The 57,671-nt window shown below is 58.5% G+C and carries 47 protein-coding genes and 3 pseudogenes (2 of these 50 only partly in view); 23 read left to right on the top strand and 27 right to left on the bottom strand.

From position 1 onward, the window contains the following. On the bottom strand, nt 1–558 hold the start of the coding sequence (locus HMJ29_RS16225) for a hypothetical protein (RefSeq protein ID WP_171592469.1). Its footprint begins 1,068 nt before the window's first position; only the first 558 of its 1,626 coding nucleotides appear in the window; the start codon lies at nt 556–558; its stop codon lies beyond the left edge, outside the window. A gap of 50 nt (nt 559–608) precedes the next feature. Between HMJ29_RS16225 and HMJ29_RS16220 the strand changes: the two genes are divergently transcribed. Then, nucleotides 609–2,267: an ArnT family glycosyltransferase gene (locus HMJ29_RS16220; RefSeq protein ID WP_171592468.1), complete on the top strand. Its 1,659-nt coding sequence runs from the start codon at nt 609–611 to the stop codon at nt 2,265–2,267. A gap of 36 nt (nt 2,268–2,303) precedes the next feature. On the opposite strand, the gene HMJ29_RS16215 is transcribed toward HMJ29_RS16220, so the two are convergent. From HMJ29_RS16215 to HMJ29_RS16205, 3 genes are all read right to left on the bottom strand, one after another. Further along, a complete protein-coding gene (locus HMJ29_RS16215; RefSeq protein WP_171592467.1) occupies nt 2,304–3,218 on the bottom strand; it encodes a glycosyltransferase family 2 protein in 915 nt (304 codons plus the stop codon). A gap of 172 nt (nt 3,219–3,390) precedes the next feature. Continuing rightward, nucleotides 3,391–4,683 (bottom strand): MATE family efflux transporter, encoded by a 1,293-nt coding sequence (locus HMJ29_RS16210; RefSeq protein ID WP_171592466.1) that lies wholly within the window; start codon nt 4,681–4,683, stop codon nt 3,391–3,393. A 62-nt stretch (nt 4,684–4,745) separates the two neighbouring features. Continuing rightward, nucleotides 4,746–5,747 carry a hypothetical protein gene (locus HMJ29_RS16205; protein WP_171592465.1) on the bottom strand — a complete coding sequence of 334 codons (1,002 nt, stop codon included), beginning with the start codon at nt 5,745–5,747 and terminating at the stop codon, nt 4,746–4,748. Nucleotides 5,748–5,914: 167 nt separating this feature from the next. On the opposite strand from HMJ29_RS16205, the gene corA reads away from it, so the two are divergent. Beyond that, a complete protein-coding gene (corA, locus tag HMJ29_RS16200; protein ID WP_171592464.1) occupies nt 5,915–7,120 on the top strand; it encodes a magnesium/cobalt transporter CorA in 1,206 nt (401 codons plus the stop codon). 140 nt (nt 7,121–7,260) lie between these two features. Here corA and HMJ29_RS16195 read toward each other — a convergent pair whose 3' ends face one another. Then, entirely contained in the window at nt 7,261–8,439 is a 1,179-nt protein-coding gene (locus HMJ29_RS16195; protein ID WP_171592463.1) for a neutral zinc metallopeptidase, read from the bottom strand. Between the two features lie 404 nt (nt 8,440–8,843). Further along, the gene (locus tag HMJ29_RS16190) at nt 8,844–11,576 is read right to left on the bottom strand and encodes a hypothetical protein (RefSeq protein WP_171592462.1); all 2,733 of its coding nucleotides are present in this window, start codon (nt 11,574–11,576) and stop codon (nt 8,844–8,846) included. A 280-nt stretch (nt 11,577–11,856) separates the two neighbouring features. On the opposite strand from HMJ29_RS16190, the gene HMJ29_RS16185 reads away from it, so the two are divergent. Then, nucleotides 11,857–13,326 (top strand): APC family permease, encoded by a 1,470-nt coding sequence (locus HMJ29_RS16185; protein WP_171592461.1) that lies wholly within the window; start codon nt 11,857–11,859, stop codon nt 13,324–13,326. 148 nt (nt 13,327–13,474) lie between these two features. On the opposite strand, the gene HMJ29_RS16180 is transcribed toward HMJ29_RS16185, so the two are convergent. After that, nucleotides 13,475–14,179 carry a carboxypeptidase-like regulatory domain-containing protein gene (locus HMJ29_RS16180; protein ID WP_171592460.1) on the bottom strand — a complete coding sequence of 235 codons (705 nt, stop codon included), beginning with the start codon at nt 14,177–14,179 and terminating at the stop codon, nt 13,475–13,477. Between the two features lie 242 nt (nt 14,180–14,421). Continuing rightward, nucleotides 14,422–14,805: a hypothetical protein gene (locus HMJ29_RS16175; protein ID WP_171592459.1), complete on the bottom strand. Its 384-nt coding sequence runs from the start codon at nt 14,803–14,805 to the stop codon at nt 14,422–14,424. A 248-nt stretch (nt 14,806–15,053) separates the two neighbouring features. On the opposite strand from HMJ29_RS16175, the gene HMJ29_RS16170 reads away from it, so the two are divergent. The 3 genes from HMJ29_RS16170 (at nt 15,054) to HMJ29_RS16160 (ending at nt 18,198) form a co-directional block, all read left to right on the top strand. Next, nucleotides 15,054–16,379 (top strand): NAD(P)/FAD-dependent oxidoreductase, encoded by a 1,326-nt coding sequence (locus HMJ29_RS16170; protein ID WP_171592458.1) that lies wholly within the window; start codon nt 15,054–15,056, stop codon nt 16,377–16,379. Nucleotides 16,380–16,461: 82 nt separating this feature from the next. Further along, entirely contained in the window at nt 16,462–16,692 is a 231-nt protein-coding gene (locus tag HMJ29_RS16165; RefSeq protein ID WP_171592457.1) for a hypothetical protein, read from the top strand. A 90-nt stretch (nt 16,693–16,782) separates the two neighbouring features. Further along, nucleotides 16,783–18,198, top strand: a complete 1,416-nt coding sequence (locus HMJ29_RS16160; RefSeq protein ID WP_171592456.1) for a 4Fe-4S binding protein — start codon at nt 16,783–16,785, stop codon at nt 18,196–18,198. A gap of 45 nt (nt 18,199–18,243) precedes the next feature. Here HMJ29_RS16160 and HMJ29_RS20805 read toward each other — a convergent pair whose 3' ends face one another. Next, a complete protein-coding gene (locus HMJ29_RS20805) occupies nt 18,244–18,768 on the bottom strand; it encodes a Riean_0653 family protein (RefSeq protein WP_495524966.1) in 525 nt (174 codons plus the stop codon). A gap of 175 nt (nt 18,769–18,943) precedes the next feature. Here HMJ29_RS20805 and HMJ29_RS16155 point away from each other — a divergent pair. Beyond that, nucleotides 18,944–19,764: pseudogene (locus HMJ29_RS16155) on the top strand (IS5 family transposase). A 382-nt stretch (nt 19,765–20,146) separates the two neighbouring features. Here the strand turns inward: HMJ29_RS16155 and HMJ29_RS16150 are convergent. From HMJ29_RS16150 to HMJ29_RS16140, 3 genes are all read right to left on the bottom strand, one after another. Then, nucleotides 20,147–21,139 carry an alpha/beta fold hydrolase gene (locus HMJ29_RS16150; protein WP_171592455.1) on the bottom strand — a complete coding sequence of 331 codons (993 nt, stop codon included), beginning with the start codon at nt 21,137–21,139 and terminating at the stop codon, nt 20,147–20,149. An 88-nt stretch (nt 21,140–21,227) separates the two neighbouring features. Further along, entirely contained in the window at nt 21,228–21,785 is a 558-nt protein-coding gene (locus HMJ29_RS16145; protein WP_171592454.1) for a hypothetical protein, read from the bottom strand. Nucleotides 21,786–21,883: 98 nt separating this feature from the next. Further along, a complete protein-coding gene (locus HMJ29_RS16140) occupies nt 21,884–22,348 on the bottom strand; it encodes a peroxiredoxin (protein WP_171592453.1) in 465 nt (154 codons plus the stop codon). Nucleotides 22,349–22,518: 170 nt separating this feature from the next. Between HMJ29_RS16140 and HMJ29_RS16135 the strand changes: the two are divergent. The 3 genes and pseudogenes from HMJ29_RS16135 (at nt 22,519) to HMJ29_RS16125 (ending at nt 26,238) form a co-directional block, all read left to right on the top strand. After that, nucleotides 22,519–23,224 (top strand): annotated as a pseudogene (locus HMJ29_RS16135) (glycosyltransferase family 2 protein). A gap of 107 nt (nt 23,225–23,331) precedes the next feature. After that, a complete protein-coding gene (locus HMJ29_RS16130; RefSeq protein ID WP_171592452.1) occupies nt 23,332–24,807 on the top strand; it encodes a cellulose synthase family protein in 1,476 nt (491 codons plus the stop codon). Between the two features lie 15 nt (nt 24,808–24,822). Beyond that, complete coding sequence (locus tag HMJ29_RS16125) at nt 24,823–26,238, top strand: MptA/MptB family glycosyltransferase (protein WP_171592451.1); 1,416 nt, start codon at nt 24,823–24,825, stop codon at nt 26,236–26,238. Here the strand turns inward: HMJ29_RS16125 and HMJ29_RS16120 are convergent. From HMJ29_RS16120 to HMJ29_RS16080, 9 genes are all read right to left on the bottom strand, one after another. Then, entirely contained in the window at nt 26,210–26,713 is a 504-nt protein-coding gene (locus HMJ29_RS16120) for a hypothetical protein (RefSeq protein ID WP_171592450.1), read from the bottom strand. The genes HMJ29_RS16125 and HMJ29_RS16120 overlap by 29 nt on opposite strands. Next, nucleotides 26,673–27,140 carry a hypothetical protein gene (locus HMJ29_RS16115; RefSeq protein WP_171592449.1) on the bottom strand — a complete coding sequence of 156 codons (468 nt, stop codon included), beginning with the start codon at nt 27,138–27,140 and terminating at the stop codon, nt 26,673–26,675. Before HMJ29_RS16115 ends, HMJ29_RS16120 begins: the two co-directional genes overlap by 41 nt. A gap of 85 nt (nt 27,141–27,225) precedes the next feature. After that, entirely contained in the window at nt 27,226–27,879 is a 654-nt protein-coding gene (locus HMJ29_RS16110; RefSeq protein WP_244679149.1) for a TIGR04282 family arsenosugar biosynthesis glycosyltransferase, read from the bottom strand. A 63-nt stretch (nt 27,880–27,942) separates the two neighbouring features. After that, nucleotides 27,943–28,506, bottom strand: coding sequence for a rhodanese-like domain-containing protein (locus tag HMJ29_RS16105; protein ID WP_171592448.1), 564 nt, complete (start codon nt 28,504–28,506; stop codon nt 27,943–27,945). Between the two features lie 11 nt (nt 28,507–28,517). Beyond that, nucleotides 28,518–29,567, bottom strand: a complete 1,050-nt coding sequence (gene arsS, locus HMJ29_RS16100; RefSeq protein WP_171592447.1) for an arsenosugar biosynthesis radical SAM (seleno)protein ArsS — start codon at nt 29,565–29,567, stop codon at nt 28,518–28,520. Between the two features lie 79 nt (nt 29,568–29,646). Continuing rightward, nucleotides 29,647–29,985 (bottom strand): arsenosugar biosynthesis-associated peroxidase-like protein, encoded by a 339-nt coding sequence (locus HMJ29_RS16095; RefSeq protein ID WP_171592446.1) that lies wholly within the window; start codon nt 29,983–29,985, stop codon nt 29,647–29,649. Between the two features lie 65 nt (nt 29,986–30,050). Beyond that, nucleotides 30,051–30,602 carry a heme NO-binding domain-containing protein gene (locus tag HMJ29_RS16090; RefSeq protein ID WP_171592445.1) on the bottom strand — a complete coding sequence of 184 codons (552 nt, stop codon included), beginning with the start codon at nt 30,600–30,602 and terminating at the stop codon, nt 30,051–30,053. Nucleotides 30,603–30,734: 132 nt separating this feature from the next. After that, nucleotides 30,735–31,610 carry an anti-sigma factor gene (locus tag HMJ29_RS16085; protein WP_171592444.1) on the bottom strand — a complete coding sequence of 292 codons (876 nt, stop codon included), beginning with the start codon at nt 31,608–31,610 and terminating at the stop codon, nt 30,735–30,737. 2 nt (nt 31,611–31,612) lie between these two features. After that, nucleotides 31,613–32,170: an RNA polymerase sigma factor gene (locus HMJ29_RS16080; protein ID WP_244679150.1), complete on the bottom strand. Its 558-nt coding sequence runs from the start codon at nt 32,168–32,170 to the stop codon at nt 31,613–31,615. Between the two features lie 249 nt (nt 32,171–32,419). On the opposite strand from HMJ29_RS16080, the gene HMJ29_RS16075 reads away from it, so the two are divergent. Next, nucleotides 32,420–33,820: an NAD-dependent succinate-semialdehyde dehydrogenase gene (locus HMJ29_RS16075; RefSeq protein WP_171592442.1), complete on the top strand. Its 1,401-nt coding sequence runs from the start codon at nt 32,420–32,422 to the stop codon at nt 33,818–33,820. A gap of 50 nt (nt 33,821–33,870) precedes the next feature. On the opposite strand, the gene HMJ29_RS16070 is transcribed toward HMJ29_RS16075, so the two are convergent. Next, nucleotides 33,871–34,275, bottom strand: coding sequence for a ribosomal maturation YjgA family protein (locus tag HMJ29_RS16070; protein ID WP_171592441.1), 405 nt, complete (start codon nt 34,273–34,275; stop codon nt 33,871–33,873). 146 nt (nt 34,276–34,421) lie between these two features. Here HMJ29_RS16070 and HMJ29_RS16065 point away from each other — a divergent pair, with 146 nt between their 5' ends. Together HMJ29_RS16065 and HMJ29_RS16060 are read left to right on the top strand one after the other, a co-directional pair. Then, nucleotides 34,422–35,201 (top strand): oxygenase MpaB family protein, encoded by a 780-nt coding sequence (locus tag HMJ29_RS16065; RefSeq protein ID WP_171592440.1) that lies wholly within the window; start codon nt 34,422–34,424, stop codon nt 35,199–35,201. Between the two features lie 469 nt (nt 35,202–35,670). Beyond that, on the top strand, nt 35,671–40,332 hold the full coding sequence (locus HMJ29_RS16060) for an Ig-like domain-containing protein (RefSeq protein WP_171592439.1): 4,662 nt from the start codon (nt 35,671–35,673) through the stop codon (nt 40,330–40,332). A gap of 188 nt (nt 40,333–40,520) precedes the next feature. Here HMJ29_RS16060 and HMJ29_RS16055 read toward each other — a convergent pair whose 3' ends face one another. Next, the gene (locus tag HMJ29_RS16055) at nt 40,521–41,534 is read right to left on the bottom strand and encodes an LLM class flavin-dependent oxidoreductase (RefSeq protein ID WP_171592438.1); all 1,014 of its coding nucleotides are present in this window, start codon (nt 41,532–41,534) and stop codon (nt 40,521–40,523) included. Nucleotides 41,535–41,720: 186 nt separating this feature from the next. Between HMJ29_RS16055 and HMJ29_RS16050 the strand changes: the two genes are divergently transcribed. The 4 genes from HMJ29_RS16050 to HMJ29_RS16035 all read left to right on the top strand — a co-directional run bounded on the left by HMJ29_RS16050 (nt 41,721) and on the right by HMJ29_RS16035 (nt 44,321). Further along, complete coding sequence (locus HMJ29_RS16050) at nt 41,721–42,503, top strand: SDR family NAD(P)-dependent oxidoreductase (protein ID WP_171592437.1); 783 nt, start codon at nt 41,721–41,723, stop codon at nt 42,501–42,503. A 118-nt stretch (nt 42,504–42,621) separates the two neighbouring features. Next, nucleotides 42,622–43,263 carry a sulfite oxidase-like oxidoreductase gene (locus HMJ29_RS16045; protein WP_171592436.1) on the top strand — a complete coding sequence of 214 codons (642 nt, stop codon included), beginning with the start codon at nt 42,622–42,624 and terminating at the stop codon, nt 43,261–43,263. Continuing rightward, nucleotides 43,260–44,003 carry a ferredoxin reductase gene (locus HMJ29_RS16040; RefSeq protein ID WP_171592435.1) on the top strand — a complete coding sequence of 248 codons (744 nt, stop codon included), beginning with the start codon at nt 43,260–43,262 and terminating at the stop codon, nt 44,001–44,003. The genes HMJ29_RS16045 and HMJ29_RS16040 overlap by 4 nt, the downstream gene beginning before the upstream one ends. A 72-nt stretch (nt 44,004–44,075) precedes the next feature. Continuing rightward, nucleotides 44,076–44,321: a hypothetical protein gene (locus HMJ29_RS16035; protein ID WP_171592434.1), complete on the top strand. Its 246-nt coding sequence runs from the start codon at nt 44,076–44,078 to the stop codon at nt 44,319–44,321. 57 nt (nt 44,322–44,378) lie between these two features. Here HMJ29_RS16035 and HMJ29_RS16030 read toward each other — a convergent pair whose 3' ends face one another. The 3 genes from HMJ29_RS16030 to HMJ29_RS16020 all read right to left on the bottom strand — a co-directional run bounded on the left by HMJ29_RS16030 (nt 44,379) and on the right by HMJ29_RS16020 (nt 47,575). Then, entirely contained in the window at nt 44,379–45,146 is a 768-nt protein-coding gene (locus HMJ29_RS16030; RefSeq protein ID WP_171592433.1) for a YdcF family protein, read from the bottom strand. Nucleotides 45,147–45,294: 148 nt separating this feature from the next. After that, nucleotides 45,295–45,639 (bottom strand): thioredoxin family protein, encoded by a 345-nt coding sequence (locus HMJ29_RS16025; protein WP_171592432.1) that lies wholly within the window; start codon nt 45,637–45,639, stop codon nt 45,295–45,297. Nucleotides 45,640–45,793: 154 nt separating this feature from the next. After that, entirely contained in the window at nt 45,794–47,575 is a 1,782-nt protein-coding gene (locus HMJ29_RS16020) for a DUF885 domain-containing protein (RefSeq protein WP_171592431.1), read from the bottom strand. A gap of 157 nt (nt 47,576–47,732) precedes the next feature. Between HMJ29_RS16020 and HMJ29_RS20785 the strand changes: the two are divergent. The 4 genes and pseudogenes from HMJ29_RS20785 to HMJ29_RS20525 all read left to right on the top strand — a co-directional run. Then, nucleotides 47,733–48,398 (top strand): annotated as a pseudogene (locus HMJ29_RS20785) (DUF7149 domain-containing protein); the annotation flags it as partial. Nucleotides 48,399–48,503: 105 nt separating this feature from the next. Beyond that, nucleotides 48,504–51,551 carry a type IIG restriction enzyme/methyltransferase gene (locus HMJ29_RS16010; RefSeq protein ID WP_436409442.1) on the top strand — a complete coding sequence of 1,016 codons (3,048 nt, stop codon included), beginning with the start codon at nt 48,504–48,506 and terminating at the stop codon, nt 51,549–51,551. 342 nt (nt 51,552–51,893) lie between these two features. Further along, entirely contained in the window at nt 51,894–53,087 is a 1,194-nt protein-coding gene (locus HMJ29_RS16005; protein WP_171592428.1) for a lactonase family protein, read from the top strand. Between the two features lie 305 nt (nt 53,088–53,392). Next, the gene (locus HMJ29_RS20525) at nt 53,393–54,874 is read left to right on the top strand and encodes a DNA/RNA non-specific endonuclease (RefSeq protein ID WP_244679153.1); all 1,482 of its coding nucleotides are present in this window, start codon (nt 53,393–53,395) and stop codon (nt 54,872–54,874) included. A 120-nt stretch (nt 54,875–54,994) separates the two neighbouring features. Here the strand turns inward: HMJ29_RS20525 and HMJ29_RS15995 are convergent, their stop codons facing one another. Beyond that, nucleotides 54,995–55,774 (bottom strand): MBL fold metallo-hydrolase, encoded by a 780-nt coding sequence (locus tag HMJ29_RS15995; protein ID WP_171592427.1) that lies wholly within the window; start codon nt 55,772–55,774, stop codon nt 54,995–54,997. Nucleotides 55,775–56,405: 631 nt separating this feature from the next. On the opposite strand from HMJ29_RS15995, the gene HMJ29_RS15990 reads away from it, so the two are divergent. Next, nucleotides 56,406–57,569 carry an MFS transporter gene (locus tag HMJ29_RS15990; RefSeq protein WP_171592426.1) on the top strand — a complete coding sequence of 388 codons (1,164 nt, stop codon included), beginning with the start codon at nt 56,406–56,408 and terminating at the stop codon, nt 57,567–57,569. Nucleotides 57,570–57,637: 68 nt separating this feature from the next. Continuing rightward, nucleotides 57,638–57,671: the 5' end (the start) of an AI-2E family transporter gene (locus tag HMJ29_RS15985; protein ID WP_171592425.1), read on the top strand. The gene runs 1,076 nt beyond the window's last position; the window shows 34 of its 1,110 coding nt (coding positions 1–34); it begins with the start codon at nt 57,638–57,640; its stop codon lies off the right edge, out of view.

Genomic DNA, 57,671 nt, shown 5'->3' with positions numbered 1-57,671 from the left:
CAGCCACCATGCCCCCGGCACAGACGCCAGGAGGCCCAATACCGCCGCACTAGGCCTGATAAGCCAGGCCAGCCCGAATGTCAGCAGCCCCACGCCTACTGCCCAACGGGCGGGGGCACGCTGAGCCGCAAACAGCACTCCTGCTCCTGCCAGCAGCACCGGCACCCGCACATAATTAAACCAGAAGCCATGCTCAAGCCACGCCACGCCGAAAAACAGCACCAGAAATACCACTGCCTGGCCCAGCGGTACCCAGGGCCGCAGCAGGCGCTCCACTACGGCAAACGTGAGTACCGTAGCCGCGTACAGTAGGCCATACAGCGTGAGAGCGTACCACGGAACCAGTGGGTAAGCCGCGTATAGCCGGCTCCAAAGGGCCGCGTAGCCATGAAAGTACAAGTGCAGATCAGCCACCGGGGCCGCAGCCGATACCCCGCGCAGCAATGCCACAATGGTTAAATCGTCGTTGGTTTCGCTGAAGCAGCCCAGCCCTAGGCCACTCGCCAGGAGCAGGAGCAGCGGCAGCAGCAGCAGCAGGGACCAACGGCGCAGATTCATGGCTGCAAGATACAGCCTCTGGCATAGTGCGGCTGCGTAGCTTTGCGCCCATGATATCTCGCCGCCTGGCCGACTGGACACTCCTGTTCGTGGTGCTGTTTACCATTGCGTATTTTTTTCTTAGCCACGAAGGGCTCTACGCCATTGATGACTATTTCTATTCTCGGTATGCGCATCAACTAATTAGCGGCACCTTCCGGGTGGCCCCCGATCCGCAGGGCCTGCTTCACGACCCGCTCAAGGAACGGCCTATGATTTACGGGCCAGTAGCCCTCTGCTATCTGCTGTTTGGCATCAATATCATTAGCAGTACGCTGTGGCCTTTGCTGGCCACCCTGGGCTGCGCAGTGCTATTTTGGAAGCTATACCGCCGCCGTGAGCCAGTAGTAGCTGCTACGGCTATGCTGCTGCTGGGCCTGCACTACTTCACTCTCAATCTAACCAACTACCTCTATCCCGATAACATCCTGATGTTCTGGTGCCTGGCTGGCTCCGCCGCTTTGCTGGTGGGGCGCCGGGCTGAGGCGCGGAAAGTTGCCTGGGGAATGGGGTTTGCCGGGCTCAGCTTCGCGGCGCTGCTTAGCAAAGAAACCATTGTGTACTATCTCCCCTTCTACCTGGCAGTGTTGGGGCGCGATGCCTGGCGACGGCAGAACCTCCGGTTTTGGGTTGCGGCAATGGCTAGTGGCCTAGTGCTACTCAGCGCTTACCTCGCTTTCTACCAGCTCTTTACGAATGATGCGCTGTACCGTCTGCACCTGATTGAGCACACAAATGAGTTTCTGAAGGAAGGAAATTACCTCTTGGGTAACCGCGCGGCGCTTATGGGGCGCATCACCTGGCAGCCCCTGGCCTTCTTCATCGGGACTGGGCTGGGGCCCCTGCTGTTACTGGCCATAGCGGCGCTGCTTCAGCCCGCTGCGCCTGACTCCGACAAGCGGTTTTGGCTGGGGCTGGGATTTAGCACACTGCTTTTCTTCTGGGTAGGGAGTACTTCTCTAAGCCAGTATAACCCTATAACGCTGTTGCCACGCATGACCACTCCCCTGTTACCGCCGCTGGCGCTGGCCGCGGGATATGGGCTGCGTACTCTCCTTCGCACGGGTAAAGGGGTAGCCTTGGTGGCACTTGACCTGCTGCTGTGTGCGGGGTGGCTGCACAATGGTCTTTCGGTGCTATATGGTAGTCTAGGGGTGTTTCTGGCCGTTGTAGCTGCGGCTCAACATATACGCTGGAGCTCCGCAATGCTCCGCACTAACAGCAGTTGGTTGCCAGTACTTACGCTGGTAGTACTGGCTGGCTGCCTGGCTATTCGGCCGGCGTATTTTATGTGGAAGCCCTCGGTGTCGTCGCATTTTGCGCAGAACCGGATTATACAACAGCATTTACAGGCGCCCGCCACGGGCGTGGTGCTGGTTGATGACTTCCTGATTGATAACTACGACTTCTACTATGGCTTTGAAATGCCCCCGCAGCTGCAGTATCGGCGGTACTGGTCGCGCGATTCGCTGCTGCTGCACCCTGGCCAACACGCGTGGCTGCTGCTCAACCGCAGCACTCTTACCAACGACGAGCTAACCCGCAAACTCATCCGCTACTCCCCCGACTCCGTTCTGAGCTGGTACCCCCAGCGCCGCCTACTGGCCGAAGACGGCAAAGTCTCGCTGTATGAGGTGAAATTGGGTAATAAAGTGATGTCGGGTCAATGATTTGATGTTATGTTCCTATCACTTCAACATGTAATCTCACCTCATTCTTACCCACAGGCCTAGCAATTTGTCGAGGGGTTGGAGGTGGCCTAGCTTCTGCAAAAGACGGTACAGCTCGCGGGCTTCGGGGTGGTTGCGCCAGCGCACGGCCTGGCGCAGCTCCCAGCGCACCCGCACAGCCAAGGCAGCCCGTTCTGCTTCATCCCGGCACATGGCCAGGGCCTTCCGGCAGACTTTGATAGTGGAGTTGAGGTAAGGGTCATGGGGGCGGTAGCCTTTGCGCGACATTGACTGCGGATGCAGGCGCTTTTGGGTGGTTACCTCATCCTGAAAGTAGAACTGCCAGTGTCGGGAAGCACGCACCCAGAAATCAAAGTCTTCGTAGGCCAGGGTCTCATCATAGCCCCCAAGCTGCTCCAGGGTGGCGCGGCGCATGGTCATGGTGGGGGTGCTGATGAAGTATCGGGCCAGCACATCAGCAAACACCCAGCCTGAAGCCGGGCGCGGCTCCAGGCCCTGGGCGGTGCGGCGGAAGTGGCGGCGGACCAGCTGGCCCTGCTCGTTAATGAGCTCCGCATCGGAGTACACCATGCCGCATTGCGGGCCCGCCTGCCGAAAGGCTGCCACCTGGTGCTCTACCCGATGAGGAAGCAGCACATCATCGGTAGCAAAGTCAATTACAAACTCCCCCGCTGATTGCCGAAAGGCCTGGTTGAAAGCCCGGCAATTGCCCACGTTCTCAGCTAAAAGCAGCAGGCGCCAAGTGGGGTGCGCGGCAGCATACTGCTGCAGTATAACTGCGCTTTCATCAGTGCTGGCATCATCAACAAGCAGCACCTCCAGGTGCGGGTACGACTGGCTTAGTATGGAGTCGAGGGCCTGCGGCAGGAAGCGGGCGTGGTTGTAGCAGAGGGCAATAATGGTTACCAGCGGCAACTCAGCAGTAGGCATAGCAAGGCAAGTTAGTAGTTAATAATCTATGCAGAAGCCTAATGACCACCTACATGCTGCAGAGTATGAATCATATTTTCATTGGTTTTACGTGCTAATTGTCAGCCATTTGATGCCTACATCTGAAACCATACCATTAACGTATCACCGGATGTACTTTCGCATTATAATCCTACAGGATATCACGCCGAAAATACCACAGGCAGCTTGGTAGCAGTACCCAATAGCGTGCGGCGTGCGCCAGCGGAGCACCCATTGTACCGTAGCGTGGCACCAGCCAAATGAGCAGTAGTGCATACAGCACTGCCGATGCAGCTTGTACCAGCACGTAGCGCCCAACCTGCGCCCGAACAGTCAGCAGAAATAGCAACGCCCAGGTCAGAAACTTCGCCCAGTCGCCTACTAACTGGGGCGCAAGCAGCGGTGCGGCAGCAGCAAAATGCTGATTAAAGAGGAGCGGCAGCAGCCAGCCCCGCAGTAGCCACAACAGCACAAACCCCACAAGCACCACCGGCGCCAACAAGGAAAGTACGGCCCGGACCAGTGCCCGGCGCTGGAGGGGTTGGGCCGTGAGAGCTGCCAGCCGCGGATAATACACGCTGCCCATTATGGCCGAGAAAACCATGGTATAATTGTCGGAGAGTTTGGCTACGGCTTGCCAGAGGTCGGTTTGAGCCAGCCCGAGCTGCTGAATCAGCACTTCGCGCATGGCAAAATCGACACTTTTGCCAAACAACAGCACACTTACGGCCATCAGCAGAAAGCGGCTTACTCCTCGTACCGCCGGCCAACTGAATCGGCCAGATAGGCGGGGCAGCAGACCGGCCCGGTACGCAAGCCCCAGCGTGGGCACCAGCGTAAGGCCCTGCGCAACCAGGTAGGCCAGTAGCGCCGTTTGGCTGGAGCCTCCCAACACCAGTACGCCGGCTACTGCTCCTACTCCTAACCCACTGAGCAGCACCGTCAGGACGACGTACTGCCGCAGTCGGCCCGCTGCCAGTAACACCGACACCAAAAAGGCATGCCCCGTTAAGAGCGTAATACCCAGCGCAAACAACAGTCCCCAGGCCAGCGTGGGCTGAAACACGCCTATCAGTGAGGTGGGGGCAATAACCAGGACACCAAAACCAACCAGCAGTGCGCCAGCGTTTAGCAGAAGCCCCGCCCCCCACCACGCTCGGTAACGGCCCGAGCCGGCCCGTAATGGGGCCAGATATTTCACCAGCCCCACATGTACCCCATCATTGGGCAGGGTAGTAAACAGGGCCATTAGGTTCTGGAAGTGAGCCAGCAGCGTGATACCTCCCGCGCCCCCATACAGCGCCAGGAGTTTGTTGAGCGCCAAGGCCCCGGCTGCACGCGCCAGCACGGCTACCCCCGAGCCTACAGAGCCGCGCAGGAAGCGCCCCAGCACGGCAGCGCGTGGCTCAGGCTGGGGTACAACGGAGGCGGGAGGTTGCTGCATCAGAACATACAGGCGCTAGGCCACTCGCCAATGCCAGCGGCCCAATATGTTTCCAGGAATACTCATTTCTCGAAGGTCAGCTTCAGACTGAGCACCCCACCTAAGTGCCGCTTAAACTGCAGCAATGAGTAATTCGGCCCTTCGGGGAGCATAGAGGTGCCCAAATCAAGCAGCCGCATACCGCTGGCTTTACCAAAAGCATGCAGGCCCGCATTAAGCAACACCACCGGACTGAAGGCGTTGTAGGCCAGGGGGCTGGCAGGGTAAAAGTTATACAGCACTTCACTGTTTACCCGAATAGCCACTGTGAGGGCCACCCACTCCCCGGCTGCGTTGCGCACCGAAAACAGGAAGTAGTGCTGCGGAAACAGCCGAAACAACTCCTGCAAGCGCTCTAAGGGCAAAGAAAGCTGCTGCCCCTTCTCTTGCCGGCAGCGGCTCAGGAATTCGTAGGCCAGGGGCAACAGCAACGGGGGCTCCTGCTCAAACTGAAAGCCATGCCGCTCACACTTCCGCAAACGGCGCCGCTCAGAGGGGTGCAGCCGGGCCACAAATTCATCCTGCAAAGGCAAGTGATTGTTCAGCTCGGTTTGCGTAATGCGAAACCCCAATTGGGTGAGTGCCTGGGTAAGTAAGGCACTGCCGGCTTCATCGTAGTCCAGGGGGTAGCTGCGCACCTGTAGGCGCTGCACACCCTGCTGAGCTAACTGGGTATCTACCACCGTCAGGAAGCCAGCCACCACGTCGGCGGGGATGCCGGGCATCAGCTGGGCACTCCCGAAGGGGGCCTGCCAGGGGCTATGAGCCTCGCGGCCAGCAGCATCCAGAAAGGCGTGGAACTGGCCTACGGTCTGGTTGGCTCGTTGGTCTTCCAGATAAAAATGGAGCCGCTCACCGGGGGCTTGCTGCAATGCCAGGTGGGCCGGCGTTAGGTACAGAAAGGGGTCGTAGGCCAGGGGGCGGGTTGGCGTTGCCTCTACTCCGCGCAGAAAGCGCACCGCATAACGCCCCTCTTCCAGGGGCAAGAGCAGCAGGTTGGGAGCAGAGGTAGCGGCAGAATCCAAGGGCAAAATGAGCAACGGCGTGCAGGCGAAAGTACGAGAAAAATGCCGCGGCTGGTTGCTCACGCTGCTTTATCCTGCGGCACGGATAACCAGCCATGCCTGCGCCTGCAACAACGAACTTCCGGTCAAATCTCGTAAACTGCCTTCCTGACTTGTGTTCCTCACTCATGAATTCTGCCGCTTCCCCTCCTTCTGCTGCCGTTCCTCCCTCCATTTTGCCAGATCCTGAGGCGGAGTTACCCCATCCCACGGGTGCGTTAGCCGACCGCGACGCCACCCGCCAGGCGCACGAGCAAACGGTGGGCCAGCGCCCCGGCACACTCATGGTCCGGCCTGATGCGTTACCGCCGCGCCTGTTTCTGATCAGCTACTCCGAGAGCTTTTTCCAGGAGCGCGAATATTTTGATTATCCGGCGTTGCGGGCGTTTATTCAGGAGCACCCTGAGCTTAAGCACTGGTTTGATGTACGCGGCTACAACAACCTGCCCCTGATGCAGCAGATTCAGGAAGACTTCCGGATTCACCCGCTCATGATGGAGGACGTGCTCAACGATTACCAGCGGGCTAAAGTGGAAGAAACGGAAGACGGCCTGTTTCTGGTGTCGCGGATGACGGAGTTTACCGCCCAGCTGGATATTGACGACGACCAGCTTTCCATCTTTACCGGCGACAACTATATCCTGAGTTTTCAGGACGATTACGAGGACTGCCTGGAGGCCGTGCGGCAGCGCCTGCGCTCGGGCCGCAGCTCCATTCTGCGCCGCCCCCCGCTATACTTGGCCTACGCCCTCACCGATGTAGTACTCGACCACTACTACCCCACCATGGCGGCCATCGGCGACTACATTGAGAAGCTGGAGGAACGCATTTTCACGGGCCGCTCGGATAGGCGCCTGCTCAACCGCATCCTGCACATCAAGAAAGACATTGTGCGATTTCGGCGGCTTGTGTATCCTGAGAGAGAAAAGATTGCTGAGATACTGCGCCTGCCGGAAGAGGTGGTGCCCGAAGACATCAAAACTTATTTCAAAGACTGCTACGACCACGCCATTCAAGCCATGGATTTAGCCGAGAGCTACCGCGAATCAGTAAGCAGCCTCGTTGATTTGTTCTTGTCTGATCAGAGCAACCGCATGAATGAAGTTATGAAGGTGCTCACCATCATCAGCAGCATCTTTATTCCGCTCAGCTTTGTGGTAGGCCTGTACGGCATGAATTTCCAGCGCGAAGCCCCCGATGGTCATATCAACTACCTCAACATGCCTGAGCTATACAGCCCATGGGGGTACCCCGTGCTGCTGACTATTTTAGGACTGATAGTCATTTGCCAGCTCATCTATTTCTACCGTAAAGGCTGGCTAACCAACAGATAGACAGCTTACTATGACCTCCACTAGGCAGGCGCCGGTTTGGCACTAGCCGGCTGGTTATCACACAAAAAGCCCCCACCTCTAGTCAGAGGCAGGGGCTTTTTATTGTTTGTGACTAGGCCACCGGGTAACCTAGCAAACGGCTATTTCTTCACGAACACAGGGAGCTGGGCTTCAAACAAGCGGGTAAACTCCTGGCTGCTAAGAATATGGCCCTGCTTTTGAGCATTATTTGCCACGTTATAGCCCCATTGCGCAGCTGCCAGGCGTTGGGTGGGTGTACCATGGTGCCCGTCGCTGGTGAAGCTGCAGTCGCCGATGTTAAAGAACACTCCTAGGAACTGCTGCACCCGCTTCCACTGCATAGCAGCACCCCGGGCATGCGAGAGATAATACGCTGAATAGGCATCAGCCATTAGCTCCGTACGGCGGGTGGCCTCTGGGCTCTGGGTGGTTTCAAACAAGTTGAGCTGAAACTGAATCTGATGGCCAAACTCGTGGGCCAGAATAGCCTGCGGAGCCACATCACCGTAACCAATAGCAGTGAAGGCATTCAGGATACCGTCGCCCATGATAATCTTATCAGGGATGGTACCGTAGGGAGGAAAGCTGAAGCCCTGCTGGGCAAACGCATTAAACGTAAAAATGGGATGGTTGCCAGCACGGAACTGCGGAACCTCCGCGGCCAACATGGTTACAATGTCGGCTAGGGTACCCGCCGTTGCGGGGCTAACCCCATATACAGCCACGTACGTCCGTACAATACGGTCGCGGTTGGTGAGCATGTTGCCATGCATGGCGGCCAGCACAATGTCCGCCGACTGGATATTCCAGAAGCGCTGTAAGTCTTTGAAGGTCTTGGTTAGGCGTTGGCTGTATTCGCCGTTGGCCCCAAACGTCTGGTTCTGAGAGCTATTCTCAAATATTAGCGCATCATAAGTAGGCAAATCCAGCATGGCGAAGTCTAGCGCGTAGCCAATAACCTCGTTGTTCCAGTCAGCTAATTGCTGATCAAGCCACTGATTTGATGGGGTATTAGAGTCACAGGGGGTGGGCTCTAGTGCAAGTACGTTGCGCACTTTATCGCGGTACTGCTGATCGGTCTGTAATAAGAGCGCGGAACGCTCTTTGAGCTTGGCTTCCACCCCGGCGGGCAAAGCGGCCCGGAGCTGGTTGATCTTGTCTCTTGTGGAAGCAGAGAGCTGGGCTGATTGTTGGGTGACAGTACTGGGACGGATTGCATTCTCCGTTTCCTTAGAACAGCCAGTTAGCAGAATAAAGGAACAGGCAACGAGCGCCGTTAGGCGGTTAAGGTGCTTCATAGTACTAGTATTTTATGGAAGAATTGGGTGTATTGAATCACATTAATTGTATCGAAACAAGGTTATTATATATACTTCCTATAATAAAGCCTTGCATAACTCAACTGCCTCAATAGAGTTGGCTTCATCGACACTCTGGCCAATGTATAATTACATTATATAAAATCCTAAAATAATAATAAATCAAAATATAGGGGCTTTGTAGTGTACTGAATTGACGACTTGCCAATAAACACACGTATTTACTGCTAAAGTACAGTGGTATAGGTTAGTTAGGCCAGTTAGCGCTAACCGCAAAAAGGGCGGTAGTGCTTGTGAGGATTTCATCCTAACGGCGCAGTATCTTTCAGCAAGCGCTTACTCAGCCCCTACGGTGGGCACTTGCCGCCCCGCTGCCATTCCTTTTAATTTAGCCGTAGATCAGAGCGCCGGAGCTCAGCATCTACTACCCGAAATAGATGGTAGATAGCCGTAGCCGGATTGTATTCAAGCGCGATTTGCGGGGCGGAGCTATCGAAGGGCTGGCCTCCTACCAGCCGGGCCCGGGCGTCGTAGAGATACACCTTCCCCGGCCCCTGCTCCGAGAGAGCATACACTTGCCGGCTTGGCCCAAAGTTGAAGTACTGCACCTGCTTAGGAGCCGAGGTGACGAAGGTTTGGGTGAGGAGTTGGCGGCCAGTAGCATCAAACAGAGCCAGGCGGCCGCCTTCTTCCCGCGCTACCACGTAGGAGCGTTGCTGCTGATCAGGCACCAGATGAAACTCGGAGTTACGACTCCAGGTAGCTATGCGGCTGCGAGATACTATGTCGCCGCTGAGGTTGAAGCTTACCCGCTCCCCGTGCTGACTAACCACGGTCAGGCGCGTGCGGCGCATGGTAGGCCCTATCTCAGCTAAGGCCCCGCTGTGTAGGCGCGCCCCCACGCTAATTGGGAACCCCGGGTACACGCCACCCGCCTGGTCGAAGGCGTAGATATAGCCATTCTCAAGCAGCACCACTAGTACATCGCGGCCATTTACACTTAAGTAGTGCGGGGGCGCTGCCAACCGGAAATCCAGCTGCTTAGGCTGCCAGCCCGGAAAGCTACGCCCTTGGGTATCGTAAAGGAATAGGTTGCTGCCACTACCGGCTACCAGCAGGCGCGCTGCTGTGCCCCCGGCCACTGGTAGCACGGTTAGGGAAGTGGCCTGTAGCGTATCGGGGAGATTAAGTGGGAAATTAGGCAGCAGCTGACCGCGGCTATTATAGCCAAATAGCTGCGTAGCGCTGGCTACCAAAACGCCATTGCCACCGGGCAGGTGGTAGGGTGGGCAAATCATGGGCCCCGGCAGGGTATCAGACCAGGCTACCACATTGTCGGGGGTTACGTAGTGCAGCACGCGCGCGGTATCCTGCACCAGTATGCCCGATACACGGGCCCCGCTCACGGGCACCAAGCTGGGCGAGCTGCTCAGTGCCGTTTTAAAGGTGAGCACGCTGCCGGTACCATCCTGGTTTTGGGGCCGGGCCACGGCGGGGCCTTCTGCAGGGTGCCGAAGCACAAAATGGGTAAAGTACTGGGCGCCTTCCTCTCCCTCATTAGCCGCTGGTACCCATTGCAGGGCAATTTGAGGGAAACGTTTGAAGAGTGTTTCGTTGCGTAACAGGCCCGCCCGGCGGTCTTCCACCAAGCCGCGCAGCAGCAGGTTCCAGGCGTTACCTATGTCAAGCAGCACACTCATGCGGGCCATGGGCTGCGTATCCTGCAGAAAAGCCATTTGGGTAGGTGAGCGGCTCCAGACTTCCCCTGCCTCCACGCTCCGCAGCCACTGGCGCACCGCCTCGGCATCTTCGCCGAAGGCCACGTAGTTGCCCACTTGCGCCACTACGGGCTCGGGGAAGTTGCGGAACAAAGGCCCCAGCAGCCGCTGGGGTAGCTCAGGTACGCCGGTCTGGTACAGCTGAAAAGCCCCCACGCGCTCAAATGAGGGCGGTGTGCCGGTAGCCCGCCGCACCTGCCCTAGCAAAATGCTTAGGCGGTTGGGGTCAGAGCACCAGGCCAGGGCTAACTTGCCCGGCCGCAGTCTGGCCGAGGCTGTTTTGAGGTAGCACAAGGCCACTTCTTGCCGGAGGAGCACCGCCATGCTATCAATAAGCGGGGCCGCGGTATCTGCCACCGAGTCGGCAACCAGTGGGGCGGGGCTGATACGCAACGCGGCGGCCTGCTCTAGGCCTAGGTGAACCAGTAGGGCTGTGCGCAGGGGCACCACCTCTGCCATGCGGAGGCGCTGGGCTGGTTGGCCCTTCAGCCGCTCGTGCAGCCCATGACGGGCTGTTTCGGCGTTGGCGAAACCATCAAACACCACTTTGTTGCCCGTTAGCTTCATCTGCACCAGCTCGTTGCGGGCCAAGCTGGCTACCTCAGCCAGATCAGACTCAATATCGCGGCGGAAGAAGACGCCCAGCAACTGGGGTAAACGCCGTTGGTTGAGCAAGAGCGTGGCATCAACGCTTTTTTGGCGGAAATAATCCGTGCTTTGAAACTCCGATGCCACCGTGGGCTGATCGGGATGCTCTAACCGTAGGGCCACGGCTTCTACCAGCTTGGGGCTAGCACTAATGAGCAGGTGGTTACGATAGTTGAAGAATGTGAGGCCCTCGCCAGTGCTGCGCTGCTGCACCTGCGTGAACTGCTGGTCGTGAAACTCGCGGGTCCTGACCTCGTAGCGTGCATCGCGGCCCAGCCCCTCTACTAGATTGCGCACCTGCCGGTACTGCCGCACGCTGCTTATGGGCACCTGGAACAGCACGTCAAAACTAGTAGGGCCCGTAACGTGCACCGAGGTCAATACCCGCTTACGACCCAGAAAACGCAGCACCACATCCTGGCCACCGGTCAGGCTGTCGGCCAGGGCCAGGTTGTCCTCTACCTGCTGGAAATACCGCACGGCCGTGAGGTTATCCCAGAGCTGTGTTTCCTTGAGGTGGCGCACCAGCGTTGGATGATCGTGGGTGACGGTGACCAGGACGGCATCATCGGGCACAAGCGCCCACGGGTCAACGGGCACCTGTGCTTCGCGGTGGCGATAGTACACGTACGAACCCAGTGCCGTAAGCAGCAGCAGACCTGTCAAAAACACCAGTACTCGTTGCGACATGCAGGATTCCGGGAAGTGCGGGCGGCAAAAATAGGGATTACTCCGTAGGCGCGCGATAGTTGGTGCCACACCTTCTTCTACTGTACGCACAAACGGCTACCTATGCTGCCAACTCCTCATTTACCCGATGGCTAATTTCAGGCCTAGCGTACTGCCTGCCAATGCTGGAAGCTGCCTGAAGTATGCCTTAAGCTCATTTCTGAATATGCAACCGGGCATTCTGCTAGCAGCACATTTCTTTTCTATCTTCCGGCCCTGAAACACACCCTACTCTCCCTGTATGTCTGAAAAACAAGGCCATTTCCAGCGGGCCATTACGCTGTTTGATGCCGTCATGATTGTGACCGGAAGCATGATTGGCTCCGGTATTTTCATTGTGTCGGCAGATATTGCTCAAAAGGTTGGCTCCGCGGGCTGGCTGCTTGTGGTATGGCTCATCACGGGTTTCATTACCCTGGCCGGGGCCGTGAGCTACGGTGAGCTATCGTCTATGTTTCCGAAAGTGGGTGGCCAGTATGTGTACCTCCGCGAAGCCTATAACAAGCTGGTAGCTTTTCTTTATGGCTGGACGCTGTTTCTGGTGATTCAGACCGGCGTAATTGCCGCCGTGGCAGTGGCCTTTGCCCGGTTCACGGGGGTACTGCTGCCCTGGTTCAGCGAAACCAACGTTTTGTTTAGCCTAGGCAGTTTTCAGTTCAGCACCGTGCAGCTGCTGGCCATTATTCTGCTGGTGGTGCTCACCTACATCAACTCCCGCGGCGTGCGCAGCGGCAAGCTTATTTCCAACGTCTTCGGCAGCACCAAGCTGGTAGCCCTGGGCCTGCTGATTCTGGGTGGCCTAGCGTTGGGTATCAATCAGCAAGCGGTTAGCGTAAACTTTCAGGATATGTGGCAGGCTGCCAGCTTCGATAAGCTGGGCCACTCCTCGCCCCTGAGCACCTCGGCCCTCATCACCGCCATCGGGCTGGCTATGACGGGCTCCCTGTTCAGCTCCGACTCCTGGAATAACATTGGCTTCTCCGGCGACGAAATTGTGAAGCCCGAGCGGACCATCGTACTCAGTATGGCCCTGGGCACGGCCATTGTAACGGCGCTGTACATCCTCATCAATATTGTGTATCTGCTGGTGCTGCCCCTGAAAGGTAACCCTGAGGCCGCTACGGTTATGGGCCGGGGCATTATGTACGCCACCAATGAGCGGGTAGCTACGGCCGTGGCCGAGAGCATTCTAGGCCAGGTGGGCGCCTACGTAATGGCCATCCTGATCATGATCAGTACCTTCAGCGCCGATAACAGCATCCTGCTTTCCGGAGCCCGGGCATACTACGCCATGGCCGCTGATGGGCTGTTTTTCCCTGGCATGGCGCGCCTGAACAAGGCCGGCGTACCGGGTGTGGCGCTGTGGGCGCAATGCGCCTGGGCCAGCCTGCTTTGCCTTTCTGGCTCCTACGGCGACCTGCTCAACTACGTTATGTTCTCGGTAATTCTGTTTTATGTTATTACCATCATTGGCATTTTCGTGCTGCGCCGCACTCGGCCCGATGCTCCCCGCCCCTACCGGGCAGCTGGTTACCCCATCATTCCGCTGCTGTACGTTATTCTGGCCTCGGGCTTCTGCTTCGTTCTGCTCACTGACCCCGTAAACTCCAAGTTTGCACTTCGGGGCCTGGGCCTTGTGGCAGTGGGCATACCAGTGTACTACATTTTCGGTAGGCGCTTTTCTGGTATTCAAAACCAGGAGCCTAACTAGAATTTAGCGCTAACCACACATAAAAAGCCCCGCCGATACATATCAGCGGGGCTTTTTATGTGTGACTTGTCAGGGCTTAGGCTAGCACTTGCGAGCTGGCAGTCATACTTTTTGCATCCAGGCTATGAAACTACTGCTAGGCCACTACCTAACGCCGACGACGCTTGCCTGCATTCTCAGAAGGCACGAGCGTTACATTAACGGGCTGGGCACTGCGGGCATGGATCTCCTGGTCTTCATACCCACCATATCCATACACCAGGGTGTTATCACCGGCAGGTAGCTCCAGGGAGTAATTACCGTTAGCATCCGTCCCCACGGCTTTCTTGGAGCCCTTTACCAGCACGGTAGCGCCGGCCAAAGGTCGCCCGTTCTCGTTTAATATCCGGCCCGAGATGGTGACCATAGCAGGAACAGCGGGCTCAGCAGCGGGCACGGGCTCTACTGCAACTTCCTCGGGCGCAGCTTCTTCTTTCGCTTCTATGGCCTCAGCGCGCACTACCGCTTCGCGGGTGGCTTGGGGCTTGGCCGCTACAACAGCCTGCTGTGCGGTGGGTGCCTTGGCAACTCCAGTGGGATTTGCCTCTACCGTTGCAGCTACCGTATCGGTGGGTGCATCGGTAGCGCGGGAGCCGGTTACGGTGGCATCACCCAGCTCAATACCTGGCATGGCATTTACTATTTGGCGGGTGGCTTGCGCAGGCAACAGCGCGTAGCCTGACACTACCAGCGCCAGAATGCCTCCTACTATCAGCGCAAGGCGCCCATTGCCGGAGGATAGGTTTTCCTCCTCGGCCAATACTTCTGGGGTTACTTCTTCGTCTTCAAAAGGAGTAGAGGTGTTCTCATTCATAGAAGTGTGCGTAAAAATGGGAATTTGGCAGGTAAAGCAATTGGCAAGAGATCTTAGGGAGAGCTCATTATGAGAATATTCCCTTTTAGCACCCTCTGCAGCTCCTAAAGATATAGAGCAAGATTCCGTAAATCCTAATTTGGGATAGGCCCACTTGGCAAAACTCTTCTTTGTTCATATATAGACACAAAAAAGCCCTACTCCGGCCGGAGTAGGGCTGTCGGCAATTGCTTTGTAAGCAACTAATCTTCAACTGGTTTAGCGGGGCCGCTGGGCGCTGACTCGCCAAATTTCTGGTCACGGGTGCGCAGTTGGTGGTCGAGCTCTACGCTGCCCTCAACGCCGAAGCCAGGACCACTGGCCTGCTCGCCGGGGTTATCGTGCTCGTTGCCGCCCTGGGGCACTCCCTCGCCCCCGTTAATGTGCAGGTTTTCGAGCTGGTCTTTCTGGTCGGCACGTTGGGTGTAGCCCCCGGCCCCCTGGTTGCGGTGCGCCGAGGAATCATCGGACTGCTTACCGTTGCTTACTAACTCTTTAAAGTCTTTGGTGTTTTCCAGTTGCTCGTTGTCGGGCGTTGCTGCTTTATCGTGCACTGCGTTGTCAGCAGATTTATCGTTCGTTGCCATGATGGACGGGATTTTGATGAAATGTAGCTAGGTACTAGGGGTGTACGCGGGCTGGGTTGGTAGGGTTAGTAAGGCCAGCGGTAATGCTGGCCTCAGGTGGCAGGGAGTACTACAGAGCAGAAATCAATCCGGGCCGGTAACTCCTCCGTATGCAGAAAAGCACTCCTGGCAGCTGCCCCACCCTGCTAACCTTGCCGGATGCATTTTTATAGCACCTTTGCGGAGCGGGCCTTTTCACTTGCTTTCCTATGAACCTGGTTATTATTGGCAACGGCATCACGGGGGTTACTTGTGCTCTTACAGTGCGCCAACTGCGCCCCGATGCTCACATCACGCTGGTTTCTGATGAAAGCCCGTACCATATTTCACGGCCGGCCCTCATGTACGCCTACCTAGGCCACCTTCGCCCCCAAGACCTGAAACCCTACGGCGACTGGTTCTGGCCTGAAAACCGCCTTGAGCTGGTACAGGCCATTGCCACTCATATTGATACCGAGCCCCAGCAAGTGCACTTAAACACCGGCGCAGTGCTGCCTTACGATAAACTACTGGTAGCCATTGGATCTGTGAGCCGTTTCCAGGACTGGCCCGGACAGGAGCTAGCGGGCGTACAAGGCCTCTACGGGCTGCCCGATCTGGAGCGTATGCACCGCGAAACGCATGGCGTAAAGCAGGCAGTGGTGGTAGGCGGAGGCCTTATTGGCGTAGAGCTGGCCGAAATGCTGCACTCCCGCGGCATTGCCGTTACCATGCTCGTGCGCGACACCCACTACTGGGGCTCAGTGCTGCCACCCGAAGAAGCGGCTCTGGTAAACCGCCAGCTCCAGGCCCACCACATTCAGGTGCAGTACAGCACTGAGCTAACGGAGATTTTAGGTGATACCGCAGGCCGGGCACGCGCCGTGCTTACCTCTAAGGGGCAGGAAATTGCCTGCCAGTGGGTAGGCCTTGCCACCGGAGTAACGCCTAATAGTACGCTTGCCCAGGCCTCAGGCCTTGACACCGACCGCGGCATTCTGGTAGATGAGCAGCTGCAAACCAGCCAGCCCAACGTTTTCGCGGCCGGCGACTGTGCCCAGCACCGCCAGCCCGGCCCCGATGAGGTGCCCATTGAACAACTCTGGTACACCGGCCGCCAGCAAGGTGAAACAGTGGCCTACACTATCTGTGGGCAGCCCCGGCCGTACCAGCGCGGACCGTGGTTTAACTCGGCCAAATTCTTTCAGCTCGAATACCAGACGTACGGCCGGGTGCCAGCCCATACGGCTGCCGGCACCCACAGCGTCTGCTGGCAGCACCCAAACGGTCAGCACCTGCTCCGGATAAACTTCAGGGAGGATGGCACAGTCGTGGGCATGAATACGCTGGGTATTAGGCAACGCCACGAGGTGTGGGACCAGTGGCTGCGCAACGCCACCTCTATCACGCAGGTGCTGAGTGAACTCAGAACTGCCAACTTCGACCCTGAGTTTTACCGGCGACATGAGGCGGCGGTTATAGACCAGTTCACCCGGCAGTTTCCGCAATTTCCTGTGGCGCTACACCGGCGGAAAGGGTTCTTTTCATTTAGCTAATTCGTTATTTAAGATGCCCTGCGCTGGCTAGTGGCATAGCCCGGCATAACGTGCTTTGTTTCAACTCCTGACCTCACTTCCCATGGATTTCTCCAAACTCTACCGCCCCAGTGCCCTCAACAGCTTCCAGTACATTGCTCTGGTAGGCGTAGTAATGAGCGCCGGGGCTCAGCTAGTGATTCATCTCCTGGGCCAACCCGAGCCTAAGGGCTATAACTGGCTTTACCTCTGCTGGGCGGTACTGTACGTGCTGGGTACCCTGTTAAACCTGTTTGGCAAACCCAACGACGGTCATCACCATCATCACCACTAAGCCTACGTTGGGGTGGCCTAGGCCACTCGCCAAACAACCTGTTGCCGCACCTAGGCCGGTTTGCCCCGGTAGCTAATCCACCTCATCCCTATGGATTCTTCTCTTTCTCTCTCAACACCTCCGCTGCCCACCGTACCGGCTACCGAAAAGATCCTGCTCACCATCATTGGGCTGGGACTTTTGGCACTGCTACCTGCCGCTTTTGCCGCCGATCCGTTCCAGGCTCGGATGAGTTTGTACGTGGCCATGGCCCTGGTAAGTGGTGGTACGCTGCTGTGGGCGGCGCGCAAGTTTGGCGGCCACCCGGCCGGGGTGCAGCACGACAACCTCTGGCTGCGCTCCAGCACTAGCCGGGGCAGCCTTGCCTGGCTGACGGCTATTGTGCTCACGGGCTTTTACGTGATTCTGTATTGGTTCAGCAGCCCCGATGAGCAAGGCAACTTTGGCTTGTTCAACAACCTCGTTCACGCCCTCGACCCGCTGAGCCAAACGCTGCGCCAGCGCCCCGCCGACCAGTGGTTTCTGTACGGCACCTTCTACACGCTGGCTATTCTGGTGATGGGCGGCCGCGCCCTATGGAAGTACCGCCACTCCCCATACCAGCGCATCCGCACGGTTTCAGTGATGTTCTTTCAGCTGGGCTTTGCGTATCTGCTGCCCGGCTTGCTGCTCGCCTTCCAGCGCCCCGAGTACTACTTCAGCTACTTCTGGCCCCTGAAGTACGACTACCTATTTCCCGGCACGGTAAGCTATCTGCTCAAGGATGGCGGGCCTGGCCTGGGCGTGTTTATGGTGTTCTGGGGCGCCGTAATATCCTTTGTGGGTACGCCCGTGCTCACCTACTTCTTTGGGAAGCGCTGGTATTGCTCGTGGGTGTGCGGCTGCGGAGGCCTGGCTGAAACTGCCGGCGACCCATACCGCCAACTCTCCGACAAAAGCCGCGAGGCCTGGCGCTGGGAGGTACGTATTATCTACCCTGTTTTAGGCCTCATTGTGCTTGTAACGGTACTGCTGTGGTTGGGCGTATCGGGCATGCTGCCGGCCTGGGCCACCACCCCGCAGCCCTCCGGCATTAGCATGTTCAACAACCTGAGCCCCGTTGATGCCCTGAGCAAGTTCTATGGCTTTGCTATTGGCGCAGTATTCTCGGGCGTGGTGGGCGTAGGGTTTTACCCCTTGATGGGTAGCCGAGTGTGGTGCCGCTTCGGGTGCCCCATGGCCGCCTACTTAGGCCTGTTGCAGAAGCACTTCTCCCGCTTCCGCATCACCACCAACGGCGCTCAGTGCATTAGCTGCGGCAACTGCTCCAACATCTGCGAAATGGGCATTGATGTGAAGCAATATGCTCAGCGCGGTGAGCCCATCATTCGGGCCTCCTGCGTAGGGTGCGGCATGTGCTCTACCGTTTGCCCGCGCGGGGTGCTCAATCTGGAGAACGGCCCCCGCGAAGGTCGTTACCAGGGCTCCCAGCTGATTACGGCCGAAAGCCTGCGCATTTTGAGCTAGCCTATAGCATGTAAAGTGAAAGGGGTTTGCCACTTATCGTGCACCCTACTTACTGTAGATCACATCAAATCTTCCATCGCTCACAAGTACAGAGGTCTTCTGTGTGGGAGAGCTTGTCGACGTTAGCCTCAGATACCCTGTAAAAGACCCTGAAATAACATGATTTATAGTGTCCAAGCGTGTTAGGACTATGTTACTGGGATTAGAGGAAGTAGTGCTGTAGTCTAGACCCAGGCTTTGCTCACTATAGTGAATGCCAATGTATTTACGACCGGTTGAAGCGTTTACATGACTCCACTCACCTATCTGAAAGACACTATCCCCTGCGATATTGATATATTCATCTCTACCCTTAGTAAAAAGCACCCCAGATATCATAAGTTGTCCACGTTTAGTGTTGTAATACGCCTTTATACCTTCTGTACACCCTCCTCCAAAACCAACACAGCGCTTTCCATAAGGCACAAATACGTCGCCGTCTACTTTACAGCTCAGCGTATTGGCGCCACTTTGAGTAGCTGGTGTCAGACTGAAATTCAGTGTATCCTTTTGACAAGCTGTAAATATCATCAGCCAGAAAAAAAGGCAGCGGCAACGTAGCATCAGTACAAGTTGATTGATGAAATAACCATTCAGGTCAGTCAGTTGTGATGACTGAGCTAAATGTACACCAACTTGAGAGCTATTATTGAAGAATAACAATAACTAGGCTGTGTCTGAAAAGTACTGCTGCGTAACTTAGGGTATGGCAGCACGATACGAGTTAAACGATACGCAATGGGCACTGGTGGCGGCCGAACTTCCTGCCCAAGGGATGGGCCGGCCGCGGCGCGACGACCGGGTTTTGTGGAACGCCTTGCTGTGGATTTTGTGCACGGGGGCGGCGTGGCGGGACTTGCCGGCGCGCTATGGCCCGTGGCAAACGGCCTACGAGCGGTTCCGGCGTTGGTCAGCGGACGGCACGTTTGAGCGGGTGCTGGCTGCCTTACGCCTGCGCTTGGACGCAGACGGTCTGCTCGACCTGGACACCTGGCTGGTGGACTCGACCACGGTGCGCGCCACGAAAAGCGCGGCCGGCGGGGCGAAAAAAAAGCCCAGTGCCTCGGGCGCAGCCGCGGCGGGCTGACGACCAAGGTGCACGTCGTGTGCGACGGAGCGGGCACGCCGCTGGCGCTGCAGCTCTCGGCCGGGCAACGCCACGACGCGCCGCAGTTCGAGCCCGTGTGCGAGCAGGTGCTCGTGCGCCGCCGCCCGCGCCAACTGGTTGCCGACCGAGCCTATGACGCGCAGCACATTCGCCGCTGGCTGCGCCGACGCCGCGTGCGCGCCGTAATTCCCCGTCGCCGCCCGGCGAAAGGACGCTGGTGCCGCCGGCGCGGACGGCCACCGCGCATCGAACCACAACGGTATGCCCGGCGAAACGTCATCGAGCGGTTCTTCGGCTCGCTCAAAGAGCACCGCCGCGTGGCCACCCGCTACGACAAACACGACCAGCACTTCCTGGCTATGGTCCAAGTAGCCTGCATTCGACGCATTTTGCAACGCCACTTTTCAGACACAGCCTAATAGACTTAGCAGCCAATCAAATGAATAAGGCATTTATTTGTCTACCAATCATTTGCAATTAAGGCAAGTAGACTTTAGAGAAGAAACAGCTTCCTCTTGTTCAAGGGACCATCCATCAAATTGAGCTGAATAGCTTGCGAGAAGCCTTGGTAATTGCCTCTCCAGTTATGAAACTGTGTGCACCTTGCTTACCCAATTTTAGCCTGTATTGTCCGAGGCCAACACCACTTCCAGGGGTAGTTTGAGCCGTTACAGCTATAGGCAAGGTGCACAGTATCGATAGTAGCAGACGTTTCATATGTAATAGTGTATTGAAAGGGAGACCTGAATGCGAGCTACCGTTGCACACCCTGCTTATCAGCTTCTAAGTTATCAAGCAGATCTACCTGATAAACGCCAGCAGCGCCTTCAGAAAGCGTGGCGTAGCCTCCAGGTGCGGAATGTGGCCTACGCCGCTTAAGGGCACCAGTTTAGCGCCTTTAATTTGGGCGGCTGTACGGCGGCCTAGCTCTGGGTACTGGCCTAGCGTGGCCAGCAGTTTCTGATCTTTTACCAGCCCCTTGCCTACCACCGTACGGTCATCCTGGCCAATGATGAGAAGCGTGGGCACCGTTACCCGGCTGAACTCGTAGCTTACGGGCTGCTGGTAGATCATCTCAAACGTGAGGGCGTTGGCGCGGGCTACTTTCAGGAAGTCGGGGTGACGGGTTTGGGCTGCTAAGGGCAGCAGCCACTCGTCGTGGGCTTTGGGGTAGCCGTGGGGGTAATAGGTGGCATGGTACTTCCGGATGCTTTCCTCGGTGCTCTTACGCTCCGTAGCATAGGCTTGGTCAACCGACTGAAAAGGGACACTCACACGGTAGTCCTCCAGGCCAATCGGGTTTTCCAGCACCAGCTTTTCCGTGGCGGCCGGGTACATCAGGGCAAAGCGTGTGGCCAGCATTCCCCCCATCGAGTGGCCTACAATGATGGCTTTCTGCACTCCAAGAGTATCGAGGATGTGCTTGGTATTGCGGGCCAGCTGATGAAACGAGTAATGAATATCAGGCTTATCCGACTTGCCAAACCCGATCTGGTCGGGCACTACCACCCGGAAACCAGCGGCCGTGAGGGCCTTAACAGTTTCACGCCAGTAAGCCCCGAAAAAGTTCTTGCCGTGCAAAAGCACTACCGTGCGGCCATTTGCTCTGGCCGTGGCCGGCACATCCATGTAGGCCATGCGCATGGCTTGTCCTTCCAGGCGCAGAGGCAAATACCTTACTGGGTACGGATACTCGTAGCCATCAAGCGTAGCGTTGAGTGCCGGGGGAGCGGTAGTTTGTGCCGAGGCAGCAAATGAGCCAACAAAGGCCAGTAATATGAGTAGAAACTTCATTAGTAACCAGTAGTAGCGAAGTCCAGCATACGCAATAGCCGGCTGGCCGTTCCGTTAGCAGCAGTGCTAGGCCAGTCTGAACCCGGTCCTACTTAGCTTCTGTGCCGCGCTGCTTAATCAGTAGCTCAATGGTGCGCGTGTCTTCGTCGCTCCAGATTACGCTGCGCACATTATCGAGGTCTAGCACCGTATGGCCGTCAGGCTCACCATACTGCGTGTACACTTTTACCAGCAGCTCATCTTCCGTAATGCGCTCAATATAGCCATACAGGTCGCTGTCGGCGTGGGTTTCCAGTTGCACTAGTTGGCGCACTTCGCTGGCTCTCTGCAGCACCGCCGCTACCGTCAGGTATTGGTTGTCGAGCCCATCGGGGGCAGCAGGGCGGGCGTAAACCACCTCGGGGTTATGCTCCTTGAACTCAATCAGGCGCACATACTTGTCATCGAAGTGCACCTGAGACACGTTGGCCAGGCTTAGCGTGCGCACACCCGTGAGCAAGCCCTGGCGAGTGATGGTGCGGAGTACCACTAGCTCGGGGTTGTGGTTGAGCACGTAGCCTAAAAACGTACCGCCGCTAGATTGGATAGATACTACCCGCCGGCTGCGTTGCGCCCGCTGGAGCATATCGGTTAATAAAGCACCCATGTAAATTACTCTGTAAAAAACCACCCGGCTCTACTTGAACCGGGCGGCAAATATACATCTCGCCAGTACTGGCCGGGAAAGGCCTAGCGCACAGTGGCCTAGGTGGTGGCGCGCAACTTGGTGAGAACCTGCTTGGCCTCCGAAACGTGGTCGGTGGCGCGGTTCATGGAGTTGAAGATATACTGGATGCGGCCCTCTGCATCAATTACAAAAGTTACACGGCCGGGCAACAGGCCTAGCAACGCCCGCGGCACCTCATACTGCTTGCGCACCCGGCCGCCGGTGTCGGCGAGGAGCGGGAAAGGCAGGCGGTGCTTTTGGGTGAATTTCTGGTGGGAGGTTTCACTATCGGAGCTCACCCCCACTACTTCGGCGCCTAGTTCCTGAAAGTCTTCGTATTGGTCGCGGAACGAGCAGGCCTCGGCGGTGCAGCCGGGCGTGTCGTCCTTGGGGTAGAAATAAAGCACAATGCTGCGCTTCCCGCGGTAGTCACTGAGCTGGAAGGTGTCGCCGGTAGTTGTTTTCAGGGAAAAGTCGGGCGCAAGGTCGCCAATCTGGAGCATGGGGTCAGGAGTAAGTACCGAAAGAGACTAGCCTGCAAACGTGCTGTTGCGAGAATTGTTCAGGCCAGGTACTCCCAGTTAGAGCCAGTACCAGCACAACCGTGCATCTTTGCAGCAGTTACTAGCTGCCCCTGGCAACCTTACGCTGGCTGGCGGCCCCAACCCTCTCCATGACTTCTACCCTGCCCCTCATCGACGTTATCATCCCGGCTTACAATGAGGAGCAGTCCATTGCCAAAGTGCTGGCTGAAATTCCGGCGGGCCTCACGCGGGAGGTGATTGTGGTAGATAACAACTCCTCTGACCGCACCGGCGCGGTGGCCCAGGCCGCCGGGGCCACCGTACTGCGGGAGCCACGTCCCGGCTACGGCCACGCCTGTCTGGCCGGCATGGCCCGCTGCTTCGGTCGCCCCGCCCCTGAGCAGCCCGACATCATTGTGTTTTTTGGATGGTGACTACTCTGACTACCCCGCCGACATGACGGCCCTGGTGGCACCTATTTTGCGCGGTGAGGCCGACATGGTCATCGGCTCCCGGGCTCTGGGCGAGCGGGAGTCGGGCTCCATGCTGCCCCAGCAGATCTTTGGAAACTGGCTGGCCACTACCTTGCTCCGCTCGTTTTACGGGGCCCGGTTCACTGATCTGGGGCCTTTCCGGGCCATTCGGCGGGAGGCTCTGGAGCAGATTGGGATGCAGGATACCACCTATGGCTGGACGGTGGAGATGCAACTCAAGGCGGCCCGCCTGAAGCTGCGCAACGTGGAGGTGCCCGTGCGCTACCGCCGCCGCATTGGTGTCTCCAAAGTGTCGGGCACAGTGAAAGGTACCCTGGGCGCCGGCTACAAAATTCTCTGGACGATTTTTCGGTACCTCTAGGCTACGCCTGCCCAGCGGCAGATTGCGCACAGGCTTACGAAAGCTGGTGCAGCTTCCCGTTCTTTGTAGCCCCATCTTCGTTACCCCTCACTGCTCATCACCCCTTAATGCTTGGTCTGGAACTTCTGCTGGTAGCACTCTATGGCCTCTGCCTGGTGTTCATTTTAAGCTTCAGCCTGACGCAGTTTCAGCTTACCCGGTTGGCCCGCCGCGCTTACCGCCAGCCCGCCGCTTTGCCCCCGCCGGCCCCCACGGAGTGGCCTAGCGTCACGGTTCAGCTCCCCATCTACAATGAGCTGTATGTAGTTGAGCGCGTAATTGATGCCTGTGCCCGTCTCCAGTACCCCTTGCCCCTGCTGCACCTGCAGGTGCTTGATGACTCAACTGACGAAACCGTGGCCCTGGCCGCCGAGCGGGTGGCCTACCACCGTGCTCAAGGCCTGCGCATCGACCATGTGCGGCGCCCCACGCGGGAGGGCTTTAAGGCGGGCGCCCTGCGGTATGGCCTGGAGAAAACCGACGGGGAGTTCATTGCCATTTTTGATGCCGACTTCATACCCGAGCCCGATTTCCTGCTCCGCACCATTCCGCACTTTCAGGAGGGGCGCACGGGCGTGGTACAAACCCGCTGGGGTCACCTCAATGAGGAGTACTCCCTGCTAACTGAGCTGCAGGCCTTTGGCTTGAATGCCCACTTCTACGTGGAGCAGGTGGGCCGCACGGCCGGTGGCTACTTCATTAACTTCAACGGTACCGGTGGGGTCTGGCGGCGCACGTGCATTGAGGATGCCGGGGGCTGGCAGGCCGATACCCTGACCGAGGACCTGGACCTCAGCTACCGGGCCCAGCTGCGGGGCTGGCGCTTCAAGTACCTGCCCCGGGTGGTGGCGCCCGCTGAGCTGCCGGCCGCTATGGATGCCCTTAAGTCGCAGCAGTTTCGCTGGACCAAGGGTGCCGCCGAAACGGCCCGCAAGCACCTGGGCCGGGTACTGCGCTCGTCGGCGTCAATCGGAGTAAAGATTCACGCCACATTTCACCTGCTCAACAGCTCCGTGTTTGGGGCCATTCTGCTAATGGCCGTGCTGAGCGTGCCGCTCGTGTACGTGCGCGCCGACCTGCCCGCCCTGCGGCCGGCGTTCCAGATGGCCTCGGTCTTTCTGCTGGCCTTCGTACCCCTCACCTACTATTATTTTACCTCCTGGCAGCTGGCTGCCCAAGACCGCAACCCTACCGGGCCGGGCTTCTTGCTGCGCTTTCTGTTGTTTTTGTCGGTGATGATGGGTCTCTCCCTGCACAACGCCCGGGCGGTGGCGCTTGGCCTGTTGGGCCGGCAATCAGCCTTCATCCGGACGCCCAAGCTGGGGCTGGTGCGTCGGCAGGGCACCTGGCAGGGCCGCCGTTACCGCACCGGTGGCCTAGACGGCCTCACGGCGCTGGAGGGCTTGCTGGCTCTGTACTTCCTCTCCGGCTTGGTGGCGGGCGTCTACTTCCACGACTTTGGCCTGTTCCCCTTTCACCTCATGCTCACGCTGGGTTACGGGCTGGTGTTTTATTACTCCCTGCGCCACAATTCCCAGCGGTAAGTTGTGCCGCAGCCTATGCCTCAATCTACTGGCCTACGCCCCGTTCATGGGCTGCTCCTGCTGGTTAGTGCAGTGGCCTACGCGGCCCTGGCTTATACCGTGCCGCGCCAACACTTCTGGCTTCTGCTGGGTTGGATGGTTGTGGCCTTTAGCGCGTACGCAGCACTGTGGTACTCGCGGCTCCCACTGAAAGCCGGTCTGGTGGCGGCCCTGCTCCTACGCCTGCTCTGGCTGCCTACCCTGCCCCCTTTCTCCGATGACTACCACCGCTTCCGCTGGGATGGGTTACTAGTTGCGGCTGGCGTTAATCCCTACCAGTTCCGGCCCGATGAGTTTACGCTTCCCGGCAACCCGGCCCCGATCCAGGCAAAAACTGGCCTAGCCGACACACTCAGCCCTGTGCCGCCCTCGTCGCAACACTTGCTTTCCGCGGCAGCACAAAATGAGTTGGCCGCAGAATATCCGTTGCTTAACTCGCCACACTATAACTCCGTGTATCCGCCGGTATGCCAGGCGGTATTTGCGGCGGCCGTTCGGGTATTTCCGATGAGTGCCGTGGGGTTTACCTTGCTGCTACGGCTGGTGCTGCTGCTGGCTGAGCTAGTCACGGCGGGGCTGCTTTGGCGGCTGCTTCCAGCATTCGGGCAGGATGGGCGGCGGGCGTTGCTCTATCTGCTGAACCCACTGGTGGTAGTAGAGTTGACCGGCAACCTCCACTTTGAGGCCCTCGTGGTTTGCCTGTTGCTGCTGATGCTGTGGCTGCTCTGGCGCGGCCGCGTGGTGCTGGCTGGCACGGCCCTGGGCCTGGCAGTGGCCACCAAGTTTCTGCCGCTGCTGGTGCTGCCGCTGTTGGTACGCCGGCTGGGCTGGCAGCGGTGGCTGCTGTTTTCCGTGGTTACCGGCGTTACGCTGCTGGCGGTATTCGTGCCGTTCCTGTCGTGGGAGCTGTTCACCAACATTGGCAAAAGCCTCAACCTCTATTTCCGCAGTTTCGAGTTTAATGCCAGCTTCTACTATCTACTACGCCCCGTAGGCCAGTGGCTGACGGGCTACAACGAAATTGCCCGCATCGGCCCGGCACTGGCTCTCATCACGGCAGTGAGCGGACTGCTGCTGGCTGCCCGCGAACCTCAACGTACCTGGCCTATGCTGCCGCGCACCCTGCTGCTGCTGCTCACGTTGTATTACCTACTGGCTACCACTGTGCATCCGTGGTATATTACGCCGCTTGTGGCGCTGAGCGTATTCAGTTCCTACCGCTATGCGTTGGCGTGGTCCGGCATGGCTGTTCTTTCTTACGCCGCGTACCAAACCTCGGCATACACCGAAAACCTGTGGCTGGTGGGGCTGGAATATACTGTGGTGCTGGGGTTACTGCTCTGGGAACTGACGAGGCCAGCACCTAAGTCAGCGGCCGACCTACGGCGGTAGAGTCGGGAGCGGGACTGGTTTGGGGCCAGTAGGCGTAGCGGCGCACCTGCTTGAGCAGCAGCGTGCGGCCGTCCCAGGTGGTTTGCCGCAGTAGTACGTTGGGGTAGCGCTTGGCAAACCAATACACGTTCTGCTTTTGCTCCTGCAACGACACCGTTACGCGCCAGGCTGGCTCGGTGGTATCATAGGGGTGCGCTTCTTCGGTCATGACCAACGCTTTATATAGCTCCGGGGGCTTGGCCTGGCTGGTTTGCTGTAGCTCGTAGAGCGGCACCGTAAAGGAAGACTTCTGCTCAAAGCGCATGGTACGCAGTACGTACGGCAGGGCATCCTCAAACAAAGCGGGCCGCCGCAACTGCCGCCGCCCGGCCCCCTGCCCGTCCCAGTAGGAATTATAGCTTTGGTTGTAATGCAGCCCTTCGTCAATGATGGCTTTAAACGTGTTGCCGCACCACTCCTGAGAGGATGAGGTCATCTTGTGCAAAATGGTAGGCTGGTCGCGGCGGAAAAAACAACGATGTGAGGTAATGGTAGGGGTAGTTATCCGTCGGGATGGCGCAAAACTCATTCACCTTCATCACCGGAAACCCATCCTTGCGCTGGTAGTCGTTGGTTTTAACGTTGTACTGCTCGTTAAACTCCTCCTTCACCGTAATAATGGTGTAGTCAAATTTGCGGGCCTCACCATACACCACCCGCTCCGCCGCGTAGGTAGCTACTTCCGCCAGGCCATCTTCCCAGAGCGTATCCATGGCCCACTGCAGATTGAAAGCGCCGCCGCGGCGCGTAAGCACGTGGTCCGTAGATACCCCGGCCGCTTTCGGCGACGCAGTCTGCTGCTTATTCTCCTTATTGTCAGAAGCGCACGCCGCCGCTAGGCCACTCAGGGCCAATAATAGCATTCTAACGGATACACTTTTTACGTGATACATGAGCTGATACGACATGGCAGACGGGCTTCCATACGCGTATTACGCCCGAAAGTGTTCAGCTCTCCGCTTTTTGAGTCACTTGCCACGCCGCCAGGTCGTCGGCGGTGTCTACGTCTTGCAGCTCTGGCAGCAGGCGCACTTGCAGGCCCAGCCGCTGAGCATCGGCCAGCGTATCGGCTCGCACGGAGGCGGTACTCCACTGCTTGTTTTGAAACAGGACTGGCCATACCTGCTTCATACCCAGCAGGTAGTAGCCGCCATCGGTGGCGGGGCCCAGCACCAGATCATGGGTGCGCAGGGCGGCGTAGGCCTCCTGCAGGTGCTCGGTGGTGAGGCCAGGGCAATCAGTACCGATTATAACTGCGGCCGTTGCGCCCTCAGCAAACGCGTGGGCAAAAGCCGACTGCATCCGGTGACCCAGGTCGCCGGCGGGTTGAGGTAGCCGCTGGTAGCCCACCCACGGATCAGAGCGGTCAGCACCCAGACCTGCTTCAGCCAGCCACAGCCACTTCCTGACCGGCAGTTGCTTCGTTACGGCCTGGGTGTGGGCCAGCAACTCGCGGTACACCTGCAACGCCCGCTCCGGCCCTACGCCGGCTGCCAGCCGGGTTTTTACTTTGCCCAGCTCCGGGTAACGGGCAAAAACCACCAGGTCCTCCTGCTGGGAGGTAAGCGTTGAAATTTGGGAGTTGGAGAGGTCTGCTGACAAAGTAGAAATTGGGGAGCGGTACTGCAGGTTAATAGGTCTAAGCTACCAGCTGCGGTATGGGTTTTATTTATATGCTGCCTCGCCACGTTTAAGCCAGGGCCGCCACAGAGCCGAATACGGGTGGACCTTTGGGGTCGGGCCTGCTTGGTTGTATACGGCATGGCCTTCGTTTACCCACTGAAAAATACCGCCGTAGAGGTTGCTCACGTGTTGAAAGCCTAAGCTCCGGAGGCGGGCTCCGACCTGCTCACTGCGCGCACCCACCGTGCAATACACTACTACCGGTAGGTTGCGCGGCACATCCTGAAAAGTGGCGGTTTGAAAGGCATCGTAGTTCACAAACCGGGCGCCGCGTAAGTGGCTTACCTGGTATTCCTCGGGGCTGCGGGTATCAAGCAGCACTACACCATTGGGGTTCTGGCGCAGGGTTTCGGCAAGCTGCGCCGGCTGAATGGTAGGCACAGTTTGCTTATACAGCAGGCTAAGCATACGGTCATAGGCCGTCATGGCATGGTTATCGGGGGTTTGCGGGGCTTGGCTGCAGGCGCTGGTGCTGGCCACCAGCCACAGCAGCACACCCAGCACTATGCGGCCGTTACGCAGGCCCAATGTTGTTGCTTGTAGCACGCTTAAACGGCCTAGGTTGTAGCCCCGCCACAACTGGAGCCGGCTCCCGCCGTGCAGCCGTAGCAGTGCTGGTTGATGACAATGCTTCGCTCACTCAGGGCAGCTTCGTTGAAGTCGCGGATGTGCTGAGGAGCGGTAGAAGCCACCAGCAAGTCAAGCTGCTGGTTAAAGTCGCAGTCGTACAGCTGCCCGTCCCACCCAATGCTGAGTGTGCTCCGGCACATCACGTTGGCCGCCGCTACGGGGTTATAGGCCGCAATGAGCTTCTCCATGTAGCTCTCGTAGTTGCCGGTTTCCAGCAAATACTCCATGAACCGGCTAACCGGTAAGTTGGTGATGGTAAGCAAGCTATTAAACACAATCCCATACTCCCTGCCCAGGCGCTGCTTAAACTCGCGCTCTAAGCTGGCCTGACTACCCGGCATAAACGCCCCGGCCGGATTATACACCAAATCCAGCGACAGGCCTGATCCTTCTACTCCGTAGCCCACGGCATTCAGCATTTTCAGTGCCCTGATAGAGCGCTCAAACACGCCTTCACCCCGTTGGGCATCGGTACGGCCCGCTGAGAAGTGCGGCAATGATGAAACTACTCGTACCCGGTGTTGGGCAAAGAACTCAGGCAGGTCGTGGTACTTCTTGTTGGCTACAATGATGGTGAGGTTGCAGCGCACGATGGTCTCCCGGCCCAGAGCCGAAATCTGTTCCACCAGCCACCGGAAATCGGGGTTCATTTCAGGGGCACCCCCGGTTAGGTCAACTACCGGAATATCCGTTTGGGCCAGCGCATCCAGGCAGAGCTGCATGGTCTCGCGCGTCATGATTTCCGTCCGGTCGGGGCCAGCATCTACGTGGCAGTGGCGGCAGGTTTGGTTGCACATCTTGCCCACATTGATTTGCATGACCGCCAAGCCAGTAGGGCGCAGAGGCAGGAGCCCACTTTCACGCAACTTATGTGCAAAAGCTGGAAAGTGGGCCCCGGCGGCCTCAGCCTGAGACAGCACAGCCAGCTGATAGCCCGTATCGGCGAGGGGAGCTTGCCGAGCGTGGAGTGATTTCATAAACGGGTACTGAGCACGAGGTTACGTGCATTCATTAGGTTGGCGGCTTGACTTGGCGCTTACTCACCAACTTGGGGAATTACATGGATAGTTCCTTGGCTTTGTTCATCATCTGCACGCCATGAACCAATGCGGCGCCGCCTTTAATAGCTGCCGCCACATGTACTGCTTCCATCATCTGGGCTTCGTCGGCCCCTTTCTGGAGCGAGTCGGTCGTGTAGGCATCAATGCAATAAGGGCATTGCACGGCGTGGGCCACGGCCAGGGCAATCAGGGCTTTCTCTCGCTCAGAGAGAGCACCATCTTTGAACACCTCAGCGTAGTAAGAAAAAAACTTATTGCCCATTTCAGACTGCCACTCCGTGATGTTGCCAAATTTGGCCAGGTCGGCGGGGTTGTAATACGTGCTTTTTTCCATGACTAGGTAGTGGCTGCCGGTTAAGGCATTAAATGGAGAAGGGGAAACTGAGAAGGTTGATAGCTCTAGCTCTGTGCGGGCACCTGCCGCACGCGGATACGTACCTGTTCTCCGTTTTCACTGGTGGTGGGCTCAACTATAATCTGGTCAGCCTCCTCAAAATAAGTGGCCAGGCCACGTACGATTCCCACAGCTAAGGCCCCCATCCGCCGCTCCGACTTGTAGTCGATGAACAGTTCAGTGGGCGAAATGCGGGATACCTCTAATACGGGCGGAGCGTTTTCAGTATGTTCACTGCGCACCTGCCGGTGCATAGTGTTTTCTGTGTGCTCAATCATGTCCAGCGTTTTCCACTCAGGCTGTACCAGCCGCTTATACATATACATGAGGTCAGGCACCAGGTACTCCCCGAATTTTTCGTGGAGCTCATCTGCCGATAAGCCCGTCATTTGGGCGGCCTGGCCTACGAGCGCATACATGTGCTCATCGGGGTACACCTGCTTATGATCAAAGTCGGCGGCTGTAAGGTTAGCAGCCTCCAAAAGCCGAACCCAGGTGCTATGGTCGTACTGGGTTTGAACGTAACGCTTGAGAAGGGTAAAAACTAGTCCGTGCAAAATATTGAGCCGTGAGGAATTGTTAGGGATGCAGTTTACGCAATAACTTTCCTCTTTTCGGTATGTAAGAGCGCTAAAAAAGAAGAGCGAACCACCCAAGGCAGCTCGCTCCTCTATTAACTACCGAGTGGCCTAGATGTTGCCAAGCACGGTCATGGTGGTGAGGGTTGGGCTTGCGCTGCCACCCACTGGCTCTACCGTCATGGCAAAGGCCTGGGCGCTGGCAATGTCCTTCATCTGCTGAATACTATCGCCGGCTGCGGTAGCAACGGCCAGTACCCCTGCATCTACAGGCTTCCCGTTATCGAGAGCCCACAGTTGGTACTGCTTGCCTTCGGGCAGGGCGGGCAGGTTGCGAACATCTACGTAAACCGCCTTCGATTGGGGATTGTAGTACACACGGGCCAGCGCATCGGGCGCTTTAGGCGTGCCTTTTAACTCCACCGCCCGGAAGGCCTCATTACGCAATACCCGTAGTTGCTGGTCGCGCTCATTAAGGGCGGCCTGCTGCGTAGCAGCAAACCGAGACTGCTCAGTTTGTGCAACCTCCAGGTTAGCTTCGGTTTCCTTGAGCCGGTTATAAAGCAGGAAATTCCCCAGGGCGCTCAGCATAAGCAGCGCTACCGAAGCGGCAATCAGCCACCGTGTGCGGCCGGTATTGCTTTCTTCAGTAGGCATCTGCCGCACCACTCCGCCAGTATGAACTTCTTCTGCAGCCACGGGCTCAGGTGCCGAGGCCTGCATAACCGGGGCGGCCAGAGGCTGCACCGGAGTTTGCTGAATTGCCTGTTGCCAGCCGCTCAGCACCCGTTCACGCATCCCAGCGGGAGGCGTAACGGCGTGAGCCTCGGCATAGAAATCCAGACCGCGCGTTATCTCATCCAGCTCCCGACGAATTTCCGGGTGCTGGGCCGCCATACGCTCCACCGTGGGGCGCTCGGCCTCGTCCAATACACCCAGGGCGTATTCCTCGAGAATTCCAGATTCGATGTATTCCTGAATATTCACGATTATCGAATCAATTTAGAAAGGACCTTAATAGCCGCTCTGGCACGGGTCTTTACCGTGCCAAGCGGAAGACTGAGTTCTTCTGCCACTTCGCTTTGCGTAAATCCGCCGAAATAAAGCAGGTCAACGATTTGCCGCTGTTCCGGGTTCAGCTGGCGCGTCATCTCCTGCAGGCCAATGTGCTCAGGCCGGAACGTGGGTTCGGCGGCCTCGCGCAGCGCTGCACTATCTTCGATGGGCTGCGTACGACTACTTACGCGGTACTGTCGGGACCGGATTTTGTCGATGGCTAAATTTCGGCACACATTCATCACCCAAGTGAATAAACGGCCTTTATCGGCATCGTAGGACGGAAACGAATGCCAGATTTTTACCATGGCTTCCTGCAAAACGTCCTCAGCAATTTCTTCTTTCTTGACAATGCGAAAGATCACACCGTAAAGAGCAGCCGAATACTTGTCGTAAAAGATGGTCATGGCCGCCTCGTCACGGTCGCGCAGACGCTGCACGAGCAGTTCTTCGGTTGCGAGAGCGGCAGACTCTGGTGTAGTAGCAGACACAGGCAGCAACTAAGGGAACGGGAACGGCGTAAAAAACCACCCCCTGGATGGGACGAAAGTACATGATTCGCCTTTATTCCAAGCGTAACCGCGTAAAATTACGGTGGGGCTTGGACGGCTCAGGTGCTACGCACACTACCGGAGCGTAGTTGCAAGCCAGACGCAGGTGCCAACCCCTTCCCCCCTCTAGTTGTTTTGCCTGAGCGTAGCTCCTCCGTAGCGGCGCCCACACCCACTTGTTAATTTTCCATGGCAATCGAGTCGTTTAACCCCTACACCGGCCGCATTGAGCGGCGCTTCCGCGCCTTCAGCTGGGCTCAAACTGAACGTATAGTTAGCCAGGCGCACCGCGCCGCCGCTGAGTGGCGCACCACTTCCTTCGCTCACCGCAGCCAACTCATGCACCGCGCGGCCACGTTGCTGCGGGAGCGGCAAGATGAGCTGGCCCGGATGATGGCCATAGAAATGGGAAAGCCCATTGTAGATGGCCGGGCCGAGGTGCTGAAGTGCGCCCTCACCTGCGACTACTACGCTGACCACGCCGAGGGCTTCCTGGCTGATGAAGAAATCAAGACGGAGGCGCAACACAGCTTTATCTCGCACGAGCCCATCGGGATTGTGTTGGCCGTAATGCCCTGGAACTTTCCGTTCTGGCAGGTGGTGCGCTTTGCCGCCCCCGCCCTCATGGCCGGCAACGTTGGCCTGCTTAAGCACGCCTCCAATGTGCCACAGTGTGCGCTGGCACTGGAAAAAATCTTTCATGATGCAGGATTTCCGCCTGCAACCTTCCGCACGCTGCTCATTGGCTCTGAGCTGGTTACTAAGCTGATTGAAGACGACCGGGTAAAGGCCGTAACCCTGACGGGCTCAGAACCGGCGGGTGCCCAGGTGGCCGCCACCGCCGGCCGCGAAATCAAGAAAACAGTGTTGGAGCTGGGTGGCTCCGATGCCTTTATTGTGCTGGCCGATGCCGACCTGGAACAGGCTGCCAAAACTGCCGCCCAGGCGCGCATGATTAACTCTGGTCAAAGCTGTATTGCCGCCAAGCGCTTCATTGTAGAGAAACCTATACTAAAGGAGTTCATCTCAAAGATGAAAACCCACCTGCTGGCTTTCCGTACCGGCGACCCGCTCGATGAGGCTACCCAGTATGGCCCCCTCGCCCGCCCCGACCTGGCCGATGAGCTAACTCAGCAAGTAGAGGACTCCGTGAAGCAGGGTGCTAAAGTAGAATTGTTTGGAGGCCAGAGCAAACCTGGCACTGCCCTCTTCCGGCCCACAATGCTGAGCAATGTAAAACCCGGGCAGCGCGCCTACGAGGAAGAATTCTTCGGGCCGGTTGCTATTATTCTGGAAGCGAAGAACGCCAACGATGCCATTCGGCTGGCCAATGACTCGCGTTTTGGCCTGGGTGCCTCCATCTGGACGGAAAACCCCAAGCGCGGTGAGGAACTGGCGCGCCGCGTGGAGGCCGGTGCTGTGTTCGTGAATAGCCTGGTGAAGTCGTCGCCGGAAATGCCGTTTGGGGGCGTTAAAAAGTCGGGTTACGGGCGCGAGCTGTCCTACCTGGGCATTCGGGAATTCGTTAACCAAAAGTCAATTTGGGTAGCCAAGGAAACTAAGCCGGAGCCTAAGAAGAAAGTAGAGTAACGTAGCAATATTTAGTATAAGCCTCCTTGCCGCCGCCGATAGTAGCCCGCCTAGCGCGTCACTATCGGCGGCAATGCTTTTAGCTCCAACCAGTAGCCTGCTACATAGCCAAGTAGTACGCCCACAGTGTAGCAAAGTAAGTCGCTCCACAAAAAGCCGTGGCCTAGCAGTAGGCCACCTAGTGTGCTATGGCGGGCAGCTTCTAGCCAGGCTGGGTGGTAGAGCTGGCTTAGCTCAATCAGATAAGAGAAGCCAAGGGCTGCTAGCGCCCGTGATTTGGCTGTGCCCCTAGGCCACCCCAGGCTCAGAAGCCAGAATACTAGCAGGGCCCAGAGAGTGTCACCGGCGTAGGCGGCAAGCCAGCCAGGTAGCCAAGCCCCATAACGGCGCGAGCATAGGCCTAGAACAATAGTATTGATGCTGAGCAACAAGTAAGTCAGACGGGGACTCTTCACGTAGCTGGCTGGAAAGGTGGAAGTAAATGGTGTTTCGCAAAATTATCATTTACTTTGTGATTCAAAGTTCTTTTGACGCGATTGAAATTCGGATCAAACTCGAACGTGTACGGACCTAGGCCACTCCTTTTTGGGTTACAGTTACTATGGAATATTTTGTCTCGCGCGGGTCAGTGGTTCGCTCCATCTGGAGTAAGGCCGATGTAGTGCTGTTCATCTTTGCCGGCTCGGCGGCGGAGTTTGCGCTGAACAAGGCCGTAGACTGGCTTTACTTCACCGGTCGGCTACCCGCCGACCCGCTAGCCCGGCTGTTTTCTACTGTGGAGTATGCTCGCCAGATTGTATTTGCGGAGCGAGCGGGCGCCGAGCGAGCCATTGATACCATTGCTGCTATTCATGGCGCCGTAGAAGCCAAACGAGGCATGGCCATACCCGACTGGGCTTACCGCGACGTGCTGTACATGCTCATATCTTATTCCATTCAGGCCTTTGAAGCGCTTGAGCGCCCCATGACGGAGGCCGAGAAAGCGGAGGTGTTTGATGTATTCTCCCGCGTAGGCCACCGAATGGGCATTAGGGGGTTGCCTGGCAGTTTTGCGGAGTGGGAGCTGGCCCGGGAGCAGCACCTAAGCCAGCACTTAGCGCATAGCGCTTTCACCACCGACTTGTACAAGCAATACCGGCTGCACCTGGGGCCGGTGCGCTACCGGCTGTTGCTGGAAGCGCAGCGGTTAGTAGCTCCGCTCACGGTGCGGCAACTGTTGGGGTTAAGTGGCCGCTCCTGGCTGCGGCCCATACTGCCCGTGTATCGGCGCCTGCAGCACTTGGCGTTCAGCCGCTGGGTGAGGGCCTCTCTACTCCCCACCGCTTATAAAGCCCAGATTCTGGCCCTTGATGGTGACCCAGCCATGCGCTTAGTGGCCTAGGCCTCTGCCGCTAGGTTAGTGAAAGAGCCGCCGCTCGACTTCGCAAAAAATGTTGCGAAAATCGAGCGGCGGCTCTTTGTTTTTTAAGCGCAAACCGAATCTATTCGCTTCCGCTGCTAGGCATATATACGTGTGCGTGTACCGAAGCCAAGCGTGTGTAGTAAGTGTATTATAAAAAGCCAATAGGCTTTATAGCAGGTCGCTAGCAGGGAATTACGCCTTGCATTTAGGTAACTATTGATGATACATTAGCAATATTCTAGGCCTGATATTCTTACCCTGGCCTCAGTTCACTCCCGGAAATTCTTCGCTTTATTCGCTTTTCCGGCTAGGCCACTCTGGCCCCTAGGCACCTGCCTCGTGCATCAGTTTAGTTATTGTGCTTAGCCCGAAGGCCAGGCTTACTTATGGCTGTCGGTATCAGCCTTCGCTCTGCTTTCCGATCCTTTCCTTTATATCCCACCTTATTATGAAAAGAACCTTTTACAAGTATGTCCAACAAGTGCGGTTAAGAGGGCTGGCGCTGTTGGGCGGTTTACTGGCCGTATCGCACTTCTCGGCGCAGGCGCAGCAGCAGCTCGTTTGGGAAGAGAACTTTAACGGCACCACTATCAGCCCCAACAATTGGACCTTCGACCTCGGCGACGGTTGCGCCCAGGGAGTTTGCGGCTGGGGCAACAGCGAGCTGGAAACCTACACCAACCGCCCCGAAAACGCCCGGGTGGAAAACGGTAACCTCGTTATTGAGGCCCGCCGGGAGGCCTACCAGGGCCGGCAGTTCACCTCGGCCCGCATGAAAACGCTGGGTCGCGTGCAGTTTAAGTACGGCACCCTGGAAGCCCGTATTAAAGTACCCAACCTGCAAAACGGACTGTGGCCAGCGTTCTGGCTTTTGGGCGCCAGCGGTACCTGGCCCGCCAGCGGCGAAACCGACATCATGGAAATGGGCTCGGCAGCCGCCATCAGTGCGGGCGTGACCAACCGCCGCGTGGGCGGAGCTACGCACTGGCAAAACGCTGGTCAGCACGCCTCTTACGACCGATACTACGACAACCCCACCGACCTTACCAACGACTACCACGTGTACCGCATGACCTGGGACAGCCAGCTCATTCGCATGTTCATCGACGACCACGAGTACTACGCCATCGACATCTCCAAGGGCTCTGCTGCCGACCTGGAGGAGTTTCACAAGGCGCAGTACATTCTGCTGAATTTGGCCGTAGGTGGCCAGTACACCGGCATTTATGGTGCCGATGGCATTACGGCGCCCCTACCGGGCCAAATGCTGGTCGACTACATCAGGCTCTACCAGAGCCCCGGCGACGAACTATACCTGGGTTCCAACAACGGCATTGCCGGCAACTTCGGTATCTACACTGAGAACCCCGCCATTACGCAGCGCCTGGCCTACGGGCAAGACGCCAACCTCTACATCTGGAACAATCTCACCAACATTACCTCCCCTACCCCCATCCCGTTTGAAGGGCAAGAGGTACTGGCGTTGCGCGCCAATCCCGGCAACTGGTTTGGTATGGGGGTTGATAACCAGGTAAAAAACCTGGTGGCCTTCGATAAAGGCTCATTGAAGCTTCAGTTCAAGACGTCCTACACCGGCCAGTTTAAGTTTGGCATTAAGTCGGGGGCGGGTGAGAGCTGGGTTGATTTCCCGGTGGGCACCTCACGCTTTGGGTTAGTGCGCGACGGGCAGTGGCACGAAGTGGTAATTCCGATGTCGGCCTTCAACAACGGCGACCTGGGCTCAGTAACGGCCACGTTTATGTTTGCCGGCGACGCCCCCGGCAGCGCCGCCGATTTCTACTTCGATAACATATACTACAGCGGCGGCGTGGCTACTAATCCCGCTCCCACCGTTAGCCTGACCTCGCCTACCAATGAGGCCCTGATTACCACGCCGGCCAACATTACGCTCACGGCCAATGCCGCCGACGCCAACGGCTCAGTTACGAAGGTTGACTTCTACAGCGGCGCCACGCTGCTGGGCACTTCTGCCACGGCCCCCTACAGCGCTACCTGGAGTAACGTAACGGCCGGTACTTATACGCTCACGGCCAAAGCCACCGATAACGAAGGGGTAGTAACTACCTCGACCCCAATTACGGTGTTTGTGGCAGCGCCCAACAATGCCGCCCCTGCGGTTTCCATAACGGCTCCCGCGGCCAGCAGCAGCTTCACTACGCCAGCCACCCTTACGGTTACGGCCAATGCCACCGATGCCGATGGCTCAGTGTATAAGGTGGAGTTCTACAACGGCCAAACCCTGCTGAGCACCGACTACAGCAGCCCCTACACGTACACTTGGAGCGGAGTAGCTGCCGGCACTTATACCCTCACGGCCAAGGCAACGGATAACGGGAAGCTGGCAACCACCTCGGCCCCGGTTTCCATTACGGTGAAGAGTAACGTACTGGCAGGCCCCAACTTTGGGGTGTACACTGAAAACGCCCAGGTAACGGAGAAGCTGCTATTTGGTCAGGATGCTGACTTGTACCTCTGGAATAACCTCAACAACATTCCTTCACCTACGCCTTATGAAGGCTCCGACGTGTTGGCCCTGCGGGCCGGCGCCGGCAACTGGTTTGGGTTTGGGGTAGCCAACAGCATCAAAAATGTGGCGGCTTTCGCCAATGGCTCCCTGAAGTTCCATTTTAAAACCACCTATACCGGGCAGTTTAAAGTAGGCGTTAAGAGCGGTACCGAGGGTTGGGTTGATTTCGCGCCCGGGGCCACGCAGTACGGGTTAGTACGTGATGGGCAGTGGCATGAAGTTACCATTCCACTTAAAGCCTTCGGCAACCTCGACTGGACGGCGCTGGAGCAGGCTTTCATGTTTGCCGGCGATGCCCCGAGCGCCCAGGCCGACTTTTACTTCGACAACATCTACTACAACACGGCCCCGGTAACGCTGCCTCCTGTTACGTATTGCGCTACCGCCGCCAGCGGCGACTATAGCTACGCGGCCACCACGGTAGGTAACAACGTCAACTTCGTGTTTCACCCCCTTGGTTCCACGGCGGGCGGCAACCTGGCCATCATTTATGTGAACGGCCCCGGCTACGGCATGACGAAAAATGCGCAGGGCGACTTCACCTACTCCCTGCCCAACCAAACGGCTGGCCAGGCGCTGAACTTCTACTTCACGTATCAGGTAGGAGCTGGTGGCGGCGAGAAAAACTCGGCTGCCGCGCCGCACAGTTATACTGTAGGCTCCGTGTGCAGTGATGCTCCCGCACCAAGCGCCCCCACCGTCAGCCTGACCTCGCCAACGGCTGCGGCCACGTTTGCCGCGCCGGCTACCATCACCCTCACGGCCAGCGCCGCTGATACTGATGGCACCATCAGCAAGGTTGAGTTCTACCAGGGCACTACCCTGCTCAGCACGGCTACCACCGCACCGTACAGCTACTCCTGGACCGGCGTGGCCGCAGGCAGCTACGCCCTCACGGCTAAGGCCTTTGATAACAGTGGCCTGGCCACTACCTCGGCAGCCGTGGCCGTAACGGTAACGGGCACCTCCACGCCCGGTGGCGATACGGGTGGCTACTGCGACACGGCTGCCAATGGAGACTTCAGCTGGAAAGCCGTGACCACCGGCCCCGATGTGGCCTTCACGTTTCACCCGCTGGGCACAACGGCAGGCGGTAACCTCGCTATCCTGTACATCAATGGGGGCGGCTATAGTATGACCAAAAACTCGGCCGGCGACTTCACCTATACCGCCCGCGGACAAGCCGCCGGCTCGGTGCTCAGCCTTTATTTCACGTATCAGGTAGGCCCTAATGGCCTGGAGCGCAACACCGCCGATGCCAAGGTGAGCTATACGGTGGGTACTTCCTGCGCGGCGGCTCCGGCCAATACGCCCCCTACCGTTAGCCTAACCTCCCCCACCGCTACCACATTTGCCGCGCCGGCCAGCATTACGCTCACGGCCTCAGCAACTGACGCCGATGGCAGCATTGCAAAAGTTGAGTTCTATCAGGGTGCTACCCTGCTGGGTTCGAGCACTGCGGCACCCTACAGCTTCCAGTGGAACAATGTGCCCGTGGGCAGCTACGCCCTCACGGCTAAAGCCACCGACAATGGTGGCCTGGCCACTACCTCAGCGCCCGTAAACATTACAGTGGCCTACGCCGATGAAGATGGCGACGGGTACCCTGCCAACGAGGACTGCGACGACCATAACCCCGCCGTGCACCCGGGCCTGGTGTTCTATGCCGATGCTGATGGCGACGGATTCGGGAACAGCTCAGCCCCAACTATCACGGCCTGCCTCACACCAGCAGGTTACGTGCTGCAAGCCGGCGACTGCAACGACCAGGATGCCAGCATTAACCCCGCCGCTAAAGATGTTTGCGGCCAGGACCGCAACTGCGATGGCAGGCTTGACCTGCCTGCCCAAGCCGCCCCCACAATTGCCGTGACGCCCGCTTCTGCGGTGTATACCGGTGGCAATGCGCAAACCATCTACCTCGGCTATGGCCCCCAAAGCGTAACCCTGACGGCTACGGCCCCCGATGCTGCCTCCTATAGCTGGAGCCCCGCCACTGGCCTGGGAGCTACCACCGGAGCCAGCACCGTGTTTACGCCCAACAGTGCCGGCAGCTACACGCTGCAGGTTACGGCCAGAAATGCCGCAGGCTGCACAGCTACAGCTGCCCTAACGGTTACCGTACTAGATATCAGGGCTGGGAAGAAGGGTGATAAAGTGATGGTTTGCCATAAAGGCAAAACCCTCGAGATAAGCGCCCCTGATGCCGCCGACCACCTGAAGCACGGCGACAACCTGGGTAGCTGCTCCGCATCGGCTAGCCTGGTTGCCGGGACCGGTACCGCTTCGGCTGGCAAACAGGCCGATGAGGTAACGCTCTACCCCAACCCAGCCCAGGATCATAGCCGCCTGGAAGTTGCCCTGGCGCAGGACGGCCAGTATAGCCTGAGCATCTATGACCTGAAAGGCACGCTGGTAAAGCAGCTGAGCAACGGCCAAGGCAGCCGCAGCCAGCGCCTCACCTACGACCTGGATGCTCGCGACTTCGCCGACGGCATCTACCTCGTGCGCTTGGTAACGGGCCAACAAGTCCAGACCAAACGACTTGTAATTCAGCATTAGGCTTATTCTGATAGGCCACCCCAACAAAAAGCCCCAGCCAATTGGCTGGGGCTTTTTGTTGGGAGGTTGTTTACTACGCTGATAGCCTATCAGGCTGAGCAAGTTGACACCTAACTCGCCTCAACACCTGTGCCTCTATCAAGTCACGCAAGTCGCTAGGCCACTTCGTTGCTAACCAGCTCGGGTGATTAGTGACGCTTGCCTCTCAGCTCGGCCAAAATCTCATAAGAGCGCAGGCGGGCGGCGGGCTCATAGACATGCGATACGACCATGAGCTCCTGCACTTGGGTTTTCTCCGCGAAAGCCTGCAGCTGCCGGGCAATTTTCTCGGGGCCACCAATAAACACGTACGTCATCATCTGCCGGACGGCGGCTTCCTCCATGTCGGTCCAGCGGCCGTGCATGCTATCTACGGGTGGCTGCAGCGGCAGCGAGGTACCCCGGATGATACCCAGGGCAAACGTGTAGAATGAAGTAGCCATACGCTCGGCCTCCTCGTCGGTATCGGCGGCAATTACGTTGATGCAGGCCATTGCGTAGGGCTGCGCAAACTGCTCAGAGGGCCGGAAGCTGCTCCGGTAGAGGCGCAATGCCTCGTGCAGGTACGTAGGCGCAAAGTGACTGGCGAAGGCAAACGGCAGGCCTAGCATACCCGCCAGCTGCGCACTATAGGTACTGGAGCCCAGCAGCCAGATGGGAATCTTCAGCCCCTCGCCGGGTACGGCCCGCACGCGGGCCGTACGGTTGTCGGCGGAGAGGTACTGCTGCAGTTCCTGCACGTTCTCGGGGAAGTCGTTGGCGGCCCCGCGTGGGTCGCGGCGGAGCGCCATGGCCGTTACCTGGTCGGTGCCGGGGGCCCGGCCCAGGCCTAGGTCAATGCGGCCCGGGTACAGGGTGGCCAGCGTCCCGAACTGCTCAGCAATAACCAGCGGGGCATGGTTAGGCAGCATAATCCCACCTGAGCCCACCCGAATCCGGTTGGTGCCACCGGCAATATGCCCAATCAGGATAGATGTGGCTGAGCTGGCAATGCTGGCCATGTTATGGTGCTCAGCCAGCCAAAAGCGCTGGAAGCCCCACTCCTCTACCTGGCGCGCCAGCTCCAGGCTGTTGTGAAACGTATCGGCGGGTGTATGGCCAGCCAGAATGGGGGCCAGATCCAACACCGAGAATGGTATATTGGCAAGTGACGTAGTTGTCATGTTCGTAAGCTTCAAATAGGTAAAAGCCACTCCGGTGGGCCTGATTATCAACCAGCACATTAGCTTCAAAAGGCTACGCTGAAGCAGATATTGTTAAACCAGCGACCAGTCTGGAAGGTTTATGTAGAGCCCGCAGCCCACAGACTGGCCGCACGACCGGGCCGCACTCCTTTCTACTCCCAGGCTATGTCAACTGACCTGTTAACCGGTACAAAAGCCCTGATTACCGGCGGCTCCAGCGGGCTGGGCTTCGCTATGGCCCAAGCCTTAGCCGATGCCGGTGCCACTGTGCTCATCACGGCCCGCAGCCCCGCCACACTTACTGAAGCGCAAGCCCGCTTAGGTCACACTGCTGGCCGGGTGCACACGCTCCCGATGGATGTGCGCGATGAACACTCCATTGCCCAGGCCGTGCAGTGGGTGCAGGACTACTGGGGTGGCCTAGACCTGTTGGTAAACAACGCCGGCATTGGGATGCGTACCGTGAACCCGGAGTTTATGACGGCCCCGCAGCCGTTCTATAAGGTTAGCGCCGCCGGCTTCCGCGACCTTCTCGACACCAACCTCACCGGTTATTTTCTGGTGGCTAAGGCTTTTGCCCCAATGATGGTGGCTCAGGGACACGGTAAAATCGTGAACATCTCTATGAACCACGAAACCATGAGGCGGCAGGGCTTTATTCCGTACGGTCCTTCCCGCGCCGGGGCAGAGTCGCTGTCCTTGATTATGGCCGAAGACCTGCGCAAGCATACCATTGATGTAAATATGCTGCTGCCTGGAGGAGCCACCGCCACTGGCATGATTCCCGAGGAACAACGCGCGGCATTGCCCAGCCACTTTTCCCTGCTTAGCCCTTCCGTGATGGCGCGCCCCATTGTGTTCTTGGCCTCCGAAGCCAGCAACGGCATTACGGGCCAGCGCATTGTGGCCACGGAGTTTGATGCCTGGCTTACCCAGCAACAGGCCTAGAACAGCTTACGCTCGTGTATATTGTTGGGCCGAGTGAAGCCGAGAGGACCAAGCGCATTCATTCGCGCTGGCGCCTACTTTGCTACTTGCCTGAAAGTTCTTCTCATACCTATACGCCATGCAGAACTCCTTCTTTAACCGCGGCTTCCAGCGGAAACGGCCTGCTCCTACGGGCCACGTGCTGCCACCCGGCCAATACGAAACTCAGGATTTCCCGGTGCTAAGCGCCGGCCCTACTCCCCGCATCAAGCCTGCGCAGTGGTCGTTTGGGCTGACTGGCCTGGTGCAAACACCCCAGCAGTGGAACTGGCAGCAGTTCAACCACCTCCCGCAGCAAGACTTTACCGTGGATATTCATTGCGTTACGCAGTGGTCTAAGTTTGGCACCGTATGGCGGGGTGTAAGCCTGGATACTCTACTAGACGCGGCGCAGCCTACCGCCGAGGCCAGCCACCTTATGGCCCACTGCTACGGAGGCTACACTACCAACCTGCCCCTAACCGACCTGCGCGATGGCAAAGCCTTTATTGGGTTGCTGTATGATGGGCAGCCGCTGGCCCCGGAGCACGGTGGCCCGGCCCGCCTGGTGGTACCCCACCTCTACTTCTGGAAGAGCGCCAAATGGATACAGCGCCTGGAGCTGCTCTCTGAAGATGCGCCCGGTTTCTGGGAAAGGGCCGGCTACAGCATGTACGGCGACCCATGGAAGGAGCAGCGCTACCGCGATGATGATGAAGACCTGGCCGCTCAGGCACCATGAGTGGCCTAGCCTGGCAGCTAGGCACCGTGGTGGCCATAACGCCCGAAACTCCTCGCGCCAAAACCTTTACGCTTCGCCTGCCCCACTGGCAACAGCACCGGGCGGGCCAGCACTACACCCTGCGCCTCACTGCCCCTGATGGTTACCAGGCTCAACGCAGCTATTCCATTGCCTCGCCCCCGGAGCAAACCGGCGAGGTGGCCTTCACCGTGGAGCTGATTGATGAAGGTGAAGTATCCGGCTACTTGTTTGAGGGCGTACAGCTAGGCGACCAGCTGGAGGTGCGCGGCCCCATTGGGGGCTATTTTGCCTGGGACGCCACGCCCCAGGCCGGGCCGTTGCTACTGGTTGCGGGCGGCTCGGGCATTGTGCCGCTTATGTGCATGCTCAGACACCGCCAACGCAGTGGCCTACGCAACCCCACGGTATTGCTTTACAGCTCCCGCACGCCGGAAGAGGTGATCTATCAGCAGGAGCTAACGGCTATGGCCCAGGCAGACCCTTCCTTTTCTCTGCAGCAAACGTTCACGCGGCAGCTGCCCGCTGGGTGGGCAGGCTACCAGCGCCGCCTCGATGAGGCCATGCTCGGGGAGGTGCTAGGCCTGTTGCCCGCCGCTCCGCAGTGCTTTATCTGTGGGCCCACCGGCTTGGTAGAAAGCGCGGCAAGCACCCTGGCTGGCCCACTCGGGCTGCCCGCTTCAGCTATTCATACTGAGCGGTTTGGCCCTTCAGGCACCTAAACCCCAGGGCCGCAATTAGGGCAGAAAGGAGTGCTGTAGTCAGCTAAAATATTTTTATATTTATCTAAAACCATGTATGCACCTGAATCCGTAAAACAGCCTGTCCTGATTATCTATCCTACACCTATGCAGCCCAATTGTCCTTCTAAGCCCACTTCGCCTTCGCCTATCAGGCGGGCCCTTGAACTAGACCGCTACATGCAGCAGCTCCTGCAGCACCAGGCGGAGCAGCTAGCAGGCCAGCCCGGCTGGCCTGCCAAGCCCTCCTGCGTATATGAGCAGCTGCTGCAGCAAATTGAGGAAGACTTGCAGGGGTAACTACCTTTCTGCTAGTGCCCTACAGCCTAAAGCCGGTCATGCTGACCGGCTTTTTTATTATACATAGCCCAACAGGCGGTACACACCATAGCCCACCATCTCGTGAATAAGGATACTCCACAGACGTGGGGCATCGTCGCTGGGCACTAGCCAGTAGGTAAGCGTCGGGCGGCGGTCGGTGGAGTAGTAGGAGGCCGGGAAGGCTACGGGCTGCAAGCCAACCTGCTGAAAGCAGCCCATAGCCCGCCGCTCATGAAACGCCGAGGTAATCAAGACCAACGAGTTTATCTCGGGGTGCTGAGCAAGCAGGGCCTTGGTATTACGGGCATTTTCGTGGGTGTTGCGGCTCTGGGTTTCCAGCAGAATATCCTGGGTAGGCACGCCTGCCAGCCGCAGCAAAATACTCAGCTCCCGGGCCTCCGAACGTGCAACGACGGTGCCAATGGCCCCTGAGCCCCCCGACACGATAATTTTGCGGATGCGCCCCGCCCGGTACAGCCACAACGTGTGCAGCAGCCGGTCGGCGCCCTGGTTCACGTACACCCTATCGTGCGGCGACTTCGTGACGCTGGTAATGCCGGTCAGCAGCACGCCGGCATCGCGGTGGCCCAGCTGCGCCAACGACCTGGGTGGCAGCTCCCAGGCCAGCAGGGCCTCATTTACCAAGGCATTATTGGTGAGCAGCAGCGCCAGCCCCATAGCGGACAGCAGAAGCCGGGCGCCCCATTTAGTGCGCCGCAGCACGAAGGCCAGCAGGAGCAACCCAATGAACCACAGCATCGGGGACAACACAAAATCCAGAATCTTAGACAGGACAAAGAACATGGCGCAAAGCTACGAGGTGCCAGCCGTTGTACTCGTGCTAACTGTCTGTCGTGCTTTAGGGCGTACGGCCAGTGCGCTGATGCCCGTAGCTCAGCCTGACTAGCCAGCTTCCGCTTAAGTACTAGTTTTCCGCTATTGTCCTTTGGGCTTAGGAAGTTGCCGGGGCTTCGTCGGGGCAAGCTTGCAGGCTCTCCAGCATTGCCAGCACTTCTTGTTCCGTTGTAAGGGTGTCGCACTCCAGCATCCGACCCCGGCAATAGGCCACAAAAAAGGGGGCTACCCGCTCATCCATCAGCTTCTTGGCCACTGGGTTTTCATCTGAGTCGAGCCGTAGAAAGACGGTGCGGAAGCGCGGGTCGCTGGCGAATTTCTCAAACGGGGGGGCCAGCAACTTGCACGTTGTACAGTCGGCAGAGGTGAACTTGGCTATTACGCGCGGAAAGTCATGAATGAGAGTGCGTAGGCCAGTATCGTTGGTGTCAATAACTTTCATAGAGAGGCATGGGGTGAGCAAGGAAGTGAGTACGGTTACGCTTTTCTTCATTCAATGGGACAGAAGAAAAGTTCATCCGCAGACACAAAACAGCCCCCGGAAAATTCCTTCCGGGGGCTGTTTTTCCTGATTCAGCCAGCTAGTTGTTTGATACTCACTGCTTGGCCAGCATCATTTGCCGAATGTATTTGACGGGGGCACTGCCATAGCTCAGGAATTGCTCGTGAAAAGCCTTGAGGTCGAACTTGCTTCCTTCGCGCTTCTTGAGCTCTTCGCGCAGATCATAAATTTCAGTATAGCCCGTGAAGTAGCTGCTGAGCTGCACCTGGCTAAGTGTGGCCCGGCGCCACTTGTTGCGGGCCTCGGCCTCTTCCTGGAACCCATCGCGCAGCAGCATGGCCACGGCGGCCTGCTCCGAGATATTGTTCACGTGCACCTCATGGTCGAGGATGGTGTTGAGGGTCACGCGCATGTTCCACTTGTCCCAGGCCAGCCAGATTTCATCGGTGTTGCCGCCGTAGCCGCTTTCCAGCATCATGCGCTCGGCGTACACGGCCCAGCCCTCAATCATGGCCCCGTTCCCGAAGATAGACTTCACCAGCGAGGGGCTGCGGTTGGCATACACCAGCTGGGTGTAGTGCCCTGGTATGGCCTCGTGAATATTGAGAATCTGGAGGGTGTACTGGTTATACTCCCGCAGGTAGCTCTCGGCCTGGGCGGCGGGCTGGCCGGTCAGGGGCTCCACATTGTAATAGGTATCGGCGGCCTTGTCGTAAGGGCCGGGGGCCGATACGCTGGCCCCGGCCTCGCTGCCGCGCATGTAAAGCGGCGTTTCGCGCACTACCAGCGGTTTAGTGGGGTCTTGGGTTAACAGGTTATGCGTGTCTACCCACTGCACCAGCGTGGGTATCTGGTCCCGCACGGCCTGCACAAAGCCAGCCGGCGTGGGGTGCTTCTCAGAGAGCTTGGTGAGCACTTGCTTGATGAGCACCACCGAATCGGTGGGTAGGGGCTGGCCAGGAAAGTACTTGGGCCATAGGCGTGCGGCCCGCTTGCCCATATCATGCAGCAGCTCCTGCTTATGCTGCAGGGCCTTCTGGTACACTTGGTCAGCGGTGTAGCGCGACTGAATATCCAGGGCAAATTTGCGCGAGAACAACTCATTCCCTAACCGGAACGACCGGAAATTACCTGCCGGCAGCACCTCCTGCTGCAGGAAGCGTACGTAACCCTCCATCACGAGGCGGGTGGTGGCAATACGGCCAGTAAATTCCTTCTTCTCGCGCCCCGAGAGCCCCGAGCGGGCAATGGAATCCTGCAGGGCCTTCCCAAAAACCTCCAGGCCACCTTCATTCTGCTGAATAGCTAGTTTGGTGTGTTCGCGGGTGGGCTGCCTGATGTTGGCCTTGGCGGCTTCGTAATAGTCGGCGGAGTGGCTGATTTTGTTACTGATGGAGCGCAGGCGGCGGTCGAGGGGCTGGTAGCGGCCGTTGAGGATTTCAGCCACGGAGCCGCTCAGGTTATAGCTGGCGGGGTTCCACTGCCAGTCGCGCAGGGTATCGGCGTAAAACCGCGCCGACTGCAGGTAATTTTCCAGCAGGTGGTAATCGGTCTGGTTGTTCACCGACAGATCTTCCACGTTGAATATTTTCATTTCCTCCCGGCGCCGGGCAATAGCGGCGGCTTCCGTTTGCCGGCGGCCCGCCGTTGGCACTATCAGCAGGGAATCGTAGCGGTGGTACCCGACGGAGGAGGCCCACTCGGGATTGTAGTACCACAGAGAATCAATGAAGCGCTGCTTGTAGCGGTCGAAGTCGGCGTTTACGGTTTCCGGGGTGCCGGAGGTGGGTTTGGTGTTGGAGTTGCAGGCACTAACGGCCGCCAGGCCACTGAGGCCGGCCGCCAGCACCAGCCGGAGAGAGTAGAGTTTGGACATACAGGAAGGTAAGGGCAAAGTACAAACGCCAAGGTAGCAGACAAGGACGTGGTTTGGTGCCCGGCGTTGCGCGCGCTGTTCGGTATGGTGCTGGGGTGCGCATTAGGCTGGTAAAGGGGCCGCCGCAACTCCCCGCCTCCGTATCTTGCCGCTTCCTATGAAGCTCCATCCGTTACTACCCTCCCAGGCGCTGGACCTGGCTTATCGCCGTCAGAAAGTTTCCCGTGTTGCCCTTGATGCCTTTGAGGCGGCCCGCCGCCAGCTTCTGCCCGAGCTGGATGCCGCCCAGGATGAGGCCGATATGGTGCAGCCGCTCAGTCGGTTTCTGAGCGCCGTAGGCCTCTCAGGCTACTACCTCAACTCCCACAAAAAGCGCGACCTGGTGCTGCGTACCGGCCCCCAGGCCACTGACCCGTTTGGGGTGCTGTTTGAGCTGAAGCACCAGAAAAACAAGGCTGAGATGGTGCAGCCTACCAACCTCAACCGCAAGGCCCTGCACGAGCTGCTGCTGTATTATTTTCAGGAGCGCACCTGTGAGTAGCAGCTGCCGGAGCTGCGCCAGCTCATCATTACCACCGGCTACGAGTGGTTTGTGTTTGATGCCCACGAATTTCACCGGGTGTTCTGGAAGTACCCCGAGCTGCGCCAGCAGTTTCAGAAGTTCAAGCAGGGCCAGACTACCGCCCCCGATACCAGCCACTTCTACCAGGAAATTGCCCGGCCCCTGCTTGATAAGCTCGAAACGGAGGTGCGGTTTACGTACTTCACCCTCGACCCGCACGACGAAAAGGGCCAGCGCAAAGAGCTGGGCGAGAAAGGCCGGCTGTGGCTAAGCAAGCTGTTCTCGCCGCCCCACCTGCTCAAAGAGCCTTTCGCCCAGGATGCCAACACCCTCAACCGGGCCTTTTATGAGGAGCTGCTTTACCTCATGGGCCTGGAGGAAGTGAAAGACAAGGGCCGCAAGCTCATCCAAAGGTGCGCCCTGGAGCGGCGGCAGCGCGGCTCCCTGCTCGAAAACACGCTGGTGCAGCTGCGCGCCGAGGACATGCTTCGCAACCTGCCCGCCGAGGAGCTGAGCACCTACGGCGACACGCCCGAACAGCAGGCCGAGGGCGTGGCCCTGGCCCTGTGCCTGACCTGGGTAAGCCGCCTACTGTTTCTGAAGCTGTTGGAGGGCCAGCTGCGCCGCTACCACCAGCCCGGCCCCGTGCAGCCCTTCCGCTTCCTCGACCCCGGCCAGCTCAAGGAGTACGACCTGCTCAACCGCCTGTTCTACCGCATCCTCAACCGGCCTACACCGGAGCGGGAGCAGCCGGAGGCCGGCCTCTACCCCCACGTACCTTACCTCAACTCCTCGCTGTTTGAGCCCAGCGCCCTGGAGCGCCGCACCCTGCGCATTTCCGGCCTCGACGACATGATTGAGCTGCCCCTGCTGGGCAAAAAGGGCAAAACCAGCCGCTCGGTGCTGCGCCAGGAAGCCGGCGGCCCGGCCCCCACGGCCCTCACCTACCTGTTGCGCTTTCTGGATGCCTACGACTTCGCCTCGGAGGGCTCGGAGGAAGTGCACGACGACGACCGCCCCCTGATTTCGGCGGCGGTGCTGGGGCTTATCTTCGAGAAGATCAACGGCTACCGCGACGGCTCGTTCTACACGCCCGGCTTCATTACCATGTATATGTGCCGCCACACCCTGCGCCGGGCCGTGGTGCGCCACTTTAATGAGCGCTACGGCTGGCAGGCCGAGGACGTGAGTGGCCTAGAAGAACAGATTGCCGACGAGCCCAAGCGCCGCCCCGAGTTCAGCGAGGCCTTTAACGAGCTGCGCGTGCTGGACCCCGCCGTGGGCTCGGGCCACTTTCTGGTGTCGGCGCTCAATGAGCTGCTGGCCATTAAGAGCGAGCTAGGCCTGTTGCTGGATACGGAGGGCAAGCGCCTGCGCTACCGCCTCACGGTGGCCCGCGACGAGCTGGCCGTAACCTCCGACGAGGACGACACCCTGTTTGAGTACCGCGCCACCTGGGACGAGGCCGCCCAGACCCGCCGCGTGGGCCGCGAGCATACCCGCCTGCAAAGTGCTCTGTTCCGGGAGAAGCGCCTGCTCATCGAGCACTGCCTGTATGGCGTAGACCTCAACCCCAACTCAGTGCGCATTTGCCGGCTGCGCCTCTGGATTGAACTGCTCAAGCACGCCTACTACACCCCCGAAAGCCAGTTCCGGGAGCTAGAAACCCTGCCCAACCTGGAGCTGAACGTACGCGCCGGCAACTCCCTCATCAGCCGCTACCCGCTGCAAGCCGACCTCACGGAGGTGTTCCGCAAAAAGGACTTCTCATTGGCCCTCTACCGCCGGGCCGTGGGCGAGTTCTTCTCGGCCAGGGGGCGCGAGCAGAAACAGGTGCTCGAAGACTTTCTGCAGCGCCTCAAAGACCAGTTCCGGACCGATATTCAGCGCCACGACCCGCTGCTCAAGCGCATTACCCGCGCCAAAGAAGACCTGCTGCGCGCCGAGCTGGACCAGAAGCCCGACCTATTCGGGAAGGCCCGCCTGACGGCCGACGATGCCTGGGCCAAACAAACCACCGCCCGCCTCAACCTCGAAAAGCTGGAGCAGGAGCGCCAGCAGCGCGAGCAGGGCACCCTGTTCCGCGACGCCTTCGAGTGGCGCTTCGAGTTTCCGGAGGTGCTAGCCCCCGATGGCTCGTTCCGGGGGTTTGATGCCGTGCTGGGCAACCCGCCCTACATCCGGCAGGAGGAGCTGGCCCCGGCCCTCAAGCCCTACCTGAAGGCACACTACGAAACCAGCGCCGGCACCGCCGACCTCTACGTGTACTTCTATGAGCTGGGCCTGCGCCTGCTGGCGCCCGGCGGCGAGCTGAGCTTTATCACTAACAACAAGTGGCTGCGCGCCGGCTACGGCCAGGGCCTGCGCCGCTACCTGCTGCGGCCCGAGTTACGCCTGCAGGAACTGCTCGATTTCGGCGACCTGCCCGTGTTCCCGGAGGCCACTACCTACCCCAACATCCTGAGCGTGCAGCGCGCCCCGGCCGCTGCCGCCGTGCGCGTGGCTGAACTCACGACCCTGGGCTCCGACCCCACCCGCTTCCCGGAGGTTGTGCAGGCCGCCGCCACCGACATGCCCACCAACCGCCTCTCCGACGATGCCTGGAGCCTGGCCGCCGCCGACAAACAGCAGCTGCTGGAAAAGCTCCGCGCCGCCGGCACGCCGCTAGGCCAGTATGTGGACGGGAAGATTTACTACGGCATCAAAACTGGCTATAATGAAGCCTTTGTAATTGACGCCGCCACGCGGGCTGCACTGATTTCGGAAGACCCGAAATCAGCGGAGATCATTAAACCGTTTTTGGCTGGCCGCGACGTGAAACGGTATCAACTACCAAAAGCAGATAAGTACTTAATATACACGCCGTGGTCTTTAAAAATCACCGATTATCTAGCTATTGAAAAGCATTTGAAGCAGCACTTTGACGTTCTTTCTAATCGCCCAGAAGTTCTCGCTAGAAGATACCCTTGGTATGCATTAAGCCGATATGCAGCTGAGTATGTAGATGATTTTGCAAAATCTAAAATTGTTATTGCAGCCTTCTCACAAAATGCGCCTTATGCTTACGATACAGATGGCTGTTTCTCCAACGACAAAACAACTATCATCCCTTCCAACGACCTTTTCCTGTTAGGTGCACTTAACTCATCTTCTGTTGATTTCTTCTTCAAATCAATAGCCTCAACAAAAGCAGGTGGCTACTTTGAGTATAAGCCGATGTACCTCTCCCAACTTCCCATCCCCACCGCCACGGCGGAGCAGCAGGCGCCCATCGTGGTGCTGGTGGAGCAGGTACTGGCCGCCAAAGCCGCCGATGCCACCGCCGATACCCAGCCGCTGGAGCAGCAGATTGATGCGTTGGTAGCGGAGCTCTACGGCCTCACGCCCGAGGAAACTGCCCTGCTCACGGCCTGAGCAGGCAGCCGCCCCGCCCGCCCCCTGCCGTAGTTTTCCTCCCGCGGGCTAGCCAAATCGTCTGGCTCCCCCTCTCCCCGAGGAGAGGGGGCCGGGGGGTGAGGTTCCAGGCCTGGGTGCCCATTCTGGTTCTCACTGAACGTGGTAGCTAATGAGTACCCAACCCAGCCTATAGTCGCGGGAGTACGTTTCAGGACCAGCGCAGCAGAAGCAAGTAATTGCGCACGGTTCCGGATATTCGCCGGCGGCTTCGCACAAAACGGATGTTCGCGCTCCTGTCCGGGCACATCCCAGACCACTTCTGCCCCGTAGCCTCGTATAGGCTTTACTACTCTTCAACGTATGTCGTTTCTTCACTTCCACAGTCGTCGTAATTTCCTGCTCACCCTAGGCACTGGCCTGGCCGGCGCGGCCGTGCTGGCGGCTTGCGCCCGTACTGGCCTGGGCTCTGCGAGTAGCTCCTACCTGGTGTACGTAGGTTCTTACGGCCCCGCTGACCAGGAAAACATAGTGCTATACCGCCTCACGCCCGCCACCGGCGCCCTCACGCGGGTAACAGGGGCCAAGGGCGGCGCGGCGCCTTCCTTCCTGACCGTTGACCGGCAGCACCGCTTTCTTTACGCCGTGAATGAGGTAGATAATTACCAGGGCACGCCCAACGGCGGCGTTAGTGCCTTTGCCATTGACCCCAAAACCGGTGGGCTCACGCTACTCAACCAGCAGGCTTCGGGGGGCACCATCCCCTGCTACATCAGCCTCGATACGCAGAACCGCCACGCCCTGGTAGCCAACTACGGCAACGGCACCGTGGCGGCCCTGCCCATTCGCGAAGGCGGGCAGCTGCGGCCGGCCTCTTCCATTGACCAGCACCAGGGCCACGGCCCCCACAAAAACCAAACGAATGCCCGGGGCCACTGCCTCCTGCCCGACCCCGCCGGGAAGTATTTCTTCGCCGTTGACCTGGGCAACGACACCGTGTACGGTTACACCCTTGATGCGGCAGGCAAGCTGCTGAGCCAGCCGCAGCCAGCCTTTAAGGCCAAGCCGGGCGCAGGGCCGCGCATACTTACCTTCCACCCCAGCAAGCCCCTGGCCTACCTCATCAATGAGCTCGACTCGACGATGACCGCCCTGGCCTACGACCCCAGCCGGGGCACGCTCACTGAAATTGAAACGGTGCCCACTCTACCCGCCAGCTTTACTGAGTGGAATGCCTGCGCCGATGTGCACGTATCGCCGAATGGCAGGTTTCTGTACGGCTCAAACCGCGGCCACAACAGCCTGGTGGTGTACGCCATTGATGAAAAGAGCGGCCGCCTCACGCTGGTAGAGCACGTGATGCTGCCCGGCAAAACTCCGCGCAGCTTCGCCCTCGACCCCACTGGCCGCACTGTGCTCGTAGCCCACCAGCAGTCCAACACCATTGTCACGTACTTCGCTGATGCCACCACGGGCCGCCTCACCCCCACGGGCACCAGCGTAGAGCTCACGGCCCCTGTGTGCCTGCAGGTATACCCCGATTTTCTGCGTAGCTAGCCCAAAGCACTTCTGTAGCGTAAAAATTCATTTCACATCAGGTACAGCCGGTGTTAGTATCCGGCTAGGCCACCAAATGCGCGGCAACCTGCGCTGCTCGTCGCGAAACCGATTTTTGCGCCAACAAAAGCCTCCCCCAAAAGCAAGCGCACAACCCTTAGCGTGAGGCTCCGCCTTTCTGAAGGAGAAGGGGGCCGGGGGTGAGGCACCCACCATCATAAACGGGCCGCCACGTATTCCTGAACGAGCAGCTGAGGCATAGTGAGCGGCTTCTGCTACATTCGCCGGATACTTTGATGCTACGTATGCGCCGCTTCTCCCCGCTCCTGCTTTCCGGTTTGCTGCTCAGCCTGACTGCGTTTGGCTGCTCCCAACACCAACCCGAAACTGCCCCCGCCCCCGACGGCCCACCCGCCATACCCGTACAATCTGCCGGCGCGGCCGCACAGAGCCCCGGCCGCTTCCCCGAGACGTTTGAAGCCGCCGAGAAAGGCGCTTACGCAACCGGCGACGAGGCCTTGGTTTCGGGTTCCTGGCACTTTGAGGATGCCCTGATTGGCTCCTCCGACCAGGACCATAAAAACGGCCAGCATGCCGCTCGTCTGCGGGAAAAAGGCCGCATTCGGATGAACTTTGACGTGCCGGGAGGCGTGCAGGTCATTCGGGTGACCAGCGCCGCGTATGGCTCTGACCCCGCCAGCACCTGGGAGCTATGGGGCAGTGTAGATGGCGGACGCACCTACCGCCGTATAGGGCAGTCCGTGAAAACGCAGGGCCCCCGGCTGGTGGCAACCACGTTTCAGGGCGGAGCAGCCGGCCCCCTGCGCCTCGAAATCAGGAAGACCGACAGCGGCAAGGGCCGCCTCAACATTGATGATATTGCGCTGCTGGCAGCCAATGGTGCGGCCATTGCGGGCGGCTCAGTAGCTGAAGCTGCTTCCGGTACTGCCCCGGCCAGCAACCCGGCTCCGGCTGCTTCCAGCCTGCCGCCAGCTACCACGGCCCGGGCTGCCGCAGTAGTTTCGGGGCGCGATGATAACATGGCGTTAGGCAACCCCAGCGGAGCCACACCCGACGTCAATAACCCCACCAATTATCTGCTAGTAAAGCCGCAGTTTACCCTTGGCTATAATGCCCAGCGCGGCACGCCCACCTGGGCCAGCTGGCACCTCAACCGCGCCTGGATGGGCTCGGCTCCGCGCCAGGATGATTTCCGGCCCGATCCTGCCCTGCCGCGCCAGTTTTACCAGGTAACGCCGCGCAGCTACAGCGGCTCGGGCTTCGATAAAGGCCACAACTGCCCTTCCGCCGACCGCACCACCGACCTCGACGACAACTCGGCTACGTTCCTGATGACCAACATGATTCCGCAGGCTGGCAACAACAACCAGCGCACCTGGAGTGGCCTGGAGGAATGGACGCGCACCCAGGTGAAGCAGGGCCAGGAGGTGTACGTGCTGATGGGTAGCTACGGCAAAGGCGGCACCGGCCAGAATGGCCGCGCCACCAGCATAGACCAGGGCCGCGTGACGGTGCCGGCCCGTGTCTGGAAGGTACTCGTGCTTCTGCCCGAAGGCTCCAACGACCTGCAGCGCATCAGCGCCGGCCAGGCCCGCATTGTGGCCGTAGACACCCCCAATGACCAGTCCGTCAGCCCCGACTGGAGCCAGTACCGCGTGAGCGTTGATGCCATTGAAGCCGCCACTGGCCTGGACCTGCTCAGCAAGCTTCCACTCCCCGTGCAAGACAAGCTGGAGGCGCAGGTGGATACCGCTCCGGTGCGCTAGGCGAGCAAACCGCTAAGCCTCTGCAGCCTTTTATGTCTATAAGTTGCAGTAGCTTACACGCACAACAAGGCCCCGCTCAGTAAGCTACTGAGCGGGGCCTTGTTGTGTGATTGGGTCAGCTTACTTAGCCGACGGATACCAGTTGCGCAGCCGCACGTCAATCTTCTTGTTGGCTGTGTTTACGGTTTTCTTGAAAGTAGCCACGTCGCTCAGGCCGCTCTGGCCCCGGTAGTGATATGGGTACACAATGCCCGGCTTGAAAGCCAGCACGCCCTGCGCGGCCTGTTGCACATCCATGGTGTAGGGCAGGTTCATGCACACAAAGGCCACGTCAATGCCCTTGAGGGCGCGCATTTCGGGGGTGTCTTCGGTATCGCCAGAGAAGTAAACGTTTTTGCCGCCCAGGTTCACTACGTAGCCGTTGCCGCGCCCTTTGGTGTGCATGGCGTCGGGGGCCTCAGGCAGGTTATACATGGGGATGGCCGAAACGCGCATTCCCAGCGTGTCGAGCTGCTGACCGTTGTTCAGGATGCGTACCTGTGCTCGGTATTCTGCCGGCAGTTTCTCCGCTACGGCATTGGGCACTACCATCAGGGCTTTGCTGACGGGAAGGCCCGCCAGAGTTTTCGAGTCCAGGTGGTCACCGTGGATGTCTGTGATCAGTACTACATCCGGCGCGGCCAGTCCGGCGTAGGCCTCCGGACCACCGTAAGGGTCAACGTAAATGGTTTTGCCATTCCAGGTGAGCACTACGCTGCCGTGCGTAATAGGCTGCACCGTGAGGGGCCCCTGCTTGGTCGTAATCTGGTCGGCGGCCGCCCGCAAGGGCGCAGTGGTTTGGGCTGATACCTGAGCCGCAAACGTCACCAGCGCGGCTGTAAGGAATAAAGTCGACTTCATTGGTAGGTATACGTGTGGGAGTTGAGCGTGAATGCCTGACGTTTTGAGAAGCACGGCACCGCAGCAATACGCTCCTGGCACCGTGACCTTAAACCCCACCGCCCGTCAGAAGTTTTGCCAGCTGCCAAGTCTCTGGCTCACGAGAAAAGGGATGCAGGTGCAACATCTTTCCCTGATTACGCGCACCCTTCGTGTTGAGCAGGACAGAACCGCAGGTTGCCGGGGGCATGTGGGCAGTCTGTAGCAGACCGTCATGCTTGATCTGGCGTCCGCTTGCTGAAGCATAACGTGTTAACCTTCTTCTAATCACCTGTTTTCGGCTACCGTCAACGTGCACCTCTTAAACAGCTTCAGAAACCATGAGGCAAGCTTATCTGGCTCAATAATTTTATTCCGCAAAGTCATTCCTGCTTTCTGACCTTCGTCTGCAGCTTATGTTACCTTTCGGCCTGTTTGCCCGTGTACCTCGCCCCTTGTATTGTCTCTTAAGCGTTTCCGGTTGTTTTTGCTGATCTTTGCCTCTGCGTCCCCACCGCAGTTCAGGTTCCCTTGTTACTCCCACCCATCTCGCTCATTCCCGGGCTCAGATGGGTCTTTTTTTGCCTACTCAACTTCGCTGCCGGCTTCTGCTATGCTCACGTATTCTTCTGGCCCCGACTTACTCCGCCCGCGCCGTACGTACCGTTTGGCGGTGGCGGCGGCTTTTTTCCTGCAGGGCTTGTGCTTCTCAACCTGGGCGGCCCGCATCCCAACGGTGCAGCAACAGCTAGGCCTCTCCGACGCCGAACTGGGCGGGGTACTGCTGGCCGTTCCGTTTGGGTCGTTGGCTTCGCTGCCGCTTTCCGGGTGGCTGGTGGCCCGCCACGGGAGCCGCCTGCTCACGGTGCTGGGCCTGTTTTTGTACGCGGCTTTTCTGCCCATGCTGGGTTTAGCCCACTCCACCCCGCTTCTGCTGGTGGCACTTGTGCTGTTTGGCCTGGCCAGCAACATGGCCAACATCAGCATAAATACCCAGGCCGTGGGAGTAGAGGCGGTATATGGCAAGTCCATCATGGCCAGCTTTCATGGTCTCTGGAGCCTTGCGGGTTTTGCGGGCGCGGCTATTGGCACGCTCATGATTGCGCACGCCGTGGCCCCATTGCACCACTTTTTGCTTATTGCGGGTGTGGTAGTTGGGGGGCTGCTGCTGGTTCGCCCCTACCTGCTGCCCGCTGATGCGCCCCGCCCAGCCGATGCCCCTATTTTCGTACTGCCCGATAAGTCTTTGCTGCTGCTAGGCCTGCTGGCGTTTTGCTCCTTACTCTGCGAAGGCACCATGTTCGACTGGAGCGGGGTATACTTTGGTAAAGTGCTGCACGCCAACCAAGACCTGATTGGAGTAGGCTTTGCGGCCTTTATGAGCACCATGGCTGCCGGCCGCTTCATTGCCGACTGGTTTACTGACCGTTTCGGGCGCCAGCGCACCCTCATGCTGAGTGGGTTGCTGGAGGCGCTGGGCCTGGGCATGGCAGTGCTTTTTCCGAGCGTGGTTCCGGCTACCATTGGTTTCATGCTGGTGGGCTTAGGCGTATCGTCGGTGGTGCCGCTGGTATACGGCGCGGCGGGCCGCTCCAAAACCATGTCGCCGGGAGTGGCGCTGGCGGCCGTATCTACGGTGGGGTTTGCGGGCTTTTTACTGGGGCCACCCCTTATTGGCCTGGTAGCGGGTATCACCAGTCTGCGTGTGTCCTTCGCCCTCATTGCCCTTATGGGCCTGGCGGTGGCAACGCTGGCCCGCCGCGCTGGGGTGGAATAGGGTGGGTTTTATATAGAATACACCCTATATAATCTGTATTTTTACCGCTTCACTTAGTATTTCTCGCCATGCCCGCTGCTCCCCCCGACAACATCTACACCC

Origin of the sequence: Hymenobacter taeanensis (assembly GCF_013137895.1) — a bacterium.
Classification (GTDB): domain Bacteria; phylum Bacteroidota; class Bacteroidia; order Cytophagales; family Hymenobacteraceae; genus Hymenobacter; species Hymenobacter taeanensis.
The sequence above is the reverse complement of the archived record's forward strand: the minus strand, read 5'-3'. Positions and strand labels throughout refer to the sequence as shown.

What these genes read in the sequence shown, in the direction of transcription:
- HMJ29_RS16125 (WP_171592451.1), top strand. Translation starts at nt 24,823, where the DNA reads ATGCCTCAATCTACTGGCCTACGCCCCGTTCATGGGCTGCTCCTGCTG.
- HMJ29_RS16010 (WP_436409442.1), top strand. Translation starts at nt 48,504, where the DNA reads ATGGGCCTGGAGGAAGTGAAAGACAAGGGCCGCAAGCTCATCCAAAGG.
- HMJ29_RS20805 (WP_495524966.1), bottom strand. Translation starts at nt 18,768, where the DNA reads ATGATATTTACAGCTTGTCAAAAGGATACACTGAATTTCAGTCTGACA.
- HMJ29_RS16175 (WP_171592459.1), bottom strand. Translation starts at nt 14,805, where the DNA reads ATGGCAACGAACGATAAATCTGCTGACAACGCAGTGCACGATAAAGCA.
- HMJ29_RS16195 (WP_171592463.1), bottom strand. Translation starts at nt 8,439, where the DNA reads ATGAAGCACCTTAACCGCCTAACGGCGCTCGTTGCCTGTTCCTTTATT.
- HMJ29_RS16130 (WP_171592452.1), top strand. Translation starts at nt 23,332, where the DNA reads ATGCTTGGTCTGGAACTTCTGCTGGTAGCACTCTATGGCCTCTGCCTG.
- HMJ29_RS16140 (WP_171592453.1), bottom strand. Translation starts at nt 22,348, where the DNA reads ATGCTCCAGATTGGCGACCTTGCGCCCGACTTTTCCCTGAAAACAACT.
- HMJ29_RS20525 (WP_244679153.1), top strand. Translation starts at nt 53,393, where the DNA reads ATGCGCCGCTTCTCCCCGCTCCTGCTTTCCGGTTTGCTGCTCAGCCTG.
- HMJ29_RS16030 (WP_171592433.1), bottom strand. Translation starts at nt 45,146, where the DNA reads ATGTTCTTTGTCCTGTCTAAGATTCTGGATTTTGTGTTGTCCCCGATG.
- HMJ29_RS15990 (WP_171592426.1), top strand. Translation starts at nt 56,406, where the DNA reads ATGCTCACGTATTCTTCTGGCCCCGACTTACTCCGCCCGCGCCGTACG.
- HMJ29_RS16060 (WP_171592439.1), top strand. Translation starts at nt 35,671, where the DNA reads ATGAAAAGAACCTTTTACAAGTATGTCCAACAAGTGCGGTTAAGAGGG.
- HMJ29_RS16040 (WP_171592435.1), top strand. Translation starts at nt 43,260, where the DNA reads ATGAGTGGCCTAGCCTGGCAGCTAGGCACCGTGGTGGCCATAACGCCC.
- HMJ29_RS16020 (WP_171592431.1), bottom strand. Translation starts at nt 47,575, where the DNA reads ATGTCCAAACTCTACTCTCTCCGGCTGGTGCTGGCGGCCGGCCTCAGT.
- HMJ29_RS16005 (WP_171592428.1), top strand. Translation starts at nt 51,894, where the DNA reads ATGTCGTTTCTTCACTTCCACAGTCGTCGTAATTTCCTGCTCACCCTA.
- HMJ29_RS16190 (WP_171592462.1), bottom strand. Translation starts at nt 11,576, where the DNA reads ATGTCGCAACGAGTACTGGTGTTTTTGACAGGTCTGCTGCTGCTTACG.
- HMJ29_RS16215 (WP_171592467.1), bottom strand. Translation starts at nt 3,218, where the DNA reads ATGCCTACTGCTGAGTTGCCGCTGGTAACCATTATTGCCCTCTGCTAC.
- HMJ29_RS16150 (WP_171592455.1), bottom strand. Translation starts at nt 21,139, where the DNA reads ATGAAGTTTCTACTCATATTACTGGCCTTTGTTGGCTCATTTGCTGCC.
- HMJ29_RS16065 (WP_171592440.1), top strand. Translation starts at nt 34,422, where the DNA reads ATGGAATATTTTGTCTCGCGCGGGTCAGTGGTTCGCTCCATCTGGAGT.
- HMJ29_RS16075 (WP_171592442.1), top strand. Translation starts at nt 32,420, where the DNA reads ATGGCAATCGAGTCGTTTAACCCCTACACCGGCCGCATTGAGCGGCGC.
- HMJ29_RS16170 (WP_171592458.1), top strand. Translation starts at nt 15,054, where the DNA reads ATGAACCTGGTTATTATTGGCAACGGCATCACGGGGGTTACTTGTGCT.
- HMJ29_RS16160 (WP_171592456.1), top strand. Translation starts at nt 16,783, where the DNA reads ATGGATTCTTCTCTTTCTCTCTCAACACCTCCGCTGCCCACCGTACCG.
- HMJ29_RS15995 (WP_171592427.1), bottom strand. Translation starts at nt 55,774, where the DNA reads ATGAAGTCGACTTTATTCCTTACAGCCGCGCTGGTGACGTTTGCGGCT.
- HMJ29_RS16035 (WP_171592434.1), top strand. Translation starts at nt 44,076, where the DNA reads ATGTATGCACCTGAATCCGTAAAACAGCCTGTCCTGATTATCTATCCT.
- HMJ29_RS16025 (WP_171592432.1), bottom strand. Translation starts at nt 45,639, where the DNA reads ATGAAAGTTATTGACACCAACGATACTGGCCTACGCACTCTCATTCAT.
- HMJ29_RS16145 (WP_171592454.1), bottom strand. Translation starts at nt 21,785, where the DNA reads ATGGGTGCTTTATTAACCGATATGCTCCAGCGGGCGCAACGCAGCCGG.
- HMJ29_RS16210 (WP_171592466.1), bottom strand. Translation starts at nt 4,683, where the DNA reads ATGCAGCAACCTCCCGCCTCCGTTGTACCCCAGCCTGAGCCACGCGCT.
- corA (WP_171592464.1), top strand. Translation starts at nt 5,915, where the DNA reads ATGAATTCTGCCGCTTCCCCTCCTTCTGCTGCCGTTCCTCCCTCCATT.
- HMJ29_RS16220 (WP_171592468.1), top strand. Translation starts at nt 609, where the DNA reads ATGATATCTCGCCGCCTGGCCGACTGGACACTCCTGTTCGTGGTGCTG.
- HMJ29_RS16115 (WP_171592449.1), bottom strand. Translation starts at nt 27,140, where the DNA reads ATGCTATTATTGGCCCTGAGTGGCCTAGCGGCGGCGTGCGCTTCTGAC.
- HMJ29_RS16180 (WP_171592460.1), bottom strand. Translation starts at nt 14,179, where the DNA reads ATGAATGAGAACACCTCTACTCCTTTTGAAGACGAAGAAGTAACCCCA.
- HMJ29_RS16055 (WP_171592438.1), bottom strand. Translation starts at nt 41,534, where the DNA reads ATGACAACTACGTCACTTGCCAATATACCATTCTCGGTGTTGGATCTG.
- HMJ29_RS16095 (WP_171592446.1), bottom strand. Translation starts at nt 29,985, where the DNA reads ATGGAAAAAAGCACGTATTACAACCCCGCCGACCTGGCCAAATTTGGC.
- HMJ29_RS16165 (WP_171592457.1), top strand. Translation starts at nt 16,462, where the DNA reads ATGGATTTCTCCAAACTCTACCGCCCCAGTGCCCTCAACAGCTTCCAG.
- HMJ29_RS16120 (WP_171592450.1), bottom strand. Translation starts at nt 26,713, where the DNA reads ATGACCTCATCCTCTCAGGAGTGGTGCGGCAACACGTTTAAAGCCATC.
- arsS (WP_171592447.1), bottom strand. Translation starts at nt 29,567, where the DNA reads ATGAAATCACTCCACGCTCGGCAAGCTCCCCTCGCCGATACGGGCTAT.
- HMJ29_RS16045 (WP_171592436.1), top strand. Translation starts at nt 42,622, where the DNA reads ATGCAGAACTCCTTCTTTAACCGCGGCTTCCAGCGGAAACGGCCTGCT.
- HMJ29_RS16185 (WP_171592461.1), top strand. Translation starts at nt 11,857, where the DNA reads ATGTCTGAAAAACAAGGCCATTTCCAGCGGGCCATTACGCTGTTTGAT.
- HMJ29_RS16050 (WP_171592437.1), top strand. Translation starts at nt 41,721, where the DNA reads ATGTCAACTGACCTGTTAACCGGTACAAAAGCCCTGATTACCGGCGGC.